The organism is Chromobacterium vaccinii (genome assembly GCF_001855275.1).
Lineage (GTDB): Bacteria > Pseudomonadota > Gammaproteobacteria > Burkholderiales > Chromobacteriaceae > Chromobacterium > Chromobacterium vaccinii.
Genome location: NZ_CP017707.1, coordinates 2,749,160 through 2,806,830 on the forward strand (window position 1 = coordinate 2,749,160; position 57,671 = coordinate 2,806,830).

Annotated in this window: 40 protein-coding genes, 1 other RNA gene and 1 riboswitch (2 of these 42 running past the window's edge); of the genes, 9 read left to right on the top strand and 32 right to left on the bottom strand. The window is 65.8% G+C overall.

The window, feature by feature from the left end:
• Nucleotides 1-272, top strand: partial view of a hypothetical protein gene (locus BKX93_RS12770; RefSeq protein WP_046159024.1) — the final stretch only. The gene continues 484 nt to the left of window position 1, outside the view; only the last 272 of its 756 coding nucleotides appear in the window; the start codon falls outside the window, past its left edge; it ends in the stop codon at nt 270-272.
• A 170-nt stretch (nt 273-442) separates the two neighbouring features.
• Here BKX93_RS12770 and BKX93_RS12775 read toward each other — a convergent pair whose 3' ends face one another.
• Nucleotides 443-1,003 carry an acetate uptake transporter gene (locus tag BKX93_RS12775; RefSeq protein WP_070980099.1) on the bottom strand — a complete coding sequence of 187 codons (561 nt, stop codon included), beginning with the start codon at nt 1,001-1,003 and terminating at the stop codon, nt 443-445.
• 303 nt (nt 1,004-1,306) lie between these two features.
• Between BKX93_RS12775 and BKX93_RS12780 the strand changes: the two genes are divergently transcribed.
• The 4 genes from BKX93_RS12780 (at nt 1,307) to rlmH (ending at nt 3,507) form a co-directional block, all read left to right on the top strand.
• A complete protein-coding gene (locus BKX93_RS12780) occupies nt 1,307-1,888 on the top strand; it encodes a beta-class carbonic anhydrase (protein ID WP_046159026.1) in 582 nt (193 codons plus the stop codon).
• Nucleotides 1,885-2,523: a nicotinate-nucleotide adenylyltransferase gene (gene nadD / locus BKX93_RS12785; protein ID WP_046159027.1), complete on the top strand. Its 639-nt coding sequence runs from the start codon at nt 1,885-1,887 to the stop codon at nt 2,521-2,523. Before BKX93_RS12780 ends, nadD begins: the two co-directional genes overlap by 4 nt.
• Nucleotides 2,524-2,601: 78 nt before the next feature.
• The gene (gene rsfS, locus BKX93_RS12790) at nt 2,602-2,970 is read left to right on the top strand and encodes a ribosome silencing factor (protein WP_021475654.1); all 369 of its coding nucleotides are present in this window, start codon (nt 2,602-2,604) and stop codon (nt 2,968-2,970) included.
• A gap of 66 nt (nt 2,971-3,036) precedes the next feature.
• Complete coding sequence (gene rlmH / locus BKX93_RS12795) at nt 3,037-3,507, top strand: 23S rRNA (pseudouridine(1915)-N(3))-methyltransferase RlmH (protein WP_021475653.1); 471 nt, start codon at nt 3,037-3,039, stop codon at nt 3,505-3,507.
• Between the two features lie 101 nt (nt 3,508-3,608).
• Here rlmH and BKX93_RS25710 read toward each other — a convergent pair whose 3' ends face one another.
• The 14 genes from BKX93_RS25710 to BKX93_RS12865 all read right to left on the bottom strand — a co-directional run bounded on the left by BKX93_RS25710 (nt 3,609) and on the right by BKX93_RS12865 (nt 39,928).
• Nucleotides 3,609-12,065, bottom strand: coding sequence for a calcium-binding protein (locus BKX93_RS25710; protein WP_145929311.1), 8,457 nt, complete (start codon nt 12,063-12,065; stop codon nt 3,609-3,611).
• Nucleotides 12,066-12,087: 22 nt separating this feature from the next.
• Nucleotides 12,088-13,338 carry a glycosyltransferase family 4 protein gene (locus BKX93_RS12805; protein ID WP_046168880.1) on the bottom strand — a complete coding sequence of 417 codons (1,251 nt, stop codon included), beginning with the start codon at nt 13,336-13,338 and terminating at the stop codon, nt 12,088-12,090.
• A gap of 1 nt (nt 13,339) precedes the next feature.
• Nucleotides 13,340-14,761 carry an HlyD family type I secretion periplasmic adaptor subunit gene (locus BKX93_RS12810; protein WP_046168881.1) on the bottom strand — a complete coding sequence of 474 codons (1,422 nt, stop codon included), beginning with the start codon at nt 14,759-14,761 and terminating at the stop codon, nt 13,340-13,342.
• Between the two features lie 6 nt (nt 14,762-14,767).
• On the bottom strand, nt 14,768-16,912 hold the full coding sequence (locus tag BKX93_RS12815; RefSeq protein ID WP_046168882.1) for a type I secretion system permease/ATPase: 2,145 nt from the start codon (nt 16,910-16,912) through the stop codon (nt 14,768-14,770).
• 368 nt (nt 16,913-17,280) lie between these two features.
• On the bottom strand, nt 17,281-29,664 hold the full coding sequence (locus tag BKX93_RS25720; RefSeq protein ID WP_145929312.1) for a calcium-binding protein: 12,384 nt from the start codon (nt 29,662-29,664) through the stop codon (nt 17,281-17,283).
• A gap of 740 nt (nt 29,665-30,404) precedes the next feature.
• Nucleotides 30,405-31,691 (bottom strand): MFS transporter, encoded by a 1,287-nt coding sequence (locus BKX93_RS12825; protein ID WP_244887178.1) that lies wholly within the window; start codon nt 31,689-31,691, stop codon nt 30,405-30,407.
• Between the two features lie 191 nt (nt 31,692-31,882).
• Entirely contained in the window at nt 31,883-32,350 is a 468-nt protein-coding gene (locus tag BKX93_RS12830; RefSeq protein WP_070980105.1) for a GNAT family N-acetyltransferase, read from the bottom strand.
• Between the two features lie 121 nt (nt 32,351-32,471).
• Nucleotides 32,472-33,476 carry a DNA polymerase III subunit delta gene (holA, locus tag BKX93_RS12835; RefSeq protein WP_046168673.1) on the bottom strand — a complete coding sequence of 335 codons (1,005 nt, stop codon included), beginning with the start codon at nt 33,474-33,476 and terminating at the stop codon, nt 32,472-32,474.
• Complete coding sequence (locus BKX93_RS12840) at nt 33,457-34,011, bottom strand: LPS-assembly lipoprotein LptE (RefSeq protein WP_046158404.1); 555 nt, start codon at nt 34,009-34,011, stop codon at nt 33,457-33,459. The genes holA and BKX93_RS12840 overlap by 20 nt, the downstream gene beginning before the upstream one ends.
• A 134-nt stretch (nt 34,012-34,145) precedes the next feature.
• Nucleotides 34,146-36,764 (bottom strand): leucine--tRNA ligase, encoded by a 2,619-nt coding sequence (gene leuS / locus BKX93_RS12845; protein ID WP_046158405.1) that lies wholly within the window; start codon nt 36,762-36,764, stop codon nt 34,146-34,148.
• A 162-nt stretch (nt 36,765-36,926) separates the two neighbouring features.
• Nucleotides 36,927-37,313 (bottom strand): hypothetical protein, encoded by a 387-nt coding sequence (locus tag BKX93_RS12850; protein WP_145929313.1) that lies wholly within the window; start codon nt 37,311-37,313, stop codon nt 36,927-36,929.
• 70 nt (nt 37,314-37,383) lie between these two features.
• Nucleotides 37,384-38,193 carry a sulfite exporter TauE/SafE family protein gene (locus BKX93_RS12855; RefSeq protein WP_070980109.1) on the bottom strand — a complete coding sequence of 270 codons (810 nt, stop codon included), beginning with the start codon at nt 38,191-38,193 and terminating at the stop codon, nt 37,384-37,386.
• A gap of 30 nt (nt 38,194-38,223) precedes the next feature.
• Complete coding sequence (locus BKX93_RS12860) at nt 38,224-39,396, bottom strand: acyltransferase family protein (protein WP_070980111.1); 1,173 nt, start codon at nt 39,394-39,396, stop codon at nt 38,224-38,226.
• A gap of 58 nt (nt 39,397-39,454) precedes the next feature.
• Nucleotides 39,455-39,928, bottom strand: a complete 474-nt coding sequence (locus tag BKX93_RS12865) for an EVE domain-containing protein (RefSeq protein WP_070980112.1) — start codon at nt 39,926-39,928, stop codon at nt 39,455-39,457.
• Nucleotides 39,929-40,050: 122 nt separating this feature from the next.
• Between BKX93_RS12865 and BKX93_RS25375 the strand changes: the two genes are divergently transcribed.
• Nucleotides 40,051-40,215 carry a hypothetical protein gene (locus BKX93_RS25375; RefSeq protein ID WP_186009418.1) on the top strand — a complete coding sequence of 55 codons (165 nt, stop codon included), beginning with the start codon at nt 40,051-40,053 and terminating at the stop codon, nt 40,213-40,215.
• A 119-nt stretch (nt 40,216-40,334) separates the two neighbouring features.
• Here the strand turns inward: BKX93_RS25375 and BKX93_RS12870 are convergent, their stop codons facing one another.
• From BKX93_RS12870 to BKX93_RS12905, 8 genes are all read right to left on the bottom strand, one after another.
• On the bottom strand, nt 40,335-40,661 hold the full coding sequence (locus tag BKX93_RS12870) for a DUF1294 domain-containing protein (protein ID WP_070980114.1): 327 nt from the start codon (nt 40,659-40,661) through the stop codon (nt 40,335-40,337).
• Nucleotides 40,658-41,269, bottom strand: coding sequence for a 5-formyltetrahydrofolate cyclo-ligase (locus tag BKX93_RS12875; protein WP_070980116.1), 612 nt, complete (start codon nt 41,267-41,269; stop codon nt 40,658-40,660). Before BKX93_RS12875 ends, BKX93_RS12870 begins: the two co-directional genes overlap by 4 nt.
• A 9-nt stretch (nt 41,270-41,278) precedes the next feature.
• A non-coding RNA gene (gene ssrS, locus BKX93_RS12880) (6S RNA) lies at nt 41,279-41,462 on the bottom strand.
• A 32-nt stretch (nt 41,463-41,494) separates the two neighbouring features.
• A complete protein-coding gene (locus BKX93_RS12885; protein WP_046158412.1) occupies nt 41,495-41,806 on the bottom strand; it encodes a cell division protein ZapA in 312 nt (103 codons plus the stop codon).
• A complete protein-coding gene (locus tag BKX93_RS12890; protein WP_011134052.1) occupies nt 41,803-42,012 on the bottom strand; it encodes a hypothetical protein in 210 nt (69 codons plus the stop codon). Before BKX93_RS12890 ends, BKX93_RS12885 begins: the two co-directional genes overlap by 4 nt.
• 21 nt (nt 42,013-42,033) lie before the next feature.
• Entirely contained in the window at nt 42,034-42,909 is an 876-nt protein-coding gene (locus tag BKX93_RS12895) for a cobalamin-binding protein (RefSeq protein ID WP_046168665.1), read from the bottom strand.
• On the bottom strand, nt 42,906-43,433 hold the full coding sequence (gene cobU, locus BKX93_RS12900) for a bifunctional adenosylcobinamide kinase/adenosylcobinamide-phosphate guanylyltransferase (RefSeq protein WP_046168664.1): 528 nt from the start codon (nt 43,431-43,433) through the stop codon (nt 42,906-42,908). Before cobU ends, BKX93_RS12895 begins: the two co-directional genes overlap by 4 nt.
• 10 nt (nt 43,434-43,443) lie before the next feature.
• Nucleotides 43,444-45,309 carry a TonB-dependent receptor domain-containing protein gene (locus BKX93_RS12905; RefSeq protein WP_070980118.1) on the bottom strand — a complete coding sequence of 622 codons (1,866 nt, stop codon included), beginning with the start codon at nt 45,307-45,309 and terminating at the stop codon, nt 43,444-43,446.
• Nucleotides 45,310-45,436: 127 nt separating this feature from the next.
• Nucleotides 45,437-45,644, bottom strand: a riboswitch (cobalamin riboswitch).
• A gap of 121 nt (nt 45,645-45,765) precedes the next feature.
• Between BKX93_RS12905 and cobT the strand changes: the two genes are divergently transcribed.
• From cobT to cobS, 3 genes are read left to right on the top strand one after another with little or no spacing between them, the layout of a single operon-like run.
• On the top strand, nt 45,766-46,800 hold the full coding sequence (gene cobT, locus BKX93_RS12910; protein ID WP_046158415.1) for a nicotinate-nucleotide--dimethylbenzimidazole phosphoribosyltransferase: 1,035 nt from the start codon (nt 45,766-45,768) through the stop codon (nt 46,798-46,800).
• Nucleotides 46,797-47,399, top strand: a complete 603-nt coding sequence (locus BKX93_RS12915; RefSeq protein WP_046158416.1) for a histidine phosphatase family protein — start codon at nt 46,797-46,799, stop codon at nt 47,397-47,399. The genes cobT and BKX93_RS12915 overlap by 4 nt, the downstream gene beginning before the upstream one ends.
• A complete protein-coding gene (cobS, locus tag BKX93_RS12920; protein ID WP_070980120.1) occupies nt 47,387-48,118 on the top strand; it encodes an adenosylcobinamide-GDP ribazoletransferase in 732 nt (243 codons plus the stop codon). Before BKX93_RS12915 ends, cobS begins: the two co-directional genes overlap by 13 nt.
• Nucleotides 48,119-48,452: 334 nt before the next feature.
• Here cobS and BKX93_RS12925 read toward each other — a convergent pair whose 3' ends face one another.
• The 9 genes from BKX93_RS12925 to BKX93_RS12965 all read right to left on the bottom strand — a co-directional run.
• The gene (locus BKX93_RS12925) at nt 48,453-49,271 is read right to left on the bottom strand and encodes a YoaK family protein (RefSeq protein WP_186009419.1); all 819 of its coding nucleotides are present in this window, start codon (nt 49,269-49,271) and stop codon (nt 48,453-48,455) included.
• A 108-nt stretch (nt 49,272-49,379) separates the two neighbouring features.
• Nucleotides 49,380-50,216: an SPOR domain-containing protein gene (locus BKX93_RS12930; RefSeq protein WP_070980121.1), complete on the bottom strand. Its 837-nt coding sequence runs from the start codon at nt 50,214-50,216 to the stop codon at nt 49,380-49,382.
• A complete protein-coding gene (locus BKX93_RS12935; protein ID WP_046168931.1) occupies nt 50,216-50,929 on the bottom strand; it encodes a type III pantothenate kinase in 714 nt (237 codons plus the stop codon). The genes BKX93_RS12930 and BKX93_RS12935 overlap by 1 nt, the downstream gene beginning before the upstream one ends.
• Nucleotides 50,926-51,891: a biotin--[acetyl-CoA-carboxylase] ligase gene (locus tag BKX93_RS12940; RefSeq protein WP_070980123.1), complete on the bottom strand. Its 966-nt coding sequence runs from the start codon at nt 51,889-51,891 to the stop codon at nt 50,926-50,928. Before BKX93_RS12940 ends, BKX93_RS12935 begins: the two co-directional genes overlap by 4 nt.
• On the bottom strand, nt 51,888-52,388 hold the full coding sequence (gene rfaE2 / locus BKX93_RS12945) for a D-glycero-beta-D-manno-heptose 1-phosphate adenylyltransferase (protein WP_046158421.1): 501 nt from the start codon (nt 52,386-52,388) through the stop codon (nt 51,888-51,890). Before rfaE2 ends, BKX93_RS12940 begins: the two co-directional genes overlap by 4 nt.
• A gap of 118 nt (nt 52,389-52,506) precedes the next feature.
• Nucleotides 52,507-53,064, bottom strand: a complete 558-nt coding sequence (locus BKX93_RS12950) for a GspH/FimT family pseudopilin (RefSeq protein ID WP_082107373.1) — start codon at nt 53,062-53,064, stop codon at nt 52,507-52,509.
• A gap of 10 nt (nt 53,065-53,074) precedes the next feature.
• Nucleotides 53,075-53,482, bottom strand: a complete 408-nt coding sequence (locus BKX93_RS12955) for a type IV pilin protein (protein ID WP_052717724.1) — start codon at nt 53,480-53,482, stop codon at nt 53,075-53,077.
• 26 nt (nt 53,483-53,508) lie between these two features.
• The gene (locus BKX93_RS12960) at nt 53,509-57,150 is read right to left on the bottom strand and encodes a pilus assembly protein (protein ID WP_145929314.1); all 3,642 of its coding nucleotides are present in this window, start codon (nt 57,148-57,150) and stop codon (nt 53,509-53,511) included.
• Nucleotides 57,151-57,175: 25 nt separating this feature from the next.
• Nucleotides 57,176-57,671 carry the 3' portion of a pilus assembly PilX family protein gene (locus BKX93_RS12965; protein ID WP_021475817.1) on the bottom strand. The gene runs 56 nt beyond the window's last position, so 496 of the gene's 552 nt are visible here — the last part of the coding sequence; the start codon falls outside the window, past its right edge; the stop codon is at nt 57,176-57,178.

Sequence of the window (57,671 nt, forward strand, 5' to 3'; positions counted from 1 at the left end):
AACGGCTGGGGCCGGCGCTCAGCGGCGTGCTGGCGGTGTTTCCGGTGCTGGCCAGCGTGCTGGGCGTCTTCACCCACGCCAGCGCCGGCCCCGCCGCCGCCATCCGCCTGCTGCGCGGCATGGTGCGCGGCTTCTACGCCTTCATCGCCTTCTGCCTGGCCCTGGCCGGCGCGCTGGACGCGCTGCGGCCGGCCTCCGCCTTCCTGCTGGCGCTGAGCCTGGCGGTGCTGGTGCAGCTGGCCGTGATGTGGCTGGGCCGGCATCGCCACTGAGAGCGGCTAACAGAACCCCTTATGCTGCGTTGCGCCGACTTGCCGTACTGCTTGTACTGTCTGCGTCGGCGCGCCTTGCCTCAGCCGTAAAACTGAGTTTTGTTAGCCACTTTAAGCCGGCAATAAAAAACGCCCCATGCGGGGCGTCGGAATGCGGGAGCGGATCGCTTTCAGCGCGCGCCCACCGGCCACACGGTGCGGCCGTATTGCTCGTTCAGCACGGTGGCCATCGCCAGATAGATGGCGCTGGCGCCGCAGACGATGCCTTCGAAGCCGGCGATCATGCCGATCACCGCGTTGCCGGTGAAATCGCGCGCCGCCAGCAGGAAGAACAGCACGGTCAGCGAGGCGAACACGAACTGCTTGACCCGAGGGTAATTGACGGCGCCCACCAGCATGAACAGCGTGAACACGCCCCACATCAGCAGGTACCAGCCCATATAGCCTTCCGGCGTCTGGTCGGCCAGGCCGGTCTTGGGCAGCACGATCAGCAGCACCAGGCTCAGCCAGAACAGGCCGTAGGACAGGAAGGCGGTGACGCCGAAAGTGTTGCCGCGGCGGAACTCCATGATGCCGGCGACGATCTGCGCCAGGCCGCCATAGCACAGGCCCATCGCCAGGATCATCGCGCTGATCGGGTAGAAGCCGGCGTTGTGGATATTGAGAAGAATGGTGGTCATGCCGAAGCCCATCAGGCCCAGCGGGGCCGGGTTGGCCAGTTTTTCGTTCACGAAACGCTCCAGAATAAGCAAGCAGTAATATTTAAGGAGGCGCGATTCTAGGCAAGCCGGTCCGGCGCGGCAAGGAGATTCGTCAAACTCTGTATAATTAGTGTGAGGACCAACTCTGCTTGCAATCGCCGCCTTCGCCCCCATCTGCACAGACCGATTCGGCCGCGAATTTCTGTCCTGATTCTGCCGACTGGTGGTAGCATGCCGCCCGGAATAGAGCAAAGCCTCCAGAGCGAATTCACCTATGCGCCCGCCGGACGCACAGGTGAATCCGTCCCGCTATCCGCACAGGAAACCGTACCCATGGACCGACTGAATACCCTGCTCGAGCACAACCGCGCCTTCGTGGAAAACCGCGAATACGAGCAATACAAGACCGACAAGTTTCCCGGCAAGGGCCTGGCCATCCTCGCCTGCATGGATGCCCGCATGGTGGAGCTGCTGCCCAAGGCGATGGGCCTTAAGAACGGCGACGCCAAGCTGATCAAGAACGCCGGCGCGCTGATCACCCACCCCTGGGGCTCGGTGATGCGCAGCCTGATCATGGCGGTGTACGAATTGCGCGCCGACGAGATCTGCGTGGTCGCCCACCGCGATTGCGGCATGCGCGCGGTCGATCCGCAGCGCGTGCTGAACCACGCGATGGAGCGCGGCGTGTCGGAAGACACCATCGCCACCCTGCGCGCGGCCGGCATCGACCTGGACGGCTGGCTGAAAGGCTTCGACAACGTGTCCGACAGCGTGCGCCACACCGTGCAGACCATCCGCAACCATCCCTTGATGCCCAAGGACGTTCCGGTGCACGGCATGGTGATCCACCCGTCCACCGGCCGGCTGGAAATGGTGATCAACGGCTACGGCGACGAGGAAGCGCCGGCGGCATGAACGCCCGCGTCGGCGTGTTCGGCGGCACTTTCGATCCCGTCCACCATGCCCACCTGCGCATGGCGCGCGCCTTCGCCGACGAACTGGCGCTCGACGAAGTCAGGTTGATCCCCGCCGGCCAACCCTACCATAGGCAGGAAGGGCCGCGCGCCAGCGCCGCGCAACGCCTGGACATGGTGAAGCTGGCCATCGCCGCCGACGCCAGGTTGACGGTGGACGAGCGCGAGATCCGCCGCCACCGCCCGGCCTATACCGTGGACACGCTGCGCGAACTGCGCGCCGAACTGGGCGCAGCCGCCGAGCTGTGGTTTCTGGTCGGCGGCGACTCGCTGGCGGCGCTGTCCTCGTGGAAGGATTGGCGCGAGCTGTTCCGCCTCGCCAACCTCGCCGTCGCGATGCGGCCCGGCTTCGATCCGGCCGCCCTCCCCCCCGAAGTCCGCCAAGAGTGGCAGGCCCGCCAAGTATCTGATTTTTCAAATCGAACGGCTTCCGGTACAATCCGCCCCCTGGCCCTCCCGCCGCTCGATCTGTCCGCCACCCGCCTGAGGGCCCAGCTGGCCGCCGACGAGCCGGTGGAAGGTCTGATCGATCCCGCCGTGCTGGCTTACATCCGCCGGCAGCGGCTATACCGGTAGGGCACCGCCCCACCCGCTCTTTTTGGTACCTCTTGCCGGCGCCTGTGCCTGCTATGTACCGGCACAGGAAAAGGAATCATGGAAATTCAAGAAATCAGCAAACTGGCCGTAGAGGCTCTGGAAGACGTCAAGGGCAAGGACATCATCGAACTGGATACCAGCGAGCTCACCTCGCTGTTCCAACGCATGATCGTCGCCACCGGCGACTCCAACCGCCAAGTGAAGGCGCTGGCCAACAGCGTGCAGGTGAAACTGAAGGAAGCCGGCGTGGACATCGTCGGCAGCGAAGGCCACGAAAGCGGCGAGTGGGTGCTGGTGGACGCCGGCGACGTGGTGGTGCATGTGATGCTGCCCGCCGTGCGCGACTACTACGACATCGAGGCGCTGTGGGGCGGCCAGAAGCCGAGCTTCGCGCTGGGCGCCGCCAAACCGTGGTCGGCGGTATAAGCTGACCGAACAAGGGCGGGTTCTTCCCGCCCTTTCGTTTTTCCTCCTCCGCACAAGCCCTTCCCGATGAAAATCACCATACTCGCCGTCGGCACCAAGATGCCGCGCTGGGTCGACGAGGCCTATACCGATTACGCCAAGCGCTTCGGCCGCGACATCACGCTGGAACTGAAAGAGATCAAGCCGGAGAAGCGCGGCGGCGGCGTCACCGCCGAGAAGGGCATCGCCGCCGAGCACGAGCGGCTGATTGCCGCCATCCCGCCGCGCGCGCGGCTGGTGGTGATGGACGAGCGCGGCAAGAACTGGACCTCGGTCAAGCTGGCAGAGGGATTGAAGGAATGGATGGCCGGCGGCGACGACGTGGTGTTCGTCATCGGCGGCGCCGACGGCCTATCGCAAGAGCTGAAGCAGCGCGCCGACGTGCTGCTGCAATTGTCGGCGATGACATTGCCGCACGGCATGGTGCGGGTGATGCTGGCCGAACAGATCTACCGCGCCTACTCCATCCTCAACAACCACCCTTATCATCGCGAATAGCGCGCCGTCGCTCGGCCATGAAAACAGCCCCGCGGCATGAGCCGGCGGGGCTGTCGTTTTTTGCGGCCCTGCCGCGCGCAAGGCGCGGCGGGGCTAAGCGCTTACTTCCAGCTGGATGCCATCACCGGCTGCAATGCCGCCTGGTAATCGGCCGGCAGGGTCATCTGGCCCGCCGCCGGCGGGTTGAACGCCGCCATCGCCGTCACCAGCGCCTGCACCTGCGAAGCCGCCAGCGCCTTGCCGTCGCCGGAACGGATGGTTTCCAGCTGGTTGGCGGCATTGCCGAACCAGTTTTCCACCACCACCTTGTCGCCGCCGCCGATCACGCTGACTTCCAGACTGTTGTTCTGCTTGCGGAACCACAGCTGGTCGGCATTGACGCCCGGGTCGAACTCCAGCGCGTCCTGCCCGCCGGAATCCTGCACCAGATCCGCGCCGTCGCCGCGGCCGAAACGGTAGGTATCGTTGCCGTTACCACCATTCAGCGTATCGTTGCCGATGCCGCCGCGCAGCGTGTCGTTGCCTTCTTCGCCGAACAGGCCGTCGTCGCCCGCTCCGCCTTCGATCAGGTCGTTGCCGTTGCCGCCGTACAGCGAGTCGTTGCCGCCGTTGCCCTGGATCCAGTCGTCGACGTCGCCGCCGCGCAGCGTGTCGCCCAGCTCGGTGCCCACCAGCGGCACGCCTTGCTTCATCAGCTGGTCGGCCGTCCACTTCACGCCGCTGGCGAAGGTGATCTGCTCGATCCAGTTCAGCTGGCTGGCGAACCAGTCCTTCACCGTCACGCTGTCTCGGCCGTTGACGTGGCGGAACACCATGTCGTTGCCGCTGCGCAGCACCTGGATGTCGGTATCCTTGATGTCGGCGCCGAAACGCAGCTCATCGCCGCCATCGTTCGCGCTGGCCGCCTTATCCAGAATGACATCCTGGCCATCGCCCAGATTGAACAAATAGACATCACGGCCATAACCACCGGTCAACGTATCGTTGCCGGCTCCGCCCTCCAGAGTGTTGCCATAGCCATACCAGGCTGCGGTCAGCACATCGTTGCCCGCGCCGCCGCGCAAGGTGTCGCCTTCGTTACGATAGGCGCCGCCTTCGCCGCCGATCAGCGTGTCGTCGCCGTCGCCGCCTTCCAGCAGGTCGGCATCGTTGCCGCCATGCAGGTAGTCGTTGCCGGCGCCGCCCTGCAAGGTATCCCGGCCCGCATCGCCATACAGCTTGTCGTTGCCTTCCCCGCCTTGCAGCACATCGTTGCCGTTGCCGCCGATCAATGTGTCATCGCCAGCTTCGCCGTACAGCGTGTCGTCACCATCCTCGCCATATAGCTGGTCATCGCCCATGCCGCCGTTGAGGGTGTCGTTGTCGCCGCCGCCTTTTAGCAGATCGTTGCCGGCACCGCCCACTATCCAGTCGCGGACGTTGCCGCCTTGCAGCGTATCGGCCAGATCGGTGCCCACCAGCGGCAGCTCCCGCTTCATCAGATCTTCCGCCATCCACTTCACGCCGGAGGCGAAGGTGATCTGCTCGATCCAGTACAGCTTGTCGACAAACCAGTCCTTCACCGTCACGCTGTCCCGGCCGTTGACGTGGCGGAACACCATGTCGTTGCCGCTGCGCAGCACCTGGATGTCGCTTTCCTTGATGTCGGCGCCGAAACTCAGCTCATCGCCGCCATCGTTCGCGCTGGCCGCCTTATCCAGAATGACATCCTGGCCATCGCCCAGATTGAACAAATAGACATCACGGCCATAACCACCGGTCAACGTATCGTTGCCGGCTCCGCCCTCCAGAGTGTTGCCATAGCCATACCAGGCTGCAGTCAGCACATCGTTGCCCGCGCCGCCGCGCAAGGTGTCGCCTTCGTTACGATAGGCGCCGCCTTCGCCGCCGATCAGCGTGTCGTCGCCGTCGCCGCCTTCCAGCAGGTCGGCATCGTTGCCGCCATGCAGGTAGTCGTTGCCGGCGCCGCCCTGCAAGGTATCCCGGCCCGCATCGCCATACAGCTTGTCGTTGCCTTCCCCGCCTTGCAGCACATCGTTGCCGTTGCCGCCGATCAATGTGTCATCGCCAGCTTCGCCGTACAGCGTGTCGTCACCATCCTCGCCATATAGCTGGTCATCGCCCATGCCGCCGTTGAGGGTGTCGTTGTCGCCGCCGCCTTTTAGCAGATCGTTGCCGGCACCGCCCACTATCCAGTCGCGGACGTTGCCGCCTTGCAGCGTATCGGCCAGATCGGTGCCCACCAGCGGCAGCTCCCGCTTCATCAGATCTTCCGCCATCCACTTCACGCCGGAGGCGAAGGTGATCTGCTCGATCCAGTACAGCTTGTCGACAAACCAGTCCTTCACCGTCACGCTGTCCCGGCCGTTGACGTGGCGGAACACCATGTCGTTGCCGCTGCGCAGCACCTGGATGTCGCTTTCCTTGATGTCGGCGCCGAAACTCAGCTCATCGCCGCCATCGTTCGCGCTGGCCGCCTTATCCAGAATGACATCCTGGCCATCGCCCAGATTGAACAAATAGACATCACGGCCATAACCACCGGTCAACGTATCGTTGCCGGCTCCGCCCTCCAGAGTGTTGCCATAGCCATACCAGGCTGCGGTCAGCACATCGTTGCCCGCGCCGCCGCGCAAGGTGTCGCCTTCGTTACGATAGGCGCCGCCTTCGCCGCCGATCAGCGTGTCGTCGCCGTCGCCGCCTTCCAGCAGGTCGGCATCGTTGCCGCCATGCAGGTAGTCGTTGCCGGCGCCGCCCTGCAAGGTATCCCGGCCCGCATCGCCATACAGCTTGTCGTTGCCTTCCCCGCCTTGCAGCACATCGTTGCCGTTGCCGCCGATCAATGTGTCATCGCCAGCTTCGCCGTACAGCGTGTCGTCACCATCCTCGCCATATAGCTGGTCATCGCCCATGCCGCCGTTGAGGGTGTCGTTGTCGCCGCCGCCTTTTAGCAGATCGTTGCCGGCACCGCCCACTATCCAGTCGCGGACGTTGCCGCCTTGCAGCGTATCGGCCAGATCGGTGCCCACCAGCGGCAGCTCCCGCTTCATCAGATCTTCCGCCATCCACTTCACGCCGGAGGCGAAGGTGATCTGCTCGATCCAGTACAGCTTGTCGACAAACCAGTCCTTCACCGTCACGCTGTCCCGGCCGTTGACGTGGCGGAACACCATGTCGTTGCCGCTGCGCAGCACCTGGATGTCGGTATCCTTGATGTCGGCGCCGAAACTCAGCTCATCGCCGCCATCGTTCGCGCTGGCCGCCTTATCCAGAATGACATCCTGGCCATCGCCCAGATTGAACAAATAGACATCACGGCCATAACCACCGGTCAACGTATCGTTGCCGGCTCCGCCCTCCAGAGTGTTGCCATAGCCATACCAGGCTGCGGTCAGCACATCGTTGCCCGCGCCGCCGCGCAAGGTGTCGCCTTCGTTACGATAGGCGCCGCCTTCGCCGCCGATCAGCGTGTCGTCGCCGTCGCCGCCTTCCAGCAGGTCGGCATCGTTGCCGCCATGCAGGTAGTCGTTGCCGGCGCCGCCCTGCAAGGTATCCCGGCCCGCATCGCCATACAGCTTGTCGTTGCCTTCCCCGCCTTGCAGCACATCGTTGCCGTTGCCGCCGATCAATGTGTCATCGCCAGCTTCGCCGTACAGCGTGTCGTCACCATCCTCGCCATATAGCTGGTCATCGCCCATGCCGCCGTTGAGGGTGTCGTTGTCGCCGCCGCCTTTTAGCAGATCGTTGCCGGCACCGCCCACTATCCAGTCGCGGACGTTGCCGCCTTGCAGCGTATCGGCCAGATCGGTGCCCACCAGCGGCAGCTCCCGCTTCATCAGATCTTCCGCCATCCACTTCACGCCGGAGGCGAAGGTGATCTGCTCGATCCAGTACAGCTTGTCGACAAACCAGTCCTTCACCGTCACGCTGTCCCGGCCGTTGACGTGGCGGAACACCATGTCGTTGCCGCTGCGCAGCACCTGGATGTCGCTTTCCTTGATGTCGGCGCCGAAACTCAGCTCATCGCCGCCATCGTTCGCGCTGGCCGCCTTATCCAGAATGACATCCTGGCCATCGCCCAGATTGAACAAATAGACATCACGGCCATAACCACCGGTCAACGTATCGTTGCCGGCTCCGCCCTCCAGAGTGTTGCCATAGCCATACCAGGCTGCGGTCAGCACATCGTTGCCCGCGCCGCCGCGCAAGGTGTCGCCTTCGTTACGATAGGCGCCGCCTTCGCCGCCGATCAGCGTGTCGTCGCCGTCGCCGCCTTCCAGCAGGTCGGCATCGTTGCCGCCATGCAGGTAGTCGTTGCCGGCGCCGCCCTGCAAGGTATCCCGGCCCGCATCGCCATACAGCTTGTCGTTGCCTTCCCCGCCTTGCAGCACATCGTTGCCGTTGCCGCCGATCAATGTGTCATCGCCAGCTTCGCCGTACAGCGTGTCGTCACCATCCTCGCCATATAGCTGGTCATCGCCCATGCCGCCGTTGAGGGTGTCGTTGTCGCCGCCGCCTTTTAGCAGATCGTTGCCGGCACCGCCCACTATCCAGTCGCGGACGTTGCCGCCTTGCAGCGTATCGGCCAGATCGGTGCCCACCAGCGGCAGCTCCCGCTTCATCAGATCTTCCGCCATCCACTTCACGCCGGAGGCGAAGGTGATCTGCTCGATCCAGTACAGCTTGTCGACAAACCAGTCCTTCACCGTCACGCTGTCCCGGCCGTTGACGTGGCGGAACACCATGTCGTTGCCGCTGCGCAGCACCTGGATGTCGCTTTCCTTGATGTCGGCGCCGAAACTCAGCTCATCGCCGCCATCGTTCGCGCTGGCCGCCTTATCCAGAATGACATCCTGGCCATCGCCCAGATTGAACAAATAGACATCACGGCCATAACCACCGGTCAACGTATCGTTGCCGGCTCCGCCCTCCAGAGTGTTGCCATAGCCATACCAGGCTGCAGTCAGCACATCGTTGCCCGCGCCGCCGCGCAAGGTGTCGCCTTCGTTACGATAGGCGCCGCCTTCGCCGCCGATCAGCGTGTCGTCGCCGTCGCCGCCTTCCAGCAGGTCGGCATCGTTGCCGCCATTCAGCGAGTCATTGCCGGTGCCGCCGAACAGGCTGTCGTTGCCGTCCGCGCCGACCAATACGTCGTCGCCGCCCAGGCCGAAGATCACATCGTTGCCCTTGCCCCCGGTCAGCGTGTCCTTACCCTCGGTGCCGGTCAGTGTCGCGCCGGACAGGCTGAGCAGTTCAACCAGGCTCCAGTTGGCGCCGCCGGCGAAGGTGATGTGTCCGCCCCAGTTGGCGTTGACGGTCAACGCATTCTGGATGGTGATGCTGTCCTGGCCATTGCGATGCTTGAGGATCACGTCCAAGCCGCTGCGCGCCACGACGATGTCGCTGACGGCGATGCCGACGCCGAAGCGGATTTCATCGCCCACGCTCCACGCCACCGCCGCGCTGCTGCCATCGAAGCGGATCACGTCCTGGCCGTCGCCCAGATTAAAAATGTAGACGTCGCGTCCCGCGCCGCCGTCCAACACATCATTGCCGGTTCCGCCCTTGAGCGTGTCGTCGCCGCCCAGGCCGATCAGGGTGTCGTTGCCTGCGCCGCCGTCCAGCACGTCGTTGCCGGCTCCGCCCTGCAGCTGATCGTCGCCCGCGCCGCCGGTAATGACGCCGCTAGCCCACTGGCTGATCTGCGCCGAGCTCCAGCTGGTGCCGTCGGCGAAGATCACGCTACCCACCTGGGCGGAGGTCGCGCTGAACCAGTTCTGGATCAGGATGGAGTCGCTGCCGTTGACGTGCTTGAGGATCACGTCGTTGCCGGCGCGCACCACGACGATGTCCGAAACCGAGATGCCCACGCCCAGGCGGATTTCGCTCTGGTGGCTGACGGAAACATTGATCGAGTTGTTGATGATGACGTCGTTGCCGTCGCCCAGGTTGAACACGTAGATGTCGCGGCCCGCGCCGCCCTTCAGCGTGTCGTTGCCCCTGCCGCCTTCCAGCACCGCGCTGCCGCCGACGCTGATCAGCACATCGTTGCCTGCGCCGCCCTGCAGCGTGTCGCTGACATTGCCGCCGATCAGGATGTCGTTGCCGTCGCCGCCGACATGCAGGCCGTTCGCCCACTGGCTGATCTGCACCGAAGTCCAGCTCGCGCCGTCGGCGAAGATCACGCTGCCCACCTGGGCGGAAGTCGCGCTGAACCAGTTCTGGATCAGGATGGAGTCGCTGCCGTTGACGTGCTTGAGGATCACGTCGTTGCCGGCGCGCACCACGACGATGTCCGAAACCGAGATGCCCACGCCCAGGCGGATTTCGCTCTGGTGGCTGCCGGAAACGTTGACCGAGTTGTTGATGATGACGTCGTTGCCGTCGCCCAGGTTGAACACGTAGATGTCGCGGCCCGCGCCGCCTTTCAGCGTGTCGTTGCCCCTGCCTCCTTCCAGCACCACGGTGCCGCCGACGCTGACCAGCACGTCGTCGCCGGCGCTGCCCTTGATCGTGTCGTTGCCGCCGACCACGATCAGCTTCTGCAGATCGGCCGCGCTCCAGCGGACGCCGTCGGCGAACACCACCTCGCCGGCCCAACCCATCTTGTCTACCGCGCCGTTCTTGATGGTGATGCCGTCCTGGCCGTTGGCCAGCATCAGCACCAAATCATTGCTGGATTTCAACACCTTCACATCGGCGGCCTTGATGCCGGCCAGGAAGCGGATCTGGTCGCCCTTGCTGTACTGCGCCATCTTGGCCGCGGCCACGCCGTAGTTGATCTGGTCGCGGCCGCCGCCCAGGCCGAACTCGAACACGTCGCGGCCCTTGTTGCCCACCAGCACGTCGTTGCCGGAACCGCCGCGGAAGGTATCGTCGCCATTGCCGCCGATCAGCGTGTCGTTGCCGGCGCCGCCGTCGAGAATGTCCGCGCCGTCCTCGCCCTGCAGCAGGTCGTCGCCATCGGTGCCGTTCTGCATGCCCACCACGCGCTGGATCAGCTCCGCGCCCAGCCACACGCTGCCGTCGGCGAACACGATCTGGCCCTGCCAGCCGTGCTCGATGCTGAAGCCGCCCTGGATGGTGATGGAGTCGCTGCCATTGACGTGGACCAGCACGATATCGTCGCCCACTTGCTGCACGCGGATGTCCGAGACCGAAATGCCGACGCCGAAGCGGATCTCGTCATGCAGCGTCACCGCCACGTCCACATTGTGCGCGGCGATCACGTCATGGCCGTGGCCGGCCTCGAACACGTACACGTCGCTGCCGGCGCCGCCCACCAGGGTGTCGCTGCCGATGCCGCCGATCAGGGTGTCCGATGCGCCGTTGCCGATCAGCACGTCGTTGCCGGCCCCGCCGATCAGCACATCGCTGCCTTCCCAGCCGGTCAGGGTGTCGTCGCCGTCGGTGCCGGTCAGCGTGACGCGCAGATCGGCCTGGGTCCAGACCGTGCCGTCGGCGAACACGATGCGCTCCACGCGGCTGCCGGCGGCGGCGAAATAGCCCTCCACCGTCACGCTGTCGCTGCCGTTGGCGTGCTTGAGCACCAAGTCCATGCCCACCCGCACCGCAACCATGTCCTTCACCACGATGCTCGCGCCGAAGCGGATCTCGTCCTGCGCCGAGACATCCACGCTGGCCGTTTCACGGATCACGTCCGCGCCGTCGCCCAGGTTGAAGATGTAGATGTCGGCGTCCGCGCCGCCGATCAGGGTGTCGTTGCCCCTGCCGCCTTCCAGCACATTGCGGCCGCTGCCGCCATCCAGCCAATCGTCGCCGTCGCCGCCTTGCAGCGTGTCGTCGCCATCGTCGCCCAACAGCTTGTCGTTGCCTGCGCCGCCTTCCAGCCAATCGTCGCCGCCTCGGCCGTTCAGGGTGTCGTTGCCGCCCAAGCCGATCAGATGATCCTTGCCGATCCAGCCGGTCAGCGCCTCCTTGCGGTCAGTGCCGGTTTGCGTGATCACGCGTTGCGCCAGGTCGGCGGTGCTCCAGCTGGCGCCATCGGCGAAGCTGATCTTCTCGATCCAGAAACTCTTGTCGGCGAACCAACCCTTGATCGTCACTGCGTCGTCGCCGTTGCGGTGCGACAGCACCAGATCGTCGCCGACATGCTCCAGCTGGATGTCTTCCGGACGGATGCCGGGGCCGAAACGCAATTCGTCGCGGTAGGCCGGATCGGTATCCGCGGCGTCGCGCTTGTCCTGGGCATTGTCGGTCAGCGTGTCGTAGCCATCCCCCAGATTGAACAGGTAGAGATCGCCGTCCACGCCGCCTATCAAGGTATCGTTGCCTGCGCCGCCAGCCAGCACATTGTTGCCGCTGCCGGCGTTCAACAGATCATCCCCGGCCCCGCCCTGCAAGGTATCGTTGCCGGCATAGCCGTTCAATACATCGTCGCCGTCTCCGCCTTGCAGCAGATCGTTGCCTTCATAGCCATTCAGCGTATCGTTGCCGCCATTGCCGTTCAGCGTGTCGTCGCCGTCGCCGCCATTGATCACCTCTCCCTTGTCGGTACCATTCAATACCTTGCCGGGGCTCTCTTGCGAAGTTGCCATTTTTTACCTTTCTGTTATCGGACTACTGCCTAAGCCAGGCGTCGCTTTCCTGCGCGGCCACCCTATCCGCCGCATCAGAAGCAGCGATGCCCAGCAAATTCCTGTAAGCGTCCAAGCCCTGCTCGACGCTGTACCGTTCCGCCGTCCGCCGCGCCTGCCGCCGCATCCCCGGCGCATCCTCGCGCAACGCCTCTCTCACCCTCTCGATCAAGGCCTCCCGGTCGAAGAAACCCACCAGGTGGCCGTTCACGCCGTCGCGGATCACTTCGCGCAGCGGCGCGGTGTCCGACGCCACGATGCGGCAGCCGCTGGCCATCGCTTCCAGCAGGCTCCACGACAGCACGAAGGGATAGGTCAGGTAGACGTGGACCGCCGACACCTGCAGCGCCTTGCGGTAAACGTCGTACGGCACCTTGCCGAGGAAGTGCACCCGGTCCGGATCGACCAGGTTTTCGCGCAGCAGCTTTTCGCGCCAATTGGCCGCGTCCGCCGGCGCGCTGCCGTAGCTGACGCCGTCGCCGCCGACGATCACTACCTGGCAATCGGGCTCGGCGCGCAGCAGCTCGGGCAGCGCGCGCATGAAGACGTGGAAGCCGCGGTAGGGCTCCAGATTGCGCGCGACGTAGGTGACGATCTTCTGGCCGGCGCGCAGCGTGCGGCCGTTTGGCAACGCCAGTTCGGCGGCGGGGTCGGGCTTCAACAGCTCGGTGCGGATGCCTTCGTGCGCGACGTGCAGCTTGTCGCGGTAAGCGGCCGGATGCAGGCTGTGCTGCCAGTGGGTGGGACAGATGCCGGCGTCGGCGTTTTCCAGGTTGAGCAGGTGCAGCGCGTTGCGGGCGCGCAGCCGCGCGGCGCCGTCCAGGCTGAGCGGAAATTCCGGGTCGAAGTCGGCGTCCGCGCCGCGGCCGTGGTAGAAGAATTCGCAGTAGTGGATCAGCCGCGCGTCGGGAAACAGGTCTTTCAGGAACAGCGTCTCGCCCCAGCCGGGGTGGGCGAGGATGACGTCGGGCCGGTAGCCGCGATGGGCCAAGGGCTGCAAGCTGCGCAGCACCGCCTGGCCGTGCAGCACCGCGTCCTCGTAGCTGTACAGATAGGGGTGGGCCTGGCGGCTGGGCTGGCGGTGCGGCTTGTAGCGCAGCAGCCGCACGCCCTGCAGGCCGGGAGCGCTGTCGCGCCCCACTGCCAGCAGGTCGATGCCTGGCCGGGTTTTCAGATCATCGGCGATGTGGCGCAGCTGGCCGGGGAAATTCTGGTGGATCAGCAGGAGCTTCATCTCAACGCTCCCGCATGCCTTCGCCGACGTGTTCCTGCAGCGGGCTGAGGAAGTAGTCGATCACCCGGCGCTTGCCGGTCTTGATCTCGGCGCTGACCGCCATGCCGGCGCTCAAGTTGACGCGCGCGCCGTCTATCACCAGGTGGCTTTGCTTCAGCCGGATGCGGGCGGGAAACAGCAGGCCGCGCTTTTCGTCCTGCTGCGCGTCGTGGCTGACGGTTTCCACCACGCCGTCCAGGTAGCCGTAGCGGGTGTAAGGGAAGCTTTCCACTTTCACCGTCACCGCCTGGCCGGGCCGGACGAAGCCGATGTCCTTGTTCTCGATCTGCGCTTCCACTTCCAGCGCCTCGTTGGCCGGCACCACGGCCAGCAGCGGCTGGGCCTCGGTCACCACGCCGCCGACGGTGTGGATGGCCAACTGCTGCACGCTGCCGGACACCGGCGCGGTGAGCTGGGTCAGCGCCTGGCGGCGGCCGGTCTTCTTCACTTCCTCGCCGGACTGGGTGGTCTGCTCGCGCGCTTCGCGCAGCTTGTCCAGCGCGTCGCTGCGGAAGTTGGCGGTCAGCGCTTCCAGCTCTTCGCGCTGGCTGGCGATGGCGGCGGCCAGCTCCTGGATGCGGCTCTTCTGGCTGGCCAGATCGCCCTGCTGCTCGATGCGCGCCTGCTGCTTGTCCAAGTAGGCGTGCTTGGAGATGAAGTTCTTGTCCAGCAGCTCCTGATAGTCATGCTCGCGCGCTTCGGCCAGCCGCACCGTGCCCTGCAGCTTGATCACCTGCTGGCGGGTGGTGGACAACTCGGCCTCGCGCTGGCGCAGCGTGGCCTGCAGCGAATCGCGCTTGGCCTGATAGGCGCGCCACTGGCCGACGGCCAGCGTTTCCTCGCTCAGCTGCTTGGCCGGGTCGACGCCGTCCAGCTTCTCCAGCTGCGGCAGCCGGCCGTTGTCCAGCGCGGCCAGCAGCGCCTGGTAGCGGGCGCCGGCCAGGCGGGCGGTTTCCAGCGCGTCGCCGGCCTTGCGGTTGTCGGCGCCGGCGGCGGTGGCGTCCAGCTCGATCAACAGCTGGCCAGCCTTGACCAGTTGGCCGTCGCGCACGTGGATGGCCTTGACCACGCTGGGCTCCAGCGGCTGGATGATCTTGGTGCGGCCGCCGCTGACGGTCTTGCCGCCGGCGACGGCGACGATGTCCAGCTGGCCGATCAGCGCCCATAGCAGCGCGCAGACGAACAATGCCACGATCACGCGCATGCTCCAGCGCGGCAAGGGCGAGGCCGGGCTGTCGGTCAGCTCCAGGTGGGCGGGCAGGAAGGCCAGCTCGTCCTCGCTGCGCGGCTTGGGGTCGAGCTGGCGGCGGATGGACCAATGGTCGGCGAAGGCCTGGCGGTAGCGGCGCAGGAAGCCCCGCAGCGCCTCAATCTGATGTTTCATCGCGGCTTATCCTTGCTGCAGGCTGTGGAGGTGGGCGTAATAGCCGCCCGGTTTCTGCGCCAGCTCGGCGTGGCTGCCGGCTTCGACGATCACGCCCTTGTCCATCGCGATGATGCGGTGGGCGCCGCGCACGGTGGACAGGCGGTGGGCGATGATCAGCACGGTGCGGCCCTGGCAGATGGCGCGCATGTTCTGCATCACCGCGCGCTCGGACTCGTAGTCCAAAGCGCTGGTGGCCTCGTCCAGGATCAGGATGCGCGGATTGCAGACCAGCGCGCGGGCGATGGCGATGCGCTGGCGCTGGCCGCCGGACAGGCTGGCGCCGTGCTCGCCGACCATGGTGTCGTAGCCCTCGGCCAGCTCCATGATGAAATCGTGGGCGCCGGCCAGCTTGGCGGCGCGGATCACCGCGTCCAGCGACATGCCGGGATCGGACAGCGCGATGTTGTCGCGCACGCTGCGGTTGAACAACAGGTTCTCCTGCAGCACCACGCCGATCTGGCGGCGCAGCCAGGCCGGATCGGCCAGGGCCAGGTCATTGCCGTCCACCAGCACGCGGCCGGATTCCGGCACGTACAGCCGCTGCACCAGCTTGGTCAGCGTGCTCTTGCCGGAGCCGGAGCGGCCGACGATGCCCACCACCTCGCCGGCGCGGATGTCCAGGCTCAGCTTGCGCAGGATTTCCGGGCCATCCGGGCGGTAGCGGAACACCACCTGATCGAACTCGATCTTGCCCTGGATGGGCGGCAGCGCCGCGCGGCTGGCCGGCAGCTCGGTGCGGGTGTTGAGGATGTCCCCCAGCCGCTCCACCGAGATGCCCACCTGCTGGAAGTCCTGCCACAACTGGGCCAGGCGCACCACCGGCGCCGCCACCTGGCCAGCCAGCATATTGAAGGCGATCAGCTGGCCGACCGACAGATCGCCGCCGATCACCAGCTTGGCCCCCAGCCACAAGGTGGCCACCGTCACCAGCTTCTGGATCAGCTGCACGCCGTTCTGGCCGATATTGGCCAGCCGCGTCACGCGGAAGCCGGCGGCCACGTAAGCCGCCAGCTGGTTGTCCCAGCGCCGGGTCATGTGCGGCTCCACCGCCATCGACTTGATGGTGCCGATGCCGCCCACCGACTCCACCAGAAAGGACTGGTTGTCGGCGCCGCGGGCGAACTTCTCGTCCAGCCGCCGGCGCAGCACCGGCGTCAGCATGGCCGACCAGGCGGCGTAGCACGGCAGCGAGATCACCACGATCAGCGTCAGCCAGCCGCTGTAATAGAACATCACCGCCAGGAACACGAAGGAGAACAGCAGGTCCAGCACCGTGGTCAGCGCCTGGCCGGTGAGGAAATTGCGGATGCTGTCCAGCTCGCGCACCCGCGCCACCGTGTCGCCGACCCGCCGCGCCTCGTAATAGGCCAGCGGCAGCGCCAGCAGATGGCGGAACAAGCGCGCGCCCAGCTCCACGTCGATGCGGCTGGTGGTGTGGGCGAACACGTGGCCGCGCAAGGCGGACAGGATCACGTTGAACACCGACAGCGCCAGCAGGCCGACGGCGATCACGTCCAGCGTATTGAAGGCGCGGTTGACCAGCACCTTGTCCATCACCACCTGGAAAAACAGCGGCGTCACCAGCGCGAACAACTGCAGCACGAAGGACACGCCCAGCACTTCCAGCAGCAGCTTGCGGTACTTGACGATGGCCGGCACGAACCAGGTGAAATCGAACTTGACCAAGGCCCCCGCCGCCGAGGCGCGCGAGGCGACCACCAGCAGCCGGCCGTCGTAGCGCGCCGCCAGCTCGTCCAGGCTCAACACCGCGGGACGACCCTGCTTCAGATCGTGGATCAAGACTTTGTCGCCGTCGCAGCGGGCGACGATGAAGTGCTCGCCATTGGCCGCCAGCGCCAGCGCCGGCAAGGCCATCAGGCCGATGCGGTCCAGCGGCTGCTGGACGATCTTGGCTTTCAGTTCCAGATGCTTGGCGGCGAGGAGGAGATCGGTTTCGGAGAAGGATTCGGCGGAGCGGCCGAATTGGTGGGCGAGTTGCTCGGGGTCGGCGGCGATGCCGTGGAACTGGGCCAGCAGCACCAGGCCGAGCAGGCCGTGATCTGGCGCCGACGCCCCCGGCGCGGCTTGGCCGCTAATAGGATCAGACATATTTTTAATTGAACTGGCAATAAGGATGGGGATTTGCAAAGGAAAATACCGGCTTTTCCTTTAAACAAAAATGTTAATTTTTACCAATTAAAAAATTGCCACCCCACCAGCTAAGTCAAACAAAGGCAAGTTACCAGCGAATTTCCATCGCTGATCAAACACCCTGAATAAGACAGGCCGAAACTTCCCTCGTCATTCATTCTGTTTTATCGCCAGACCGACACAAATCACGCCGCTGTTGATACGTATAATTACTTACATAGCTAAAACTCTAAATATCTCCCCAACCATTCCCCAGCCGCCAATACAATAAAAAAAGCCACGCATCTGCATGCGTGGCTTTGCGATCAAGCATCAAACCTGTTTATTTACTTCCAGCTCGACGCCATCACCGTCTGCAAGCCGGCCTGATAATCGGCCGGCAGCGTCATCTGACCGGCAGCCGGCGGATTGAACGCCGCCATCGCCGTCACCAGCGCCTGCACCTGCGACGCCGCCAGCGCCTTGCCATCGCCGGAGCGGATGGTTTCCAGCTGGTTGGCGGCATTGCCGAACCAGTTGTCCACCACCACCTTGTCGCCGCCGCCGATCACGCTGACTTCCAGGCTGTTGTTCTGGCGACGGAACCACAGCTGATCGGCGTTGACGCCCTTGTCGAATTCCAGCGCATCCTGCCCGCCGGAATCCTGCACCAGGTCCACGCCGTCGCCGCGGCCGAAACGGTAGGCGTCATTGCCCTCGCCTCCGTTGAGGGTGTCATTGCCGATGCCGCCCTCCAGCGTGTCGTTGCCGGCGCCGCCGTTCAGCACGTCGTTGCCTTCCCCGCCGATCAGGCTGTCCTGCCCGCTCCAGCCGTACAGCGTATCTTTGCCGGCCGTGCCTTCCCGCTTCAGCGCGCGTTTCTCCAGGTCGGCGATGCCCCATTCCGCGCCGGTGCTGGCGAAGGTGATCCGTTCGATCTGGTTGGTCGCGCTGAAGTCGCTGGTGAACCAGTCCTTCACCGTCACGCTGTCCTGCCCGTTCACGTGGCGGAAGGCCAGGTCGTTGCCGACGCGCGCCACCTGGATGTCCGCTTCCTGGATGTCCGGACCGAAGCGCAGTTCGTCGCGGAAGTCGACGCCGCTGGAGGTGTTGTTGCTCGCGCCGGCCTTGTCGATGATCAGGTCGTTGCCGTCGCCGACGTTGAACAGGTACAGGTCGCGCGCGAAGCTGCCCACCAGCGTGTCGTCGCCGGCGCCGCCTTCGAAGGTGTGGTCGTAGCTCCACCAGTTGCCGGCTTCGATCCGGTCGTTGCCCGCCCCGCCCCGCAGCGTGTCCTTCTCCGCGCCTTGGTAGTGGTGGGTGGCCGGGTAGTACCGCGCGTCGTCGCTGAAGTTGCCGTTGTAGGCGGTGTCGCCGCCGTAGATCACGTCGTCGCCGTCGCCGCCTTCGATCAGGTCGGCGCCGGTGCCGCCGGTCAGGGTATCGTTGCCGATGCCGCCCCGCAGCGTGTCGTTGCCAACGTCGCCGTTGAGCACGTCAAAGCCGTCGCCGCCTTCCAACAGGTCGTTGCCGTTGCCGCCGCTCAGCGTGTCGTTGCCGCTGCCACCGAACAGGCTGTCGTCGCCGTCGCCGCCAGACAGCAGATCATTGCCGCCCTGGCCTTCCAGCAGGTCATTGCCCTGGTAGCCGTAGAGCGTGTCGTTGCCGTCTCCGCCCTGCAGATGGTCCTGGCCATGCCAGCCGTCGATGCTGTCGTTGCCATCGCCGCCGACGAAGCCGATCACCCGTTTCTCCAGGTCGGCGATGCCCCACTCCGCGCCGGTGCTGGCGAAGGTGATCCGCTCGATCCAGTTGACGTCGGACGCCGAGCTGTTGAACCAATCCTTCACCGTCACGCTGTCCTGCCCGTTCACGTGGCGGAAGGCCAGGTCGTTGCCGACGCGCGCCACCTGGATGTCCGCTTCCTGGATGTCCGGACCGAAGCGCAGTTCGTCGCGGAAGTCGACGCCGCTGGAGGTGTTGTTGCTCGCGCCGGCCTTGTCGATGATCAGGTCGTTGCCGTCGCCGACGTTGAACAGGTACAGGTCGCGCGCGAAGCTGCCCACCAGCGTGTCGTCGCCGGCGCCGCCTTCGAAGGTGTGGTCGTAGCTCCACCAGTTGCCGGCTTCGATCCGGTCGTTGCCCGCCCCGCCCCGCAGCGTGTCCTTCTCCGCGCCTTGGTAGTGGTGGGTGGCCGGGTAGTACCGCGCGTCGTCGCTGAAGTTGCCGTTGTAGGCGGTGTCGCCGCCGTAGATCACGTCGTCGCCGTCGCCGCCTTCGATCAGGTCGGCGCCGGTGCCGCCGGTCAGGGTATCGTTGCCGATGCCGCCCCGCAGCGTGTCGTTGCCAACGTCGCCGTTGAGCACGTCAAAGCCGTCGCCGCCTTCCAACAGGTCGTTGCCGTTGCCGCCGCTCAGCGTGTCGTTGCCGCTGCCACCGAACAGGCTGTCGTCGCCGTCGCCGCCAGACAGCAGATCATTGCCGCCCTGGCCTTCCAGCAGGTCATTGCCCTGGTAGCCGTAGAGCGTGTCGTTGCCGTCTCCGCCCTGCAGATGGTCCTGGCCATGCCAGCCGTCGATGCTGTCGTTGCCATCGCCGCCGACGAAGCCGATCACCCGTTTCTTCAGGTCGTCGATGCCCCATTCCGCGCCAGTGCTGGCGAAGGTGATCCGCTCGATCCAGTTGACGTCGGACGCCGAGCTGTTGAACCAATCCTTCACCGTCACGCTGTCCTGCCCGTTCACGTGGCGGAAGGCCAGGTCGTTGCCGACGCGCGCCACCTGGATGTCCGCTTCCTGGATGTCCGGACCGAAGCGCAGTTCGTCGCGGAAGTCGACGCCGCTGGAGGTGTTGTTGCTCGCGCCGGCCTTGTCGATGATCAGGTCGTTGCCGTCGCCGACGTTGAACAGGTACAGGTCGCGCGCGAAGCTGCCCACCAGCGTGTCGTCGCCGGCGCCGCCTTCGAAGGTGTGGTCGTAGCTCCACCAGTTGCCGGCTTCGATCCGGTCGTTGCCCGCCCCGCCCCGCAGCGTGTCCTTCTCCGCGCCTTGGTAGTGGTGGGTGGCCGGGTAGTACCGCGCGTCATCGCTGAAGTTGCCGTTGTAGGCGGTGTCGCCGCCGTAGATCACGTCGTCGCCGTCGCCGCCTTCGATCAGGTCGGCGCCGGTGCCGCCGGTCAGGGTATCGTTGCCGATGCCGCCCCGCAGCGTGTCGTTGCCAACGTCGCCGTTGAGCACGTCAAAGCCGTCGCCGCCTTCCAACAGGTCGTTGCCGTTGCCGCCGCTCAGCGTGTCGTTGCCGCTGCCACCGAACAGGCTGTCGTCGCCGTCGCCGCCAGACAGCAGATCATTGCCGCCCTGGCCTTCCAGCAGGTCATTGCCCTGGTAGCCGTAGAGCGTGTCGTTGCCGTCTCCGCCCTGCAGATGGTCCTGGCCATGCCAGCCGTCGATGCTGTCGTTGCCATCGCCGCCGACGAAGCCGATCACCCGTTTCTCCAGGTCGTCGATGCCCCATTCCGCGCCAGTGCTGGCGAAGGTGATCCGCTCGATCCAGTTGACGTCGGACGCCGAGCTGTTGAACCAATCCTTCACCGTCACGCTGTCCTGCCCGTTCACGTGGCGGAAGGCCAGGTCGTTGCCGACGCGCGCCACCTGGATGTCCGCTTCCTGGATGTCCGGACCGAAGCGCAGTTCGTCGCGGAAGTCGACGCCGCTGGAGGTGTTGTTGCTCGCGCCGGCCTTGTCGATGATCAGGTCGTTGCCGTCGCCGACGTTGAACAGGTACAGGTCGCGCGCGAAGCTGCCCACCAGCGTGTCGTCGCCGGCGCCGCCTTCGAAGGTGTGGTCGTAGCTCCACCAGTTGCCGGCTTCGATCCGGTCGTTGCCCGCCCCGCCCCGCAGCGTGTCCTTCTCCGCGCCTTGGTAGTGGTGGGTGGCCGGGTAGTACCGCGCGTCGTCGCTGAAGTTGCCGTTGTAGGCGGTGTCGCCGCCGTAGATCACGTCGTCGCCGTCGCCGCCTTCGATCAGGTCGGCGCCGGTGCCGCCGGTCAGGGTATCGTTGCCGATGCCGCCCCGCAGCGTGTCGTTGCCAACGTCGCCGTTGAGCACGTCAAAGCCGTCGCCGCCTTCCAACAGGTCGTTGCCGTTGCCGCCGCTCAGCGTGTCGTTGCCGCTGCCACCGAACAGGCTGTCGTCGCCGTCGCCGCCAGACAGCAGATCATTGCCGCCCTGGCCTTCCAGCAGGTCATTGCCCTGGTAGCCGTAGAGCGTGTCGTTGCCGTCTCCGCCCTGCAGATGGTCCTGGCCATGCCAGCCGTCGATGCTGTCGTTGCCATCGCCGCCGACGAAGCCGATCACCCGTTTCTTCAGGTCGTCGATGCCCCATTCCGCGCCAGTGCTGGCGAAGGTGATCCGCTCGATCCAGTTGACGTCGGACGCCGAGCTGTTGAACCAATCCTTCACCGTCACGCTGTCCTGCCCGTTCACGTGGCGGAAGGCCAGGTCGTTGCCGACGCGCGCCACCTGGATGTCCGCTTCCTGGATGTCCGGACCGAAGCGCAGTTCGTCGCGGAAGTCGACGCCGCTGGAGGTGTTGTTGCTCGCGCCGGCCTTGTCGATGATCAGGTCGTTGCCGTCGCCGACGTTGAACAGGTACAGGTCGCGCGCGAAGCTGCCCACCAGCGTGTCGTCGCCGGCGCCGCCTTCGAAGGTGTGGTCGTAGCTCCACCAGTTGCCGGCTTCGATCCGGTCGTTGCCCGCCCCGCCCCGCAGCGTGTCCTTCTCCGCGCCTTGGTAGTGGTGGGTGGCCGGGTAGTACCGCGCGTCATCGCTGAAGTTGCCGTTGTAGGCGGTGTCGCCGCCGTAGATCACGTCGTCGCCGTCGCCGCCTTCGATCAGGTCGGCGCCGGTGCCGCCGGTCAGGGTATCGTTGCCGATGCCGCCCCGCAGCGTGTCGTTGCCAACGTCGCCGTTGAGCACGTCAAAGCCGTCGCCGCCTTCCAACAGGTCGTTGCCGTTGCCGCCGCTCAGCGTGTCGTTGCCGCTGCCACCGAACAGGCTGTCGTCGCCGTCGCCGCCAGACAGCAGATCATTGCCGCCCTGGCCTTCCAGCAGGTCATTGCCCTGGTAGCCGTAGAGCGTGTCGTTGCCGTCTCCGCCCTGCAGATGGTCCTGGCCATGCCAGCCGTCGATGCTGTCGTTGCCATCGCCGCCGACGAAGCCGATCACCCGTTTCTTCAGGTCGTCGATGCCCCATTCCGCGCCAGTGCTGGCGAAGGTGATCCGCTCGATCCAGTTGACGTCGGACGCCGAGCTGTTGAACCAATCCTTCACCGTCACGCTGTCCTGCCCGTTCACGTGGCGGAAGGCCAGGTCGTTGCCGACGCGCGCCACCTGGATGTCCGCTTCCTGGATGTCCGGACCGAAGCGCAGTTCGTCGCGGAAGTCGACGCCGCTGGAGGTGTTGTTGCTCGCGCCGGCCTTGTCGATGATCAGGTCGTTGCCGTCGCCGACGTTGAACAGGTACAGGTCGCGCGCGAAGCTGCCCACCAGCGTGTCGTCGCCGGCGCCGCCTTCGAAGGTGTGGTCGTAGCTCCACCAGTTGCCGGCTTCGATCCGGTCGTTGCCCGCCCCGCCCCGCAGCGTGTCCTTCTCCGCGCCTTGGTAGTGGTGGGTGGCCGGGTAGTACCGCGCGTCGTCGCTGAAGTTGCCGTTGTAGGCGGTGTCGCCGCCGTAGATCACGTCGTCGCCGTCGCCGCCTTCGATCAGGTCGGCGCCGGTGCCGCCGGTCAGGGTATCGTTGCCGATGCCGCCCCGCAGCGTGTCGTTGCCAACGTCGCCGTTGAGCACGTCAAAGCCGTCGCCGCCTTCCAACAGGTCGTTGCCGTTGCCGCCGCTCAGCGTGTCGTTGCCGCTGCCACCGAACAGGCTGTCGTCGCCGTCGCCGCCAGACAGCAGATCATTGCCGCCCTGGCCTTCCAGCAGGTCATTGCCCTGGTAGCCGTAGAGCGTGTCGTTGCCGTCTCCGCCCTGCAGATGGTCCTGGCCATGCCAGCCGTCGATGCTGTCGTTGCCATCGCCGCCGACGAAGCCGATCACCCGTTTCTCCAGGTCGGCGATGCCCCACTCCGCGCCGGTGCTGGCGAAGGTGATCCGCTCGATCCAGTTGACGTCGGACGCCGAGCTGTTGAACCAATCCTTCACCGTCACGCTGTCCTGCCCGTTCACGTGGCGGAAGGCCAGGTCGTTGCCGACGCGCGCCACCTGGATGTCCGCTTCCTGGATGTCCGGACCGAAGCGCAGTTCGTCGCGGAAGTCGACGCCGCTGGAGGTGTTGTTGCTCGCGCCGGCCTTGTCGATGATCAGGTCGTTGCCGTCGCCGACGTTGAACAGGTACAGGTCGCGCGCGAAGCTGCCCACCAGCGTGTCGTCGCCGGCGCCGCCTTCGAAGGTGTGGTCGTAGCTCCACCAGTTGCCGGCTTCGATCCGGTCGTTGCCCGCCCCGCCCCGCAGCGTGTCCTTCTCCGCGCCTTGGTAGTGGTGGGTGGCCGGGTAGTACCGCGCGTCGTCGCTGAAGTTGCCGTTGTAGGCGGTGTCGCCGCCGTAGATCACGTCGTCGCCGTCGCCGCCTTCGATCAGGTCGGCGCCGGTGCCGCCGGTCAGGGTATCGTTGCCGATGCCGCCCCGCAGCGTGTCGTTGCCAACGTCGCCGTTGAGCACGTCAAAGCCGTCGCCGCCTTCCAACAGGTCGTTGCCGTTGCCGCCGCTCAGCGTGTCGTTGCCGCTGCCACCGAACAGGCTGTCGTCGCCGTCGCCGCCAGACAGCAGATCATTGCCGCCCAGGCCGAAGATCACATCATTGCCCTTGGCGCCGTTCAAGGTATCGTTGCCGTCGGTGCCATTCACCGTGACGGCGACGTATTTGATCAGCTCGCTGACCGTCCACGCCGTGCCGTTGGCGAATACCACGCTGCCGCCCCACTGCACCTTGTCGGTGAAGCCGCCCTTGATGGTGACGCTGTCCACGCCATTGATGTGCTTGAGCAGGATGTCGTCGCCGCTGCGGATCACCAGGATGTCGGTGACGCTGATACCTACGCCGAAGCGCAGTTCGTCGCCCGCGCTGAAAACGGACAGATTGCCGTTATTCGCGCCGTAATGGATGACGTCCTGGCCATCGCCCAGATTGAAAATGAAGATGTCCTTGCCGTCGCCGCCGATCAGCGTGTCATTGCCCTTGCCGCCTTCGAATCGGGTCACGCCGCTGACGCCGCCGCCCATCAGGGTGTCGTCGCCGTTGGTGCCGGTCACCACGCCTATGCCCCATTGGTCGATCTGGTGCGCCGACCAGACCACCCCGTCGGCGAACACCGCCTGGCTGATCCAGTTGCCCTCCGACAGATACCAGTCGCGGATCAGGATGGAGTCGCTGCCGTTGATGTGGCGGAGAACGATGTCGTTGCCGCTGCGCGCCACGCGGATGTCGCTGGCGACGATGTTGACGCCGAAGCGGATCTCGTTGTGCGCCGACTGGGTCTGGAGGGTCGGGCTGTTGACGATGATGTCCTGTCCATCGCCCAGATTGAAGCGGTAGATGTCCTTGTCGCCGCCGCCGCGCAGGGTGTCGTTGCCCTTGCCGCCATCCAGGATGGACACGCCGCCGCCGGCGCTGATCAGGATGTCGTTGCCGCCGCCGCCCAGCAGGGTGTCGGCGCCGCCGCCTCCCACCAGCGTGTCGTTGCCTTCGCCGCCGTCCAGCAGATCATTGCCCTTGCCGCCTTGCAGCGAATCATTGCCGGCGGTGCCGATATAGATGCCCTGGCTGCGCTGTTCGATCTGCAGCGCGTTCCAGTTGTCGCCATTGGCGAATACCGCCCGCTCGATGCGGTGTCCTTCTCCGACAAACCAGTTGCGGACCAGGATGGAATCCTTGCCGTTGACATGCTGGAACAGGATGTCGTCGCCGCTGCGCGCCACCACGATGTCGGTGACGGCGATGCCGACGCCGAAGCGGATTTCGCCATGCAGGCTGAGGCTGACGCCCAGTTCGTTATGGATGATCACATCCTGGCCGTCGCCCAGATTGAAGATGTAGGTATTGCTCCCGGCATTGCCCTTCAGGATATCGTTGCCTCTGCCGCCTTCCAGAACGGCAATGCCACCGCCGGCGCTGATCAACAGATCATCGCCCGCGCCGCCCCGCAGCGTGTCCTTGCCGCCGCGGCCGATCAAGGTGTCGTTGCCATCGGTGCCGATGTACACGCCGGTCGCCCACTGGTTGATCTGGACGGCGCTCCATGCCACGCCGTCGGCGAACACCACCGAGCCGACCTGCGCCGCCGCGCTGGAGAACCAGCCTTGCACCAGCACCGAGTCCACGCCGTTGACGTGGCGCAGCACCAGGTCCGCGCCCACCTGGACCACGGTGATGTCGGCGGCGACGATGCCGACGCCGAAACGGATCTCGCTCTGGTGACTGACGTTGACGCTCACCGAGTTGTTGATGATGACATCGCCACCGTCGCCGAGGTTGAACACATAGATGTCCTGGCTGCCGCCGCCCTTCAGCGTGTCATTGCCCTTGCCGCCTTCCAGAATGGAGACGCTGCCGCCGCCGCTGATCAGCACATCGTTGCCGGCGCCGCCCTTCAGCGTGTCCTTGCCGTTGCCGCCGATCAGCGTATCGTCGCCGTCGCCGCCGTCCAGCAGGTTGTCGCGGCCCTTGAGGCCGCTGAACGCATCGCTGCCGCTGCCGCCGATGAAAATGCCCTGGCTGCGCTGGGTCAGCTCGACGGCGCTCCATACCGCGCCGCCGGCGAACACCACGCTGCCCACCTGGGCCGCCGCGCTGACGAACCAGCCCTGGATGCGCACCGCGTCCTGGCCATTGACGTGTTGCAGCACCAGATCGTCGCCGATCTGCACCACCACGATGTCGGTGACGGCGATGCCGACGCCCAGACGGATCTCGCTCTGGTGATTGACGTTGACGCCCAGGCTGTTGTTGATGATCAGATCCTGGCCGTCGCCGACATTGAAGATGTAGATGTCGCGGTCGCCGCCGCCCTTCAGCGTGTCGTTGCCCTTGCCGCCTTCCAGGATGGAGACGCTGCCCGCGCCGCTGATCAGCACGTCGTTGCCGGCGCCGCCCTTCAGCGTGTCCTTGCCGTTGCCGCCAATCAGCGTGTCGTCGCCATCGCCGCCATCCAGCAGATTGTCCTTGCCGCCGCCCTGCAACACGTCGCTGCCGCTGCCGCCAATGACCACGCCGGTGCCGCGCTGGTTGAGCTGGGCGGCGGTCCACACCGCGCCGTCGGCGAATTTCACGCCGCCGACCCAATGCGCCTCGCCCAGGAACCATCCCTGGATCGCGATCGAATCCACGCCGTTGACGTGCCGCAGCACCAGGTCGCTGCCCACCTGCACCACGCGGATGTCGTTGGCCGAAATACCCGCGCCCAGGCGGATCTCGCTGCTGACGCCAACGGCGACGTTCAACGCGTTGTTGACCACCACGTCGTGGCCGTCGCCCAGATTGAAGATGTAGATATTGTTGTCGGCGCCGCCCTGCAAGGTATCGTCGCCCTTGCCGCCTTCCAGAATGGCGGTGCCGCTGCCGCCGGCGATCAGCACATCGTTGCCGGCGCCGCCCTTCAGGGTATCGTTGCCGCCGCCGCCGATCAGCGTGTCGTCGCCGTCGCCGCCGTCCAGCAGATCATTGCCCTTGCCGCCGCGCACCGTGTCGCTGCCGCTGCCGCCGATGAAAATGCCCTGGCTGAACTGTACGATCTGCGCCGCGGTCCAGCTGACACCGCTGGCGAACACTACGCTGCCCACTTGGGCGGCGGTCGCGGCGAACCAGCCCTGGATCACGATGGCGTCGGCACCGTTGACGTGCTGCAGAATGATGTCGTCGCCGGAGCGCGCCACCTGGATGTCGGCGGCGACGATGCCGGCGCCGAAGCGGATTTCGCTGTGATGGGCGATGCCGACGCTGACCGAGTTGTTGATGATGACATCGCGGCCGTCGCCCAGATTGAAGATGTAGATGTCGTTGGCCGAGCCGCCCTTCAGCGTATCGTCGCCCTTGCCGCCTTCCAGCAGGTTGACGCCGCTGCCGCCGCTGATCAGCACATCATTGCCGGCGCCGCCCTTCAAGGTATCGTTGCCCCCGCCGCCGATCAGCGTATCGTCGCCGTCGCCGCCATCCAGCAGATCATTGCCGGCGCCGCCGGTCAGCGCGTCGTTGCCCGCGCCGCCCACCACGATGCCGCTGCTCCACTGATTGATCTGCAGACCGGTCCAGCTGACGCCGCCGGTGAAGACCACCTTGCTGATCCAGTTCACTTCGCCCAGGAACCAGTTGCGGATCACGATGGAGTCCTGGCCGTTGATGTGCTTGAGCAGCACGTCGTTGCCGGCACGCACCACCTTGACGTCGGCCTCTGCGATGCCTGCGCCGAAGCGGATTTCGCTGTAGTGCTTGATGTCGACGCCGACGCTGCCGTTGATGACGACATCGTTGCCGTCGCCCAGATTGAAGATGTAGATGTCGGATTGGCCGCCGCCGGTCAGGGTGTCGTCGCCCTTGCCGCCTTCCAGCACGCTGCTGCCGCCGCCGGCGCTGCTGATCACGTCGTTGCCGGCGCCGCCCTTCAGCGTGTCGTTGCCGCCGCCGCCCAGGATGGTGTCGTTCCCCGCGCCGCCGTCCAGCAACTCATCGCCCTTGCCGCCCTTGATCTGGTCGTCGCCCGCCGTGCCGGTGGCCGCCACCGCCTTGGCCAGCGCGTCGGCCGCGCTCCATGCCGTGCCGTCGGCGAACACCACCTCGCCGGCCCAGCCGGTCTTCTCCACCGCGCCGTTCTTGATGGTGATGCTGTCCACGCCGTTGACGTGCTGCAGGATCAGGTCCTTGCCCACCGCGTAAACCGAGATATCGGATGCCCGGATGCCTTCCAGGAAGCGGATCTGGTCGCCTTTGCTGTACATGGCGAGTTTGGCGACCGCCACACCGTAGTTGACGGTATCCCGTCCGTCGCCCAGGCCGAACACGAATACATCCCGCCCGGTGCTGCCCATCAGGAAGTCGTTGCCGGAGCCGCCTTTCAAGGTGTCGTTGCCGCCAGCGCCCACCAGCGTATCGTTGCCGGCTCCGCCATCGATGAAGTTATCTTCCGCCGAGCCTTGCAGCGCTTCGTCTTCGTCGCTGCCGGCAATCACCTCAACCACACGCTGTTCCAACTCATCTCCCTTCCACACGCTGCCGTCGGCGAACACGATCCGGCCCTGCCAGCCGTGCTCCACGCTGAAACCGCCTTGTATCGTCACCGAGTCCGCGCCGTTCAGATGCGCCAGCACGATGTCGTCTCCCACGCGCTCCACATGGATGTCGCCGATCGCGATGCCCGCGCCGAAACGGATTTCGTCCTGCCGCGTCACCGCCACATCCACGCCATGCGCGGCGATCACGTCATGGCCATGGCCGCGCTCGAACACGTACACATCCGCTCCCGCTCCGCCATGCAGCGTGTCGCTGCCCGCGCCACCGATCAAGGTATCCGCGCCGCCGTGGCCGATCAGCACATCGTTGCCGGCCCCGCCGATCAGGATGTCGCTGCCGTCCCAGCCCTCCAGCGTGTCGTCGCCGTCGGTGCCGGTGGTGGTGATGCGGATATCGGCCTGGGTCCATACCGTGCCGTCGGCGAAGGCGGTGCGTTCGATGCGGCTGGCCAGGCTGGCGAAATAGCCTTCCACCACCAGGCGGTCGCTGCCGTTGGCGTGCGTCAGCACCAGATTGGTACCCTGGCGGATCACGGTGATGTCCTTGGCCAGGATGCCGGCGCCGAAGCGGATTTCGTCCTGCACGGACACGTCCGCGCCGCCGGCGTCGCGAATCAGGTCAGCGCCGTCGCCCAGATTGAAAATGTAGATGTCGGCGTCCGCGCCGCCGATCAGGGTATCGTTGCCCTTGCCGCCTTCCAGCACGTTGCGGCCGCTGCCGCCCTCCAGCCAGTCGTCGCCGTCGCCGCCTTGCAACGTGTCATTGCCGGCGCCGCCCAGCAGCTTGTCGTTGCCCGCGCCGCCCTCCAGCCAATCGTCGCCCTCGCGGCCGTTCAGGGTGTCGTTGCCAGCCAGGCCGATCAGGTGGTCCTTGCCCATCCAGCCGGACATCGTCTCCTTGCGGTCGGTGCCGGTCTGAACGATCACCCGCTGCGCCAGATCATCTATGGTCCACAGCGTGCCGTCGGCAAAGCGGATCTGCTCCACCCAGTAACGCTTGTCGACGAACCAGTTCTGGATGGTGACGGAATCCTCGCCATTGCCATGCTGCAACACCAGATCGTTGCCGACATGCAGCAGCTCGATGTCTTGCGGCGAGATGCCGGCGCCGAAGCGCAGCTCATCGCGGTAGGCCGGATTGGCGTCGGCCTCGTTGCGCTTCTCCAGCGCGTTGTCGGAGATGACGTCGTTGCCGTCGCCCAGATTGAACAGGTAGAGATCGCCATCCACGCCGCCGACCAGGCTGTCGTCGCCGCGGCCGCCTTCCAGCACGTTATGGCCGGCATCGCCGAACAGGGTGTCGTTGCCGTCGCCGCCTTGCAGCGTGTCATCCCCCTCGTAACCGTTCAGCACGTCGTCGCCCGCGCCTCCACGCAGCAAATCGGCCTGCTTGGTCCCTTCCAATGCGCCATCTTGATCAGATACCGCGTCCACACCATTTTGCGAAGCTGCCACTTTGCGTTCCTTTTTTTATTGATGAATCATGCCTAGCCTTCTCTTCCATCGCGGCGATGGCTCTCCTTTTGCTGTGCGATCCAATCGCCCGCCATTCGCGTCCATGCGGCATGCCGCAAATCGGCGAAACAAATGGCAAAGAAATATCGACGCAAGCCGGACAACGGAAATCGGGAGGAGCGGCGCATAGGCCGGGGAATGAGAAGCGCCTGAGAGTCAAGGCTCGGCATCGGCCAAATTGGCCGCTCGGCTGCCACCAAGCGGGAATGTTGCCAAGCATTGCCTGCGCAGACGAAATCGGTCATCTATTTGCTAAAGCCAGAATTATTTCTAACTAAAATTTTACCGAAAAAAATAAGGCAAAAAGGACAGGAAATGGGCGTTAATTTTAACCAGTGCAAAAAATTCACACCTTAATAGAGAAAAACGATATGGACAGATAAATTGGGAACGTAACCAGAGGAGCGCTTGGCAGAGAATCCTTCTTCTGCATTTCCATTGGATATCAGCACATTGCCGCGCCAAACCATGGACGGTTTTTCCGCAAAGTAAATAGCTGAGCAACTGAAACTGAAGTAATGATTTATTGATTGTTACGTGTATTTACTTAGATGGATATGCATCAGTCTCTATTCGGCAATCGCCCTCGCGCGCATCTCCAAATCGCCGCGACCCGAATAAATATATACCGTTGCGCTGTGACGCAAAACTGAAAACCTTTTCCGCGCGGGAAACCCGACTCAAACCTGCACAGGCCGATGGCGCTCGATGCGGATGCGCAGCACCAGCGCCGCGGCAAGCAGGCACAAGGCGCCGGAAATCATCGTCGCCACGGTGTAGCTGCCCAGGCTGTTGCGCAGCATGCCCGCGCCCAGCGCGGCGAACGCCGCGCCCAGCTGGTGGCCGGCGACGATCCAGCCGAACACCACCGGCGCCTGCTCGCTGCCGAACACGCCGGTGGTCAGCTTCACCGTCGGCGGCACGGTCGCCACCCAGTCCAGCCCGTAAAACAGGGTGAACAGCGGCAGGCCGTAGAAGTATTCCAGGCCGAACGCATGCGGCAGATACAACAACGCCAGCCCGCGCAGCCCGTAATAGACGAACAACAGCGCCTGCGGCGCGAAGCGGTCGGACAGCCAGCCGGACAGCGTGGTGCCCAGCAGGTCGAACATGCCCATCGCCGCCAGCAGGCTGGCGCCGCGCACCGGGGTCAGCCCGTAATCGCCGCACATGGCGATGAAATGGGTGCCGATATAGCCGTTGGTGCTGGCGCCGCAAACGAAGAAACTGCCGAACAGCAGCCAGAAATCGCCGGATCGGCTGGCGGTTTTCAGCGCGCCGAAGGCGATAACGATGGGATTATGATGCACCGCCGCGGGCGGCGGCGCGTTCTCCGGCTCGCCCAGCGGCCGCAGGCCAATGCTGGCCGGCCGCTCCGGCAGCAGCAGCCACACCAGCGGAAACACGCAGACGATGCAGCCGGCGATCAGCCACACCGTGCCGCGCCAGCCATGCTGCCCGGTCAGCCAGGCCATCAGCGGCAGGAACACCAGCTGGCCGGTGGCCGAGCTGGCGGTCAGCAAACCCATCGCCAGCCCGCGGTGCTGGACGAACCAGCGGTTGACCACCGACGCGCCCAGCGTCATCGCCGTGGCGCCGGTGGCGCAGCCTACCATCACGCCCCACAGCAGCTGCAGCTGCCAGTTGCTGCGCATCAGGGTGGACAAAGCCACGCTGCCGGCCAGCAGCGCAAGCGCGCACAACACCGTGCGCCTGAGGCCGAAGCGCAGCATCGCCGCCGCCGCGAACGGCCCCATCAGGCCAAACAGCGCCAGATTGATCGACAAGGCCAGCGAGATGGCGGAGCGGCTCCAGCCGAACTCGCGCTCCAGCGGCACCATCATCACGCTGGGCGCGGCGCGGATGGCCGCGGTAGTCAACATCACCAGGAAGGTGACGGCGACGGCGATCCAGGCGTAGTGGAATCGTCCGCCGCTCCAGTCGCGCATGCCGCTCATGCCGCTCATGCCATCCCCGCTCTTAGACAAGCCAATGCATTAAGACTAGCAAGAACCTTCAATGACATCCGGTTGGTTTGCCATTCGGCGATGCCCCGCCTTCGGCCGGCGTGACAACCGGCAAGGCCTGTCGAAAACGCGTGTCTTCGCGAACTTTCGATGCGCAGGTCGGAATGCACGAACCTTATCCACAGCCATAGTCAAACTGGCATTTTATCCACAGCGACGCCCTCGCGCCGCGCCATCGCCGTCAAACGCGGCCGGACGCGGAATCCCAAGCCTTCGAAAAAGGTCTCCCGCCCGCTCAACGCCTCGCAATAAATGGTTTCCGCCCCGCAACGCTGAATAAAGGCCTGGCCCAGCGCGGAACCTATTCCCCAGCCGGCCGCATCGCGATGCACGATCAGTTCCGCCAGCCATCCCGCTTGCCAGCCATCGCTGAATCCCCGCGCCAAGCCCCATACCCGGCCTCGCGCATAGGCATACACGCCCAATCCCTGGCGAAAAGCGCGCGCCATCGTGGCAAGATCGAATGTCTCCAAAGCCCCCCAGCCCTGACTGGCATACAACTCCGCCACCTGGGGCAGCAAGTCATCCGGCAGCTCGGCCAAGTCCAGGCATTGCCAGTCACGCCCTTCCAACACGCCTGTTGCGCCTTCTTCCAGCATGTTTCCTCCAGACCAAATGAACTCGCGGCGAGGACATTACTCTTCTCCCTCACCCCATGCAGGCGCGCTCACCACGAAAAACGGACCGCATGCGCGGTCCGTTTCCAAGCGGAACATCCTCTCAGGCGGCCAGCCTGGTCGCCAGCGCCCGCATGGTCTGCCAAGGCTCGCCCGGCTCGACGCCCTTGATCTGGCGGTCGATGCGCGCGCACTCGGACAAAGCGGCCATCAGCTTGCGCGGTCCGATGCGGCGCAGCGCCGGCTCAGCCAGCTTCTGCTTCTCGCCCCACAGCCTGAGCTCGCGCGCCATGTCGCGCGGCTGGCGGCCGTCCTTCAGGCCCTGGCGCAACTTGAGCAGCATGCGCACGTCCTCGGCCAGCGACCACAACACCAGCACCGGCGCCTCGCCTTCGGCCATCAGCCCGTCCAGCATCCGCGTCAGCCTGGGCGTGTCGCCGGACAACCAGGCCTCGGACAGCTGGAACACATCGAAGCGGGCGACATTGGCCACCGCCGCCTGCAGATCGTCCAGGCTCAACTCGCCCTTGGGATAGAGCAGCGCCAGCTTGTCCACTTCCTGCCGCGCGGCCAGCAGATTGCCCTCCACCCGGTCGACGAAGAACGCCAGCGCCTCCGCGCCCAACTGCTGGCCCTGGGCCTTCAGCCGGCGGGCAATCCAGCCCGGCAGCTCGGCGCGGCCCACCGGGCGCGCCTCCACCACCTGGGCGATCCTGTCCAGCGCGGTGAACCACTTGCTCTGCTGCTGCGCCTTGTCCAGCTTGGGCAGCGTGATCAGCGTCACCGTATCTTGCGGCGGATCGGCGGCGAGGCGCTGCAGCGCCTCCGCGCCCTCGGTGCCCGGCTTGCCGCCGGGAATGCGGATTTCCAGCAGCTTCAGCGAAGCGAACAGCGACACGCTGGACATCGAGTCGGTCAATTGCGACCAATCGAAGCCGCTTTCCACCGTCAGCACCTCGCGCTCCAGGTAACCGGCGGCGCGCGCTGCGGCGCGGACGGCATCGGCCGCCTCCAGCGCCAGCAACGCCTCTTCGCCATGCACCAGGTACAGCGGCGCCAGCCCCTTGGCCAAGCCCGCGTTCAGCGCGTCAGGGCTGAGGGACGGCATCGGGCTTCACGCTTGCGGGACCGGCCAGCGGCGCGGCCGGCACCTTCAGGTAAGCCAGTCGGCGCACCACCTGCTCGGCGGCGTCGCGGCGCGCGTCGGCCCACAGCAGGTCTTCTTCCTGCTGCTTGCCCAGCACCTGGTTATCCGAGTAATTCAGGCTGCGGCGCACGGTCACCACCATGTCCGGATCGACCGGCACGCCGCCGATCACCGTACGCACCACCGCGGTGTAAGTCAGCTGGTATTCGTTGATGCGGCCGCCGGTATTGATGGTCAGGATGTCCTTGGACTGATTCTCGCTGACCACGCTCACCACCGCCTGCGCGCCCTTGGGCGCGGACATCACCGTCAGCTTCGGATCGCGCGCGAACACGGTGCGCAGATCCGATTCAATGCCCTTGCCGCTGGCCTCCAGATACATGGTGGAGAACGGCAGCGGCTTGAGCGGGCCGCCCAGGCCGCGCAAATGGAAGCCGCAGGCGGTCAGCAACAGCGCGAAACCGGCCAACAGAGCGAATCTCAGAGAGTGTTTCATTGCATCCCCCATGGCGGATGATCCGCCAGGCAAAAACGGCGCAGGACAAACCGCCCCGCGCCGCGTATCCGATATCGGTCCTAGCATGGCTGACAGCCCGTGGGGCCAAACAACGCCACGGGCCGGCCCACCCGCTAGACGACGATGTTCACCAGGCGGCCCGGCACCACGATGATCTTCTTGGCCGGCTTGCCTTCCATGAACTTGATCACGTTCTCGTGCGCCAGCGCCGCGGCCTCGATCGCATCCTTGGCAGCGTCGGCGGCCACGGTCACGCTGCCGCGCAGCTTGCCCGCCACCTGCACCATCAGCTCGATCTCGCTCTTCACCAGCGCGCTCTCGTCCACTTTGGGCCAGGACTGGGCCAGCAGCTCGGTGCCCGGCTTCAGCTCGTTCCAGATGCCGTCGCAGACATGCGGCACGATGGGAGACAACAGCAGGGTAGCGGTTTCCAGCACCTCCTGCGCCACGGCGCGGCCGGTCTCGCCCGCGGTGTCGGCCTTGTCGTAGGCGTTGAGCAGCTCCATCACCGCGGCGATGGCGGTGTTGAACTGCTGGCGGCGGCCGTAATCGTCGGCCACTTTCTGGATGGTGCCGTGCAGCTTGAAGCGCAGTTCCTTCTGGCTGGCGTTCAGCTCGCCCGCGGCATACGGCGCGACCACGCCGGCTTCGACGTGCTCGCGCGCGCTCTTCCACAGGCGCTTAAGGAAGCGGAACGCGCCCTCCACGCCGGCGTCGGACCACTCCAGGCTCTGCTCCGGCGGCGCGGCGAACATCATGAACAGGCGCGCGGTGTCGGCGCCGTATTTCTCGATGAATTCCTGCGGATCCACGCCGTTGTTCTTGGACTTGGACATCTTCTCGATGCCGCCGATCACCACCGGCTGGCCGTCGACGCGGTGCGTGGCGGACACGATCTTGCCTTTGGCGTCGCGCGTAAGGTCCACGTCCTGCGGCGCGATCCAGTCCTTGGAGCCGTTGGGCAGGTCGCGATAGAAGGTTTCGCAGATCACCATGCCCTGGGTCAGCAGGCTCTTGAACGGCTCGTCCGACGACACCAGGCCCTCGTCGCGCATCAGCTTGTGGAAGAAGCGCGCGTACAGCAGGTGCAGGATGGCGTGTTCGATGCCGCCAACGTATTGATCGACCTGCAGCCAGTAATCGGCGGCCTTCTTGTCCACCATCGCGGTGTCGCACTTCGGGCTGGCGTAGCGGGCGTAGTACCAGCTGGACTCCACGAAGGTGTCCATGGTGTCGGTTTCGCGCTTGGCCGCGCCGCCGCACTTCGGGCAGGCGGTTTCGTAGAATTCCGGCATCTTGGCCAGCGGGGAGCCGGCGCCGTCCGGGTGCACGTTTTCCGGCAGCGTCACCGGCAGGTCTTTTTCCGGCACCGGCACGTCGCCGCAGCTCGGGCAGTGGATGATCGGGATCGGGCAGCCCCAGTAGCGCTGGCGGCTGATGCCCCAGTCGCGCAGGCGATACTGGGTTTTCTTCTGGCCCAGGCTCTTGGCCTGCAGGTCGCCGATGATGGCGTCGAAGGCCGCCTGGTAGCCCAGGCCGTCGTACTTGCCGGAATTGACCGTCTTCACGGTGTCATCCTTGGCGCCGTACCACTCCTGCCAGTTGGCGGCGTCGTATTCGGCGTCGCCAGTGGCCAGGGTAATCACCTGCTTGATCGGCAGCGCGTACTTGTTGGCGAACTCGAAGTCGCGCTCGTCGTGCGCCGGCACGGCCATCACCGCGCCTTCGCCGTAGCCCCACAGCACGTAGTTGGCCACCCATACCGGCAATCGTTCGCCGGTCAGCGGATGGATGACGAACAGGCCGGTGTCCATGCCCTTCTTTTCCATCTTGGCCATGTCGGCCTCGGCGACGGAGCCCGCCTTGCACTCGGCGATGAAGGCCTGCAACTCGGCGTTGCCGGCCGCGGCCTGGGTGGCCAGCGGATGTTCGGCGGCGACGGCGACGTAGGTGGCGCCCATCAGCGTGTCCGGACGGGTGGTGTAGACCTTCAATTCGCCGGCGTGGCCGATGCTGGCCTCGTCGTACGGGAACACCACGTCGGAGCCGTAGCTCTTGCCGATCCAGTTGCGCTGCATGGTCTTGACCTGCTCCGGCCAGCCGTCAAGCTTGTCCAGATCGGCCAGCAGCTGCTCGGCGTAGTCGGTGATGCGGAAGTAGTACATCGGGATTTCGCGCTTTTCCACCAGCGCGCCCGAACGCCAGCCGCGGCCGTCCACAACCTGCTCGTTGGCCAGCACGGTCTGGTCCACCGGGTCCCAGTTGACCACGCCGTTCTTCTTGTAGATCACGCCCTTTTCGAACAGGCGGGTGAACAGCCACTGCTCCCAGCGGTAGTAGTCCGGCTTGCAGGTGGCCAGCTCGCGTTCCCAGTCCAGCGCGAAGCCCAGGCTATCCAGCTGGGTTTTCATGTATTCGATGTTGGCGTAGGTCCACGCCGCCGGCGCGCCGCCGTTCTTCATCGCCGCGTTCTCGGCCGGCAGGCCGAAGGCGTCCCAGCCCATCGGTTGCAGCACGTTGAAGCCCTGCAGGCGCTTGAAGCGGGCCAGCACGTCGGTGATGGTGTAGTTGCGCACATGGCCCATGTGCAGCTTGCCGGACGGATACGGGAACATCGACAGCGCGTAGTACTTGGGACGCGACGCGTCTTCCACGGCCTTGAAGGCGGCAGTCTTCTGCCATTTCTGTTGGGCGGCGGCTTCTACCGCCCGCGGGCTGTATTGTTCTTGCATGGCGATCTTTGTCTGGACTCTGAAATACAAAAGGCGGGCTGCCCGGGGCGCGATCCGCGCGCATGCATCCGGTCAGCCCGTCCGCAAAATGATTGCCCCATTATAACGGCGTCTTCGCGTCGGCGATAAGACCCAAAAAACAAATGCTTGGCGCGCGCCGCCTCAAGGGCAGGGCTTGAGCCCCCAGCCCTTGCGCCCGCGCCAGCAGGAGAAGTCTTCCTTCACCACCCGCAGCGTCCAGACATTCTCCTCGCGGCTGAGCTCGAAGCGCTGGCGCACGCCCTTGACGCTGTCGTCCATCAGCCCTTCGCGGATCAGCGTGATGCCGGCCCGGTCGAACGCCTCCGGCTGGCTGGTCTGAACAACCTTCAGCGTGGCGTACTCGAAACGGCCATCCTCGCCCAGCCGGTTCTTGGCGAAACGCAGCGCCAGCTCCAGCGGCAGCTCGCCCGGCTGGCCGGCAAAGGGCAGCCTGGCTTCGTCGCTGTAGGCGAAGGCCGCCGGCACCGCCGCCAGCATCCCCGCCACGCATACAATCGCGCTTCTCAACACGCGTCGTCCTTTCACTGTCGGTCAAACCGCTTCGACCACAGGCAAGCCGACAAGGTTGCAGAAGACCTTAGCCGCGCAACAGGCTGTACAGCATCTCGCTGGCCATCGCCGCCATCAGCACGGCGAAGGCCTTTTTCAGCCGCGGCACCGGCAGCCGGTGCGCGGCCTTCGCGCCAACCGGCGCCAGCAGCACCGTCATCAGCATCAGCGCCAGCATCGCCGGCAGGTAGACGAAACCCATGGCCCCGGGCGGCAATCCCGCCGCGCCCCAGCCGCTGTACAAGTAGCCGACCGCGCCGGACACGGCGATCGGCCAGCCCAGCGCCGCGCTGGTGGCGATGGCGGTGCGCACCGGCACATTGCACCAGCTCATGAAGGGCACGCTCATCGAGCCGCCGCCGATTCCCACCCAGCTGGAAATCATGCCTATCAGGCTGCCGGCGGCCCCCTGCCCGGCCCAGCCCGGCATGCCCCGGCCGCCTTTGGGCTGGCGTCCGACCAGCATCTGCAGCGCCACCGCGTAGGCGTAGGCGACGAAGAACCAGCGCAGCGCCAGGCCGGAAATCCAACCGGCGATCAGACTCCCCAAGAGCGTGCCCGCCACCATCGCCGGCGCCATGCCGCGCACGATGCGCCAGTCCACCGCGCCCTTCTTGTGATGCGCGCGCACGCTGGACAGGCTGGTGAACACCATCACCGCCAGCGAGGTGCCCACCGCCAGGTGCTGCGCGTGCTCGCCGCCCAGACGCGCGGCGGACAGCACCGCCAACACCACCGGCACGATGATCAGGCCGCCGCCCACCCCCAGCAGGCCGGCCAGAAAACCAGCCACCGCTCCGCAGGCCAGCAACGCGGCCCAAAGCTCAATCGACAACATGCCCGCCCCTTTTACCGATATCGGCTTCCATCATGCCAAAGAATCCCCCCGCTTAGCGCTTGGCGGAACACCCTCGCCATTTTGACGGCGAAGCCAACGCCGGCGGATCGCCCGGTTGCATGGCTCCGACCAATAACGGGCGGCCAAATGCGCCAACAACGCCGATGCCGCCACAAACGCGCACAACAGCGGCAGGCGCTCCCAATAACCGATGCTTCCCTTAGGCAGCAGATTGCGCAAGCCGGCCAGCACCACGATATGCAGCAAGTACAACTCATAACTGTGCCGCCCCAGCCAGCGCAGCGGACGCGTCGCCCGCTCGCGCCAGCCGTCCAGCGCCGGCGCGCGCGCCGCGCCCAGCAGGAACATCGCGCTGGCCAGCGCCACCCAGCTGAAGCCGAACACCTGGTTGCCGGCGATGCCCCGCAGATACACCCCGCTCAGCATCAGCAAACCCGCCCAGCGCAGCAGCCGGGCCTGGCCGTCGGCCAGCCGGACTCGATGAGCGGCCAAGGCGGCCAGACACCCGATGGCGATGGCGTCGAAACAAGCCAGGTAGCCGTACAAGTAGTCGATTTCGTTGTCGAGATGCGCCGCCCGGTAAAACGGCCCGGCGGCGATCAGCAGCAGGCAGACCGCCGCCAGCAGCCAGGTCCGCCTCAGCGCGAGACACAATAGCGGCAGCGCCAGATAGAACACCTCCTCCACCGACAGCGACCAATAGACGTTCAGGCAATAGTTGAAGTAGCCCACCGACTGCATCAGCAGGTTGTGCCAGAAGGTCAGCACCGAGCCGGCCGCCGCCCAAAAATACGAAGCCGGCAAATGGTGGCCGCCGTCGGTATTGCTGAAATGGGGCAGGCCCAGGCTGCCCAGCGCGACGATGAGCGCCAGCGTCGGCAACAGCAGGGGCATGATGCGGGCGAAGCGCCGCACGTAGAAAGCGCGGATATCGATGGCAGGCAGGCTGCCCCAGCGCCGCAAAGACTGCGACACGATCAGGAAGCCGGACACGACGAAAAACATCGTCACGCCGTAATTGCCGTTGCGCGCCAGCGCGCCCAGCAAGGGCGCCGACAGCAGGCTGCCCAGAAGGCTGTCCTTGATGCCGTAGGCCAGCATGAAGTGCAGCAGCAGCACGCAGCCGATGGCGATGCCGCGCAGGCAATCTATCCGCGGATTGCGCGGTTGGATGGAAGACATGGCGCATCCCGGAATGGAAACGCCAAAATATTACACAGGAATATCCGCGCGCCAAGCGTCAACGCGGCTGGCACACGCCGAGCAAGTCCATCAGATACGCCCACTCCTCGGCCGTCACCGGCGTGATCGACAAGCGATTGCCGCGCTTGAGCACCGTCATGCCCTCCAGCAGCGGATGCTGGCGCAACTCGGCCGGCGACAGCAGCCGCGTCTTCTCGACAAAGCGAACGTCAACGCACTGCCAGCGCGGATTGGCAGGGTCGGACTTGGGATCGAGGTAAGGGCTGGCGGGATCGAACTGGCTGGAATCCGCATGCGCGGCGGACGCCACTTCGGCGATGCCGGCGATGCCTGGCTCGGGGCAGGACGAATGCCAGAACAGCAGCAGATCGCCGGGACGCATGTCGTCGCGCATGAAATTGCGCGCCTGGTAATTGCGCACGCCAGTCCATTCGAACAGCCGCGCGGGCTCGGCGGCAAGATGGTCGATCGAGGTTTCGTCCGGTTCGGACTTCATCAGCCAATAGCGCATGGGCAATATCTGTTAATCGCTGAGTGGATCGGGAAAGACTTGCTCAATCTTACTGGAAAGATTGCTTCGTATGCTGGCGGTAACGGGACAGGCACGCTGTCCGGCATCGCGGGAGCGCGAAAATGAAACAATGGATTCTGGCCGTCGTGGCAATCAGCAGCCTGGCCGGCTGCGTAGTGGAGCCGCCGCGCGTCTCGGTGGCGCCGGTGGTGGTGCGACCCGCCGTGGTGGTGCCGGCAACGCCGGTGTATTACTACGGCTACGGCCCGCGCTACGGCTGGCGCTGAGCGTGGCTGACAAACTCCTGATGCTGCGTTGCGCCGACTGGCGGTACTCAAGCGCTGCCTGCGTCGGCGCGCCTTGCCTCAGGGGTGAAACGGATTTTTGTTAGCCGCGCCAAGCCTGTTCAGCGGCTTTTCATCCACAGCCAGCCCAGCGGCAAGGCCGCATTGGCCAACGCGCCAAGCCAGTACAGCGCCAGGAAGGGCTGCTTGCGGGTCTTGTGGCGGAACGCCCGCTGCGCCAGCCAGGCGGCCGGCCAGCCGCCGGCCAGATGCAGCCATTGCAGCCTGGCTTCAGGAATGCGCCATTGGCCGCGCAGCGCCGCGCGCTTGTCCAGCCAATAGGCCAGCAGCGTGGGCGCGGCCATCAGCGCGTAAGGCAGCCACCACCACCAGGCCAGCCAGCCCAGCAGGCAGGCGGCGAGCAGAGGCAACAACAGCAGCAGGATCATGCGCCCGCCTCCCGCAGCGGCAAGCGGCGCAAGCCGGATTCGGTCAGCAGCCAGTCCAGCCTCACGTCCCATGCCTCGCGCGGCACCGCGTCCACCAGCTGGCAGTCGAAAGCCACGCCCACCAGCAGCGGCTTGCCGCTCAAGGCATGCCGGCGGCGAAAGGCCAGCGTGCTGTCGTAGAAGCCGCCGCCCTGTCCCATCCGGTAGCCGTCCCGGTCCACGCCCAGCAAGGGCACGAACACCACGTCCAGCCGTTCGGCGCGCAGCCGCGCGCCGGCGTACTCCAGGATGCGGTAACGGGGATGCAGATACCAGCGGTCGGCGGCGCCCAGCCGGGTGAACCACAGCCGGCGGCCCCGCCGCGGAATCTGCGGCAGATAGACCGCCGCGCCGCGCCATAGCGCCGCGTTCATCACTTCGGCCAGGTCAAGCTCGGAGCCGGCGGCGAGATAGCCGCCGACGCGCTTGCCTCGACCCAATAGACGAGAAGCGTGGCGGGCGATCGCGCGCGCGGCTTCGGCGCGGCAAGCCGGCGGCAGCGCGATGCGGGCGCGGCGAAGCTGGCGGCGCAGCGCCGTCTTGTCGATTGCGGGGGAAGATGCGGTCATGTTGGAGGGGGAACCCCCGCGAGTGCCGTTCGGGCTAAATTCGCTTGTACCCTGTTTCCAGGAGGGGCCGCCTGCCAAACATTTCGGGCGCGTTCATCAGGGAACGCGGCACGCCCATGTCTCACGCTGGCAGCCAAAAGCGAACGCATTGGTACAAAGGAATTGTGCGCCGTCACGAACACCGCAGGGGATAAACTGACCTTTGGTGCGCCAGCGCCGCTCGGCTTAAAACAGCGGCTGCTGGCTTTGGCTCAGCGCCTGGTCGGCTGCTTCGCTCATGCCACGTATTTTACGCTGAAACGCCTCAATCTCCAAGCCTTCGCCCACTTTTGTCTTCAAGAGGTCGTGCGCGATGTTCAGCGCGGCCATGATGGCGATTTTGTCGGCGTCCATCACCTTGCCATGCTGCTGGATGGTGGAGATTTTGCCTTCCAGCAGGCGGACCGCTTCCAACAGCGTTTCCTGCTCGTCCTGCGGCGTGCCGATGGTGAAATGCCTGCCCAGCAGCTCGATGTCGACCTGAACCACGTCGCTCATTGCTCGTTCTCCGGCGCGGCGGGCAGGCGCGCCACCAGGGCCGCCACCCGACTGCGGGTTTCGTTGACGCGGAAGTTCAGCTCGGCGTTCTCCTTCAGCGCTTCGGACAGCGCCTCGGCGAACCGGCCGTTCTGGACTTCCAGTTCCCGGATGCGGGCGATCAGCGCCGCGACGCGGGATTCGAGGTATTCCAGTTCATTGTCCATGGCGGCGAGGATAACGGGCGGCTACTTGGGCGTCAAACCCAGCCGCTGCCGCGCTGTGTCCAGCCGGGCACACAGCTGGTCCGCGCCGTCCACCAGCCTCGGTCCGGGGATGGTGATGGCGTCGCCGGGCAGGGCCAGCAGCGCGCCGTTCGCCACCGCCGGCAATGCCTGCCAGCGCTTCCACATCGCCAGCGTGGCGTCGTCTCCGGCCACGATGGCCTGCGGCCGCGCCGCCACCACGGCGGCGGTCGATACCTGCGGAGCCGGCAACGGCAGGTCGGCGAACACGTTCACGCCGCCGCAGACGCGGATCAGCGCATCGATATAGCTCTTGCCGCTGACGGTGAAGATGGGCGTCTGGCTCAGCTGGTAGAACACCCGCACCGGCGCGCGGCCGCCGTAGCGCTGCCGCAGCGCCGCCAGCCGCTGGCGGTAGGCCGCGGCCGCCTGCGCCGCGGCGGCGTCGGTGCCGGCCAATTTGCCCAGCTTGACGATTTCCTGCGCCACGTCGTCCGGTTGCAATGGATGGCTGATGAACACCGGCACCCCCATGCGCCGCAGCCGCTCCAGCTCGCGCGGCGTGCCGCCGTCCTGCCAGGCCACCACCAGATCGGGCTTCTGCCGCAACACCGCCTCCAGGCTGAAGCCGGTGAAGCCGCCGACGCGCGGCAGCTTTTTCGCCGCTTCCGGGTGGTCGCTGTAATCGACGGCGGCCACCACCTTGCCGCCGGCCCCGGCGGCGAACAACAGCTCGGTGGCGTGCGGCACCAGGCTGACGATGCGCGCCGCCGGCCGCTCCAGCGCCACGGCCTTGCCGGCGCCGTCCTCGACCTGGATCGCCGCACCGGCGCGCGCCGCGCCCAGCAATAGACACACGCCAAACAACGCCCGCTTCATGCCGCCTCCCCCTTCAACGCCAGCGGCAAGCCGCAGGCCACCAGCGTCACCCGGCCGCAATGCGACGCCGCCAGCTGGTTGAGCCGGCCCAATTCGTCGACGAAGCGGCGGGTTTCGGCATCGCCCGCCACCACGCCCCAACCCACTTCGTTGCTGACCAGCAGGATCTCTCCCCTCGCCCCGTCCAGCGCCGCCAGCAGCGCGTCGCGCTCGGCCGCATACTCGGCCTCATCGAAACCGGCCTCGCCGAAAAAGCGCATCAGCCACATGCCCAGGCAGTCGATCAGCAGCAAGCCGCCCGGCGCGTCGTGGGCGGCGATGATGGCCGCCAAGCCGCGGCCGGCCTCCGCCACGCTCCAATGCGCCGGCCGCTGCTCGCGGTGCAGCGCCACCCGGCGCGCGAACTCGGCGTCGCGCACCTCGGCGGTGGCGAGATAGCACACCGGTCCGCCATGACGGCGGGCCAGGTCTTCGGCATGGCGGCTCTTGCCGCTGCGGGCACCGCCGGTGATCAGGTGGGGCATGGCCTATCCCTTATTGGCTGTAACGCACGCCGATGAAGGCGCCCAGGCCGCCGGTGTTGTAGCCGTAAGCGGTTTCGTATTCGCGGTCGAACAGATTGTCGACGCGGGCTGTCGCGGTCCAGCTCTTGGCGAAGCGGTAGTTGGCGAAGGCGTTGGTCACGCCGTAACCGTGCAGCGCTTTGGACTCGGTATTCGCCGGATCGTCGTATCTGCGGGAAACGATCTGCTGTTCCGCACCCAGCGTCCACCTGCCCAGCTCTTTGCTCGCTGTGAAATTGGCGCTCTGACGCGGACGGCGCTCCAACCTATGGCCAGTGCCGTCATCGCGAGCATCCAGCAGCGTAAGATTGGCGCCCAGATCGACTCCCGCCACCATCGTAGCGCCTTCTAACGTCAAACCACGGATGGTTGCGCGGCTGACATTTATCCGAGTATCGATACCATCCGCAGTGGTAGTGGAAGCAATCAAATCGCTAACTTGGTTATGGAACGCAGTCAAACTGAAACGACTAGCATTCTTGCTATAAACCAGTGCCAGCTCGCTATTGAGCGAGCTTTCCGGTTTCAAATTCGGATTGCTCCGATAGTGGTAGTTGTACTCGGGCATATCGGTAGGCGGATAGTACAAATCATTAAACGTGGGCGCTTTATAAGCCGTGCCATAGCCTGCCCGGGCCAACCAGCCATCAGCAAATCGATAGCCGTAATCCAGCTTGCCCGTCGTCTTGCCGCCGAACTGGTCATCATGATCGCGACGCAAGCTAGCCTGGAACAGACTCTTTCCTTTCTCAAGCTGGTATGTGGCGAATCCAGCGTACTGGGCGCGCGTGTTCTTGGTGAATAGATCGCTGCTTTCCACCCTCTGGTCGTTATGAGTCGCCCCCAGCGCAAAGTTGCCCCACGCAGTGGACAAATCGTTCTGCCATGTCCACTCGTTCTGGGTCGTTTGGTACAGGCTGTTTCGCTGCCCACCTGCCGCGTCGCTGAACGTTTCCTGCTTGTCCTGGCTATGGCTGAAACGCAGCGTGCTAGTCCAGAGATCGGTAAAACGATTACGCGACTCTAGGCTCTGCCCAGTCAGGCGGGTATCGGTCCAGTCTTGTCCAACCAGATTTTGATCAAAATCGGCTCGGGCAAAAGTTTGGAACAGGCGCAGCGTCAAATCGTGCCCCGGCGCCAGCGTCTGGGTCACATTGGCGGTGTAGCCGTCATTGCGATAGCCATCGTTATCCGGGTTGTATCCAAACGCGTTCTTCGAATTGGTTGCCGAGAAACCATTGGACTCGGCATGGCTCAACTGCAGGCTATAAGCGGTATTGCCACTCTTGCCGTCCACGCCGGCCGTCAGTTTGCCAGTGCCGCGGCTGCCGGTCTCGAAACCGGCGTTGAAACGCGGCGCACCCTCGCCCTTGCGGGTGAATATCTGGATCACGCCGCCGATGGCGTCGGCGCCGTACAGGCTGGAAGCCGGTCCGCGCAGGATTTCGATGCGCTCGATCTGCGCCAGCGGAATGTTCTGGATGGCCGTGGTGCCGGTCGTCGCCGACGAAATGCGCATCCCGTCCACCAACACCACCGTGTGGTTGGAATTGGTGCCGCGCATGAAGATGCTGCTGGTCGTGCCCGGACCGCCGTTGCTGGTAATCGTGACGGCAGCCTGGCGCGACAACACCTGTTGCAACGTCTGCGCGCCGCTTTCCTCGATTTCATCTCGGGTGATCACGGTGGCGTCGGCCAGCGTTTTGGACAGAGGTTGCGCGATGCGGCTCGCCGTCACGATCACCGGATCACCGACGAACTGGGGCACGCCATCAGCCAGGGCCAGGCTGGAACAGGCCAGCGCCGTCAGCGCGGCGCAGGTTTGAAGCTTGAACATGAAAACACACTCCACGATAGGGTCAACGTTGAGTGCGAAGAGGACAACAGCAGCAAAGGACGGCACGGCAGAACCGGAACGTCTGTCGAATCGCCTCCCCGCGATACTCCAGTGGTCCACCGGCTTCCGGCCAGTGGCAGCGCAGGCCGGTCTCCGGGCTGGGCCTTGCCGGCGGCGCGCCTTCCCGTCCTGAAGACAGTGGCCCTTGCGCCGCCTGGGCGCATGCACGCCAGGCCTTACCGTTGCGGGGGCAGCGCCGGTTTCTCACCGGCTTCCCGTTTCATCCGGGCGCGCAAGACAGCGCGCCTCCGGACACCTGCTGATCGGCGGATTATAACCCGCCGGACTTTTGGCGGCACCGGCCAAGCAGTAATATGCTTAGAGTCCAGCCGACGCCGCGCGCCGGTTCCCATTCATCATCCGGACCCCCGTCCGCTCCCGCAGCAGGCCCATACCATGAACAGCAGCAAACCCCTGGATCTTTCCGCCCGCAACGCCGCCCGCGCCCGTCAGGCCATCCTGACCAAGCCGCCCGGCAGCCTGGGACAACTGGAGGAACTGGCCTGCCGCTTCGCCGCCTGGCAGGGCCGCGCCCAGCCGGAAGATCTGCGGCCAGCCATCACTGTGTTCGCCGCCGACCACGGCGTCACGGTGGAAGGCGTATCCGCCTTCCCGTCCGCGGTCACCACCGAGATGGTGCGCAACTTCGCCAACGGCGGCGCCGCCATCTGCGTTCTGGCGCGCGCGCTGGACGCGCGGCTGGAAGTGGTGGACGTGGGCGTGGCCGGCGATGTCTCCGCGCTGCCCATCGTCCACGCCAAAGTGAGGCCCGGCAGCCAGAATCTGGCCAAGCAGGCCGCCATGAGCGCCGATGAAACAGCTGCCGCGCTGGAGACCGGCCGCGCCGCCGCGCGCCGCGCGGTGGAGGCCGGCGCCAACCTGCTGATCGCCGGCGACATGGGCATAGGCAACACCACCGCGTCGGCGGCGCTGATCTGCCGGCTGACCGGCGCGGCGCCTGAGCTGGTGGTCGGCCGCGGCACCGGCGTCGACGACGCCGGCCTGGCCAACAAGCATCGCGCGGTGAAGACCGCGCTGGCCCGGGTGGCCTGGGAAAACCTCAGCGGCCTGGACACGCTGTCCGAGCTGGGCGGCCTGGAAATCGCCGCGATCGCCGGCTTTTACCTGGAGGGCGCGCGGCTGGGCGTGCCGTCGCTGGTGGACGGCTTCATCGCCAGCGCCGCCGCGCTGTGCGCCAAAACGATGGAGCCCTCGCTGCACGACTGGCTGCTGGCCAGCCATCGCTCGGCGGAATCCGGCCATGATCTGGCGCTGAAAGCCTTGCAGCTGCCCCCCCTGGTGGACCTGGGCATGCGCCTGGGCGAAGGCTCCGGCGCCGCCGTGTGCGTGCCGCTGCTGCAACTGGCGGTGAAGCTGCACAACGGCATGGCCACCTTCGCAGAAGCCGGCATCAGCGGCAAGTCGGCATGAATCCCTACACGCTGACCCTGCTGCGCCACGGCGACATCGACCACGACGGCCGGCTGATCGGCCTGACCGACCTGCCGCTGACCGAGCTTGGGCACCAGCAGCTGGAACATAGCTGGAAACGCATCAGCAACCTGGCGCCGGTCACCAGCATCGCCACCTCGCCGCTGCAGCGCTGCCGCGAGTTCTCGGTCAGGCAGGCGCTGTCCGGCTCGCTGACGCTGAAGGTGGACCCGCGCTTCGCCGAGATGGATTTCGGCGGCTGGGACGGCCACCCGGTAGCCGATCTGGAACAGGCCCACCCCGGCTGGGGCGACGCGCTGGCCGCCGGCCGGCTCAGTCCGCCCGGCGGCGAAACCTTCGAGCAGTTCCGCACCCGGGTACTGGCCGGCCTGGCCGACTGGATGACCGAAGCCCGCGGCAGCCACCGGCTGCTGGTGACGCATGGCGGCGTGATCACGGTGCTGATGGCGGAGCTGCTGGGCACCGAGTTCGCGGTGGCCAAACTGATGACGGTGCAACGCGGCGGCTTCGTCCAGCTGTCGATGCTGGAAGGCCACCCGGCCTATCTGCTGCGCCTGGAGTCCGCATGCGCGGACTGATCCTGGCGGTGCAGTTCCTGACCCGGCTGCCCACCCCGCAGCTGGCCGATTTCAAACCCGAATGGCTGGCGGCCAGCGCGCGCTGGTTTCCCGCCGTCGGCGTCATCGTCGGCGCGCTGCTGCTGGCCGCCCTACGGCTGGGCGGCCTGGTCGACCCCTGGCTGGCGGCGCTGCTGGCGCTGCTGGCCTGGGTGATGGTGACCGGCGGCCTGCATCTGGACGGGCTGGCCGATCTTTCCGACGCGCTGGGCGCGGCCCACCGCTCGCGCGAGCGTTTCTTCGAAGTGCTGAAAGACCCGCATCTAGGCAGCTTCGGCGTGCTCTCGCTGATCCTGGCCGTCGCCGCCAAGCTGGTGCTGCTGATGCTGGCCGCCCGCCACGGCGGCCCGGCCTGGGGCCTGCTGCTGGTCCCAGCCTGGGCGCGCGGCTTCGCCGTCGTCTGGTCGGCCACGCTGCCGGCCATCGCGCCGGGCAGCGGAGAGCGCTTCGCCTGGCAACGCGACTGGACCGGCATGGGCCTGAACCTGGCCGCGCTGCTGGCGCTGTCGGCCTGGCTGGCCCCCGCGCTGCTACTGGCCCCGCTGGCCGGCCTGGCCTGGTGGGCCTTCCTGAAGCGCCGCCTGGGGGGCATGACCGGCGACTGCCTGGGCGCGGGCGTGGAGCTTTGCGAAATCGCGATGCTGGGCTTGCTGCTGTGGCGGGTGCCGGCGTGGGTTTGATGCCCATCCGCAATCTGAGCGGCATCAGAATCGACAGGCAAACCTAATCTGAGTCCGCTGCGCGGACATAATTTACACGGCGGGGCTGCCCGCCAGGCAGGCCAAAAGGATCTTAGCGGTCACCGACCGGCCCTGCGCTCTCACCCATCTTTTTTCACCCCAACAAAAAATGCCGCCCGCAGGGACCCCAGCGCGACGGCATTTTCTTAAAACGGCCAACCGCTTACAACATGCCCGCCACCTTCTTGTTGCGCATCAGGCACAACATGTCGCAGGCGATGTGGGCGGCGGCAAGCGCGGTGATCTCGCTCTGAGCGTAACGCTGGCCGCCGCCTCAGGATGCGGAACGTCCGCCTTGCGCGGCGGCCCGCGCGCGCCGCGACGCCCAGCGGCCGCGCCACCAGCGCCAGCGCAGCCTGACGTCGTACCAGGCGGGCCTGAGGCCCAGCAGGAACAGGAACAAGGCTAGCGGCAGCGTGAAGCTGAAACCCAGGTGCTTGAAGCCCAGCGCGCCCACCACGCCGCCCAGGAAGAAGGCCAACAGGATCAGCGCGTAGACGCGGAATTTCTTGTGGTTGGAGCGCACCGCAGCCACCCGCGGATTGCGTTCGTGGTTGTAATAGCTCATTTTGGCCAGCTCGATGCCGATATCGGTGGCGATGCCGGTCATGTGGGTGCTGCGCAACAGGCCGCCGGACAGCTTGGTGACGATGGTGTTGTGCATGCCCATGATGAAGCACAGCAGCATCACCGTCGGCGGGGTGAACAGGCCCTTGTGCAGCGACAACCCGGCCCCCAAGAGGCCGAACACCAGCAACAGCAACGCCTCTTCCATCATCGACACGCCGTAGCCGCCGCGCAGCCGCTGCCGCCGCGCCCACAGGATCAGCCAAGTACTGTGCATCGCGCCGCCGATGAAGCTGCACAACATCACCAGCAGCGACAATCCCACTCCGATCTCGCCGGTGGCCCAGGCATCGGCCATGCCTGACACGATGCCGGACACGTGCGAAGTGTAGCGGTGCACCGCCAGGAAGCCGCCGGCGTTGATCGCGCCGGCGATGAAGGCCATCGCCCAGCCGAGCTGGCGCAATATCCTGTCGTTGAAGCGGCCGCGGTCCAGCAGCCGGGTAATGTGGATGTGTCGAGTCATGGAAAGCCTGGCAAGCAAAACGGCGGCCTGTCGCCGCCGTTGTCGATATTGCGCCGCAGCATGTCCGCTTGGCAAGCCGCTGGATCAAGCTTTGGCCACGGCCTCCGCTCAGCAGCCCTTCAGCGCGATGCCGGGCGTCAGCCGCTTCTGCAATGCCTTCAGGCGCTCGGCCTGCGCCGCGTCCAGGTCCTTGAAGGTCAGCGCGGTGATCTTGGCCGGCTGATCCTTGGACTTGACCACCGCCTTATCGTAGCCGGCCGCCTTCAGCCGCGCCACCAGCGTCTTGGCCGCATCCTCCTTGCCGAACAGGCCCAGCGACAGATTGCCCTTGAATTCATCGTTGCTGACGATGTAGTTGTCGAAACCCTTGTCCCTCATCTCGGCCGACAGGGTCTTGGTTTCGGACTGGGTGGCCAGCGGCGGGTAATACACCCAGAAACGGCCGGACCCCTTGCTCTCTTCCTTGCTGTCTTCCTGCATCTGGCCGGATTTCAGCTTCAGTTGCGGCACGCCGCCCTTCACCCGCGCCAGCAGGCTGTCGTTGAGGCCGCTCCAGCGATAGCAGGCCAAGGCCTCGGGTTGCTTGCCCTGGGTTTTCCTGTCTTGGGCCGCCTTTTCCTGCCCAGCCTTGTCTTGCGGCTTGTCGGCCGCCTTGGCCGCGGGCTTGGACGCTTCCGGCTTGGCTGCCGGCTTGACCTGGGACTTGGCCGCGCTGGCCGCGGGCTTGGTCTCGTGCAGCGGCTGCGCCGCGGGTGCCGAGGCTGCCGGCGCGCTGGCCTGCGCCTTGGGCGCGGAAGCGTCCGGCTTCCAGTTGGCGGGCAACAGCCTCACCTGCCCGGGACTGACTTCCTGGGCGTGCACATCCAGCGGCGGCCGCTGCTTCAGCGAGCCGTACATCGCCACCACCAGATTCAGCACCACCACCAGCGCCACTAGCCACTTCATCACGTATTCGCCACCTTGAGTAAACCCATCAGCACCAGATTATCCACGATCTGCAACGGCGCCGCGAGCCAGGGCGCGATGCGCGCGGCGTCGCCGCCGGTAAGGATCACCGTAGCCGGCTCGCGGCCGGTGCGTTCCGCCAGCTTGCGCCGCTGCTCCTCGATGGCGCCGGTCAAGGCCGCCATCGCTCCGCTGGCCAGCGCGTCCTGCGTCCCCTGCGGAAAATCGGCGATCTCGCCGGCGGCGCGGTTCAGATTGGCCGTGCCCTGGGCCAGGCTGTGCAGCATCAGGCCGTGGCCGGGCAGGATCAGGCCGCCCAGATAATCGCCCTCGGCGGTCAGCGCCTCCACCGTCAGCGCGGTGCCGGCGCAGGCGACGATGACATCGCCGCGGCACAGCTCGCGCGCGGCCAGCACCGCCAGCCAGCGGTCGGCGCCCTGCTCGGCGGTGTTGCGATAATGGTTACACACGTCGCCGAAACGGCGCTCCGCATGCACGCGGTGCAATGGGCAAGGCACGGCGGCGGCCAGCGCGTCGATCACTTCCCGGCGCGCCACCGACGACAGCCAGGCGCCCTCGAGCGGCAGGCCGCGCCAAGCATCGGCCAGGCCGGCCAGTTCGCCGTGCTCGGCCGCGCCCTGGCGCACGCAGTCCTCGCCTTGGTACAAAGCCCATTTCACCCGGCTGTTGCCGGCATCTATCAATAGTTTCATTGACGCCCCCTGAGGCTGACTTCGCCGATATGGAAGGCTCTGACTCCCTGCGCCGTCTCCGTCAGCAGCGCGCCGTTGTCGGCCACGCCGCAGGCGACGCCGTCGATCGGCTCGCCATGCGAGAAGCTCAGCCGCACCTGCGCCTGCCGATGGGCGCACAGGCTCCACCATTCGTCGCGCAATGGCGCGAAGCCATCGCGGTCGAAATCGGCCAGCACCCGCTCCAGCTCCCCCAGCAAGGCGGCCAGCACCCGGTTGCGATCCGGCGCCACGCCTGCCTGCTCCAGCGCGGCCACCGGCTGGTCGACCTCGCCCGGATCGGCGACGTTCAAGCCGATGCCGATCACCGCGGCCGCCGGGCCCAGCGCGTCGCCGGACACCTCGATCAGGATGCCGGCCAGCTTGCGTCCATCCAGCAGCACATCGTTCGGCCACTTCAGCTCCACCGGCGCGCCCAGCGTCCGCAACGCGCGCGCCAGCGCGACGCCCACAGCCAGCGACAGGCCGGCCAGCTCGGCCAGGCCGCGCTCGAAACGCCACAGCAGCGAGAAGGTCAGGCCCGAACCCAGCCTGGCCTGCCAGCGCCGCCCCAGCCGGCCGCGGCCGGCGGTCTGCTGCTCGCAGGCCAGCACCAGGCCGTGCAAGCCGCCGTTGCCGGCGCGCGCCATCAACTGGCTATTGGTGGAATCGGTGCGCTCGGCCACCGCCAGCGTGAAAGTCTCGGCCGCGGCCGGCGGCAGTCCCGCGCGGACCGCGGCCACGTCCAGCCAGTCGAAAGGACGAGCCAGCCGGTAACCCTGGCCGCGCACGCTGAATACGTCCAGGCCCAGCTCGGACTCGATCGCATGCACCGCCTGCCACACCAGCGTGCGCGAGCAGCCCAGCGCCTGGGCGATGTCCTCGCCGGAGTGGAAGCGGCCGTCGGACAGGCGGCGCAGCACCGCGAACGCGTGCTCGCTCACGCCTTGCCCTCGTTCGCGCGGATCTTCAGCAGCGTCTTGGTGGTGGAGGTGTCGAACAGAAAAGGAATGGAGTGCACCTGGCCGCCGCGCGCCAGCGTTTCGCCGCTGCCGACGATCTTGTCCACGGTCCAGTCGCCGCCCTTGACCAGCACGTCGGGCTTGATCAGCTCGATCAGCTCGGCCGGAGTGTCGGCGTCGAACCAGGTGACCAGGCTGACGCTCTCCAGCGCCGCCAGCACCGCCGCGCGATTCAGTTCATTGTTGATCGGACGATCGTCGCCCTTGCCCTGCCGCTTCACCGAAGCGTCGGTATTCAAGCCCAGCACCAGGCTGGCGCCCAGCGCGCGCGCCTGCGCCAAGTAGGTGACGTGGCCGCGATGCAGGATGTCGAAGCAGCCGTTGGTGAACACCAGCGGCCGCGGCAGCGCGGCCAGACGCTCGGCCAGCTGTTCCGGCGGGCAGATTTTGTCTTCAAACGACGGCGACGGGTAAACCATGCTTTTCCTTGAGCGGACGCCGACGCGGCACATCATGCCGAGACCGCCGCGGCGCCATGAAACGGAACGGATCGCGAAGCATACCACCGTCGCCGACGGCTGCCCAACTCCGGCCGCCTCAGGGGCAGGTGAGCGCGACGCCCGCCAACGTGACGCCGGCCTTGCTCGCTTGCTGGATGTAGCCGGTGGCCTGCAGATTGAACGACAGCGCATAGCTGACGCCCCGGCTGTCGCAAAGGCGGAAATCGCCGGTCTGGGCCGCCGCGACATAGGGCGGGCGGGGATTGAAGCTGATGCTGGCGATGGCCGCGCCCGCGGAAGTGGCGGCGTTGATGGTGGGCGAGGAGCCGGCGGTCAGCGGTTGGGCCTGCACTCTGGTGGAGCTTGCGCTGCCCTGCGGCAATTCGAAAATCGCCCAACCGGCGCTCCAGCTGGCGCCGCAGCTGGAGGCGGAGCCGGCGTTGTAGGGACAGATGGTCACCACGTCGTCGTTGCTGATCGACAATGCCCGCGCCTGGTTCATCGCGCTGATCAGCTGGTCGCGCGTGCTGCTCAGCCTCTCGTTCTGAACGAACACCTGCCAGGCCGGCAGGGCCACGGTCACCATCAGCACCGCCACCGCGATGGTCACCATCATTTCCACCAGCGTGAACCCCTTCCCCGCCCGCGTCCTCATCCCCAGCGCCTCAATGCGGCCAGCAGGCGCTGGAGGAATCCGCGCCTTGCGAGTTCAACGCGCTGCGGATGCCGCCGTTGCCGACGCTGAAGCTGCTGCAGCTGGTATCGGCAGTCTGCAGGCCCGGACTGGTCGGCGTAGCCGTCAGCGTGTAGGCGCTGGCGCTGGTGGACGAGGCGATCTGCACTTGGTAATAACCGCTGGGAGACGCCGTGGTCACCGCGCAGGCAGCGTTGTTGTAGGCGAAATATTGCGAATAGCACTGCTCCATTTGCGCCTGCGCCGTATTCAACGCCTGCCAGGCGTCGCTGCGCCGCGATCGCTGCGCATAGCCGGTATACATCGGATAGGCGATGGTTCCCAGGATGGCGACGATCGCCAGGGTGATCATCAGTTCGACCAGCGTGAGGCCGCGCATGGGCCCTCTCCGCTCCAGGGGCTTGTTTAAAGGATTTGCCACCATCCGCTCCAGGAATAGTATTGCTGCGACGGGCTGCTGCTGGTGCAGTTGAGCTTGCCGTTGGCGCAGTTGTTGCGGCTGTTGCCGTTGCCGCCGCCCACCAGGATGCTGGCGGAGTAGCCGCCCTGGTTGGAAACCACGAAAGCCGGCGACGAGGCGAAGAAACTGCCCAGTTGCACCCCCGACAGCGGCTGCTGGCTGTAAACATCGTTGCCGTTGACCACCCCATCGCCGTTGGCGTCCAGGAAAGGCTGGGCCGGAGGGCCGCCCGTCGCGTAGCTGGACGCCATCAGGAACGAACTGCCGCCCGCGGTGCAGGGCGAGGACGACGGCGTGAACGTGGTGTACACCACGTTGCCGGCGAAAAGCTGCGGATTGGTCAGCACTCGGGCGCCGCTGCCGGCGAAGCCCAGCGTGTAGTACCAGCCGTACAGCGTCGGGCAGGTCCTGCCCACCACGCAGCTGAGCGGCGGATTGGGGCTCTGCCAGTTGTATTGCGTGGATGAGACCGTGGTGCTGGGGAAGCCTGACACGGATGTGGCGATCGCGGTCTCGGTCTGCTGCAGCAAGTTGGACGGCGTCAGGCCGGTGATGGTCATATTGTCGTAGACCGCGTAGAAGGCCTGGGTATTGGTGTTGGTCAGATCGGCCTGGGCCAGCAACTGGCCGGTGCCGAAGTACACCATCATGCCCTTCTGCTTGGGGAAGTTGGGATTCAGCGTCGCCACCGGCGCGGCGGTGATCGGCTGGTGGTTGCCGCTGCTGTCGGCAGCGGTGAACAACAGCCGCGCCGACCAGTTGGCCGGATTCGAGCTGGACACGTTGATCGCCCACAGATTGCCCTGCAGATCTCCAGCGTAGACGGTATCCACTGCCGCGCCGGCGTTGCCGCTGCTATTGACCGCCACCACTTCGGACAAGCCCTGCGGCGCGCTGCTGTTGCAGGCGGCCGGCACGGAAGCGCACAGGTCTATCTTGGCCAGCGTGGCGCCGGTCTGCGGGTTGACCGCGTAGAAGATCGCGTGATTGCCGCTGCTGGCGTAGCCGTTGCCGAACAGCACCGCGAAGGCGTTGGTCGCGCCGTTCAGCCGGGCGATGGTCGGCCGGCCGTAGGAATAGCCCATGCCGCTGTCGCTGAACTCCCACAGCGCGGCGTTTGCCAGCGCCGTTTCCGTGGTCAATGTGGAAGGCGAGGTGACGTCGAGCGCGTAAATGGTCTTGCCCCCGCCGCCCAGCCCGCCCACCAGCACCGAATGCCAGCTGCTGTCGGAGAACATCACGTCCCCCGCCTGGGGCGAACCATCGACGAAATAGAGGTGGTTGCTGTTGTACGAGGCGCTGGTCAGCTGGTACAGATTGGCGAACACGCCGTTGGGCACGAAGGCGAAGGCCTCGATGCCGGTATTGGCGTTGAAGGCGTGCACCATGCCGTCGTTGGCGCCGACGTAGAGCATCGGCGTGCGGCTGGCATTGTTGCTGATGAAGGTCTGGTAGCTGGTATCGATATAGGGGCCATTCGGCTTGGCCACATAGGCCGGCCCGCTGTCTATGATGTCGCCCAGCAGGTGGCTGCGGTTGCGGAAGCCGCCGCCATTGCGCGCCTCCTGGGAGACATCGCCGCGCAGATAGTTGACGCGGAGGCTGCCCTTGGTGTCCGAAGGCTGCAATTGCGACTGCTGCGTGCTGTTGATGCCGGTCACGCCGGTCGCCGGCCAGCGGAACGGCACGCCCTTGTTGTTCACTCCGTCCCAGGCGGCGATCAGCCTTGTGTTCTGCCAGCCGCTGCCGCTGGCGAGCGTGTCCACCTGGGTTTGCGCGCTCCAGCTGGCCGAAGTGCTGACGTTCAAGCCGCTGCTGCTGCCTAGCGTGTAGGCGGACAGGTCGCCGGTCCAGTCGCTGTACGGGGTGTCGCTGGGGTTGAAGCTGGCCAGGAAAGCCTGGGTGTTGGTGCTGAGCGTGGTGCTGTTCAACGCCACCGAAGCCTGGTCGTAGCTGCCCTTCTGGATTTGCACCAGAATCGCGCTCAACGCGTTGCTGAAGGCGGTCGGGCTGACCGCGGGGTAGTAGGAGCCGGTGTTGCCGGCCACCGCCATCGCGGTCAGCGTCTGCGCCGCCACCGGATTGGTGGCCGGCGCCACCCCCGCGCCCAGGCCTATCACATAGGTTTTGATGCCTGCGGTCGCAAGGGCCTGGATCTGGCTGATGGCGTCGAGCAACGCCTGGCTGTTGGTTCCGCTGGCATTCAGCGAGCCGTCGGCGTTGAAGCTGGCGGTCACGCCGTAGCCGGCGGCCGCGGCGCTGCCGACCGGAGGCCAGAAATAGCCGCTCTTGTCCTGGGTGGGCAAACCATCGGTGATCAACACCACATACTTCTGCGGCGTGCAGCCGCTGCTGGACGACGTGGTGGTGAAACTGGTCTGCGCCGTCTTCAACAGTGCGTAAATAGGCGACTGCCCCGCCGCCGACTTGATCTCCGTCGTGCCGGTGGAGTTGGTCTCCGGCTGCAGAAACGGCGAAAAGGTATTGTAGGCGCTGGTGATCTGGCTGGATGACGGGCTGCCCAGATTGGTCATCGCCACATTGGTGGTGGCGCCGCTGTACGACTGCGAGCCGCCATAGCCCCAGCCCCGCTGCACGTACATCACCTGGGGCGTGAAGGGTACGTAGCCGGCATTGGTGGGCGACGTGCTCCAGGAAGAGAATCCGCCCGGCGCCATCAGGCTGTAGCCAACCGATACCGAACCGTTCTTGTAGCTGTTCAGCGAGTAGTAACTGTAGGGATTGCTGGGACTGACCGTGCCGTAAGTCATGAACACCGGGTTCAATCCCGTGGTGTACAACACGTCGTTGATGTTGGCGTCATCGCTGGTGGCCGCCACCGTCATGTATTGGGCGCCGCTCACGGTCACGCCACTGAGCCCCAGGCTCAAGGCAACTGACCCGCAGTTGCTCTTCACCGTCGAAAGCGACGTGCCAAGCGACAGGTAGCCGTAGCAAGGATTGAGAACGGTGTCGGTGGCGCTGGTGGCGGTCGCCGTGTTGGTGAAGGAGAAGCCGCCCGGCGGCGACATGTAGTAAACCCAGGTCGTGTATAGCGAAGTGCGGCTGGTCTGGTAGGACAATAAGGAAAAATCGGTGGTGGCGAGGTAGGTGTTCAGTATCGACAGGATGCCGGCCTTGGCCACGTTGAGCCGCGACGGGCTGTTGTCGGCCAGTTGCCCGCCCGACAAGGTCGAGGTGTAGGGCTGCATGCTGCCGGCCGCGCCGCCGGAAATAGGCGGCGTGAAGTTGGCCGGCACCGGGTAATTGATGGGCGAGGCGGAGCTGGTCAGCCCACTGACCGCGCCGGCGCCAGTCAGCAAGGCCCCGCCGCGGCCGGTATAAGTAGTGGAAAAACCGTTGCTGCAGTTGGCGCTGCTATTGCCGGTGCCATTGCAATAGGTGATGGTGCTGCCGTCCATCGATTCCGAATTGGTCACCGCGATCACCACCTGCGGCCGCGCCGGCGTGCTGATGGTCAGCGGCACCTGGGAGATCGCCAGCGTCGCGGTGGAGGCGCCCCGCACCCATAAGGCCGCCAGCGTCAACCCGGCCAGCAGCGCGATGCTGCCGGCGATACGCGTCAAGGTTGTCCGGTTCGCCATATCCGCCTCACTGCGTGAAGATCGCCTGCACCACCACAGGACTGGCGCCGCTGCTGGTCGCCACTCGGGCGGTGACCCGGTAGTTGTTGCTGCCTGCCTGCAGGCCATAAATGCCGCGATTGCCGCAACTGACGCCGGCGCGGCACGAGGCTGGCATGCTCTCCACCACGTAGCTGCTGACGATGCCGGAAACCGCCGGCGTGCCGGCGTAGCCGCTTATCGTCTTGGTGTTGTCGCTCCAGAACGACGCGGTATACAGATTCTGCTGCCAGATCGGCGTCGCGCTGGCATTGAACTGGTAATAACCGTTGCTGCCGGAAACGGTGAAGCTCTGGCTGGCGAAATTGCCCTGCAGCATCGAAGCGTAGGCTTGACGCAACGTGCCTTCCGCCAGCTGCAGATTATTCTGATACAAGGCATTGTTGCTGGCCATGTGCAGTTGGCCCAACGACTGGCTGCTGCCCGCCAGGCCCAGAATCATGATCACCAGCATGAAAATCAGC

Bases quoted from the DNA above. Each gene is read 5' to 3' on its own strand.
- BKX93_RS12780 (WP_046159026.1), top strand. From the start codon at position 1,307: ATGGACCGACTGAATACCCTGCTCGAGCACAACCGCGCCTTCGTGGAA.
- nadD (WP_046159027.1), top strand. From the start codon at position 1,885: ATGAACGCCCGCGTCGGCGTGTTCGGCGGCACTTTCGATCCCGTCCAC.
- rsfS (WP_021475654.1), top strand. From the start codon at position 2,602: ATGGAAATTCAAGAAATCAGCAAACTGGCCGTAGAGGCTCTGGAAGAC.
- rlmH (WP_021475653.1), top strand. From the start codon at position 3,037: ATGAAAATCACCATACTCGCCGTCGGCACCAAGATGCCGCGCTGGGTC.
- BKX93_RS25710 (WP_145929311.1), bottom strand. From the start codon at position 12,065: ATGGCAACTTCGCAAGAGAGCCCCGGCAAGGTATTGAATGGTACCGAC.
- BKX93_RS12805 (WP_046168880.1), bottom strand. From the start codon at position 13,338: ATGAAGCTCCTGCTGATCCACCAGAATTTCCCCGGCCAGCTGCGCCAC.
- BKX93_RS12810 (WP_046168881.1), bottom strand. From the start codon at position 14,761: ATGAAACATCAGATTGAGGCGCTGCGGGGCTTCCTGCGCCGCTACCGC.
- BKX93_RS12815 (WP_046168882.1), bottom strand. From the start codon at position 16,912: ATGTCTGATCCTATTAGCGGCCAAGCCGCGCCGGGGGCGTCGGCGCCA.
- BKX93_RS12825 (WP_244887178.1), bottom strand. From the start codon at position 31,691: ATGAGCGGCATGAGCGGCATGCGCGACTGGAGCGGCGGACGATTCCAC.
- BKX93_RS12830 (WP_070980105.1), bottom strand. From the start codon at position 32,350: ATGCTGGAAGAAGGCGCAACAGGCGTGTTGGAAGGGCGTGACTGGCAA.
- holA (WP_046168673.1), bottom strand. From the start codon at position 33,476: ATGCCGTCCCTCAGCCCTGACGCGCTGAACGCGGGCTTGGCCAAGGGG.
- BKX93_RS12840 (WP_046158404.1), bottom strand. From the start codon at position 34,011: ATGAAACACTCTCTGAGATTCGCTCTGTTGGCCGGTTTCGCGCTGTTG.
- leuS (WP_046158405.1), bottom strand. From the start codon at position 36,764: ATGCAAGAACAATACAGCCCGCGGGCGGTAGAAGCCGCCGCCCAACAG.
- BKX93_RS12855 (WP_070980109.1), bottom strand. From the start codon at position 38,193: ATGTTGTCGATTGAGCTTTGGGCCGCGTTGCTGGCCTGCGGAGCGGTG.
- BKX93_RS12860 (WP_070980111.1), bottom strand. From the start codon at position 39,396: ATGTCTTCCATCCAACCGCGCAATCCGCGGATAGATTGCCTGCGCGGC.
- BKX93_RS12865 (WP_070980112.1), bottom strand. From the start codon at position 39,928: ATGCGCTATTGGCTGATGAAGTCCGAACCGGACGAAACCTCGATCGAC.
- BKX93_RS25375 (WP_186009418.1), top strand. From the start codon at position 40,051: ATGAAACAATGGATTCTGGCCGTCGTGGCAATCAGCAGCCTGGCCGGC.
- BKX93_RS12870 (WP_070980114.1), bottom strand. From the start codon at position 40,661: ATGATCCTGCTGCTGTTGTTGCCTCTGCTCGCCGCCTGCCTGCTGGGC.
- BKX93_RS12875 (WP_070980116.1), bottom strand. From the start codon at position 41,269: ATGACCGCATCTTCCCCCGCAATCGACAAGACGGCGCTGCGCCGCCAG.
- BKX93_RS12885 (WP_046158412.1), bottom strand. From the start codon at position 41,806: ATGAGCGACGTGGTTCAGGTCGACATCGAGCTGCTGGGCAGGCATTTC.
- BKX93_RS12890 (WP_011134052.1), bottom strand. From the start codon at position 42,012: ATGGACAATGAACTGGAATACCTCGAATCCCGCGTCGCGGCGCTGATC.
- BKX93_RS12895 (WP_046168665.1), bottom strand. From the start codon at position 42,909: ATGAAGCGGGCGTTGTTTGGCGTGTGTCTATTGCTGGGCGCGGCGCGC.
- cobU (WP_046168664.1), bottom strand. From the start codon at position 43,433: ATGCCCCACCTGATCACCGGCGGTGCCCGCAGCGGCAAGAGCCGCCAT.
- BKX93_RS12905 (WP_070980118.1), bottom strand. From the start codon at position 45,309: ATGTTCAAGCTTCAAACCTGCGCCGCGCTGACGGCGCTGGCCTGTTCC.
- cobT (WP_046158415.1), top strand. From the start codon at position 45,766: ATGAACAGCAGCAAACCCCTGGATCTTTCCGCCCGCAACGCCGCCCGC.
- BKX93_RS12915 (WP_046158416.1), top strand. From the start codon at position 46,797: ATGAATCCCTACACGCTGACCCTGCTGCGCCACGGCGACATCGACCAC.
- cobS (WP_070980120.1), top strand. From the start codon at position 47,387: ATGCGCGGACTGATCCTGGCGGTGCAGTTCCTGACCCGGCTGCCCACC.
- BKX93_RS12925 (WP_186009419.1), bottom strand. From the start codon at position 49,271: ATGACTCGACACATCCACATTACCCGGCTGCTGGACCGCGGCCGCTTC.
- BKX93_RS12930 (WP_070980121.1), bottom strand. From the start codon at position 50,216: ATGAAGTGGCTAGTGGCGCTGGTGGTGGTGCTGAATCTGGTGGTGGCG.
- BKX93_RS12935 (WP_046168931.1), bottom strand. From the start codon at position 50,929: ATGAAACTATTGATAGATGCCGGCAACAGCCGGGTGAAATGGGCTTTG.
- rfaE2 (WP_046158421.1), bottom strand. From the start codon at position 52,388: ATGGTTTACCCGTCGCCGTCGTTTGAAGACAAAATCTGCCCGCCGGAA.
- BKX93_RS12950 (WP_082107373.1), bottom strand. From the start codon at position 53,064: ATGAGGACGCGGGCGGGGAAGGGGTTCACGCTGGTGGAAATGATGGTG.
- BKX93_RS12955 (WP_052717724.1), bottom strand. From the start codon at position 53,482: ATGCGCGGCCTCACGCTGGTCGAACTGATGATCACCCTGGCGATCGTC.